This is a genomic window from Enterococcus italicus, assembly GCF_023743875.1.
Taxonomy (GTDB): Bacteria; Bacillota; Bacilli; order Lactobacillales; family Enterococcaceae; genus Enterococcus_G; species Enterococcus_G italicus.
The window spans coordinates 180,867-234,117 of the sequence record NZ_JAMRVB010000001.1 but is presented as its reverse complement, the minus strand read 5'-3'; the positions used below and the strand labels follow the sequence as shown (position 1 = coordinate 234,117).

Here is a 53,251-nt window from a genome sequence, read left to right as displayed (position 1 = left end):
TAGATAACAGAAATGCGTGCTCCTTTTAGGATATTGGAAAGCTCAAACTTGAAAAACATTGAGAGTTGTCTTGAAAGTGTTGCTGTTCTTGAAATCGAACGATATTGTTCAGGAATTCCCTTAATAAAAGTCGTTCCCAAATTATCAATATCTGCTCGCAATACGCCCAATCGAGGAATGCCCACTTCTCGATTCACATAACTAGCAATGCCTTGTTTTTTAGTTTCTGGATTCAGTGTAGAAAAATCATAATCGCACATCCATAAATTCGTGACCAGTTGTTTCCCCACAAAAGGCTGATTTTTACTGTAGATACGTGTTTCCTTATTCATTTTTATTTTTCTCTCTGCCCCATCTTGATTTTCGACGGACAGGTATCTATTTCTTGGTAAAGGAACCTTTCCCTCTGGAGAAACCACAAAGAAAGAATAATCGCGTAAATCATTGGAAATTGCAATAATCCCCTCACAGATTTTACAAAGCGAGTCCTCTGAAATATCAATATCGCTACGTAAACATTCTTTGCATTCTCGAGTACCAGCATGAATGGTTGAGTTAAATAGTTTTATTTCATTTAGCGAGTATTTGTGTGCTTTTTTATCTGACAATTTTCGACTGACAGTTTGCCACAAATCACTATACGTGTCATTCGAATTCATCAAGTCTTCACCGGTACATGCTTTATAAGCTATGGCCACACTCAAATCTGTTTTGAAAATCTTAATAAACCATTCTTTCATTTCCCCTTCGAAAGACGCTAATACGTTCCTTGCTCTTTCGGTATTCGGTAATAAAAGATAAGCATGTCCCCCACCTGTATATAAGAGATTCGCTCTCGAAAGTTCCAAATCTGAAAGAAGATCATCTACCAGAGATTCAAGCATGATTTCTAAATAAAAACTTCTTGAGCGTAAACTCTTTAATGCTTTTGAACCACTAATGTTATATATAAAATCTTGAATACCACTCATATCGAGACTGACAAGTAAAAAAACGTCCTCTTGATAAAATTGTTTTGTTTTTTCATACGGACTAAATAGTTCTTTTCGATAATTCACGCAATTCATTTCAGTCAGATAATCATAAATACATGAAGCAATCGCACAAGTAATTTTGGAATGGTCATATAAAGAGACGTCCATCACTTGATTCGTGTCTGTTGAACTTGGAATATAGCTCCATAAACTTTCCGTCCACTGGAGTAAGGAAGAAAAAGAATCTGGTCCAACTTTTAGCTTATTAGATAAATCATCTGTCATTTTATTTACTAAAGCAGCATATTGCGAGCTCGTGTATTCCTTCTTTGCATCTGTCGGATAACGAAAGACCTGCTCCTTCTCAAATGAATACGTATAATTGGCAAGGCCTTTGGTTTCACTGTTTACCACATTGAAAATACTTGCTAGTGGTGCTCGTTTATCAAAACGCTGTCTGTTCCCTTCCCCTTCATAATCTCCCTCGGAAGCTCTTCTGTCTGTTCCACTAGCTATATTATCGGCAATATAAGTAATATAGGCTACACTATCATCTAAAAGTGATGAACTTGCCAATTCTTTATAATGATGATAGCTTACGGAATCAACAATTCCTGACAATTGAAAAGGCTTAAATTTATTCAAAAACTGCGACCCAATCTTTGAATGCGTACCTTTAGCAAAATCAACCGAATTACTCCGATAAACGATTTTCCCAATGTCGTGTAACAAAGACCCATACATTAACTCTAACTTCTTATTCATTTCACCCTCCTAAATAATAGTAATGTAAAATGTACCGCTTTAACCATTCTTACTTTTTATAATACTAGAAACTTGGCTCTTCGAAAAGTTGTTCTTGCAACTTTTTCACCCAAAATCGTGATTTGTTGATCGTTCACTTCATCCGGCAACTCATACAATGTTATTTGCCCTTCTTCTGGTAAGCACTCCGATAAAGTTGCAATCACTTTTCGACGAGTATCCGTCTGTCGAATTTCTCTCTCATACAGACTAAATTGTTTCATAGTAAAGCCCAACTCAACTAAACGTTTTCTGTATTTTGTTGCATCTTTGCGGTTCTTGATAGTCGCCCTTGGTAAATCAAAGCATACCAATAACATCATCACCTACCCACCTCCACAAATTGAGGGACTGTTAATGCGGTCGCACTGTTCTGATCAATTGATTTTACGAAAGATTGCACTGCTTGATTAATGGCATCCGTCAGTTGAAACACTTTTCCTTGAATGATGCATGAATCAAAAAAAACTTGAAATAGTGCTTGTTTGTCAGTATGTTCGAAAGTCGTTTTTTCTGTCAAATAAAAATTTTCATACACACTTCGATCTACGAATGGTCGAAAAGGTTCAATAATGTCATCAGCTAAATTAAACGGATTTTCACTTGATTTATGATGGATGCCAAAGCTCTGTTCTACACCATACCTTGCCAGTTCTTTTTTGATCATTCCTCTAACAAGTGCATACCCATAATTTAAGCCACTATTTACAACATCATCATAGCGTCCGCGCCTAAAGTTTTCACCAAATAATGCAGTGAAGTAAATCTTAGCTGCCACCGCCTCTCTATTTGAACTGTCTCCTTCCTGCACAGAATTTGACAGAGACATAAGGTAATCTCTGCTCTTCTGGTTATCTGTTAATTGATCAATGCATTGGGCTTGATTATGAATTTTGGTCCTGATTATTTTCTTCCATAATCGTTTTTTTGTTCGATTCGATACAGATAATTGATGATTCACTCGCGTTAATCTTTGTCGATGTCCAAACTGATTCAGTAAAATAGCATCTGGTGAATGCTTGCCATCGCAAAAAAGCACACCTATCCCTCTAACCATACATTCAGTAATTAATTTGTTTGAAAAATAACTACTAGGATGATCAAAAATCAACCATTCCACATCATCAAGCGGGATGTATTTTTCCGTTTTGTCCATCACGTTTACGAATTTTATGGACTCCCCTTTTACGGTTAAAAAATACTTTCGTTCAACATAAATAATATCCTTCATTTTCTGTCATCTCCCTCTGGTTATTTTTTAAATCGCTTACATTTTCCCATTACAAACTCCTTCACATAAACAAAATCAATAAGTGTCCCCTCTTATACGGGGTGGGTTCCGATTGAATTAGCTGAAAAGCAAGAAAACTTATTATCAGCGTTCTCGTCCCCTCTTATACGGGGTGGGTTCCGATTCACATTTGCGTCAATATGTTTTATCTACGGGTAGTTCTCGTCCCCTCTTATACGGGGTGGGTTCCGATTAACAAAACATGGTGGAAGATATGTATATCAATACATTGTTCTCGTCCCCTCTTATACGGGGTGGGTTCCGATTAACAAATTACAAAAGCACAAGCATTGGAATTGGCACTGTTCTCGTCCCCTCTTATACGGGGTGGGTTCCGATTACACACGACAAGGACAAAGTTTTGATTTTGATGGGTTCTCGTCCCCTCTTATACGGGGTGGGTTCCGATTAAAAAAACAATAAAATTGAAAAGGATGATTAAAGTTCTCGTCCCCTCTTATACGGGGTGGGTTCCGATTAGTTTGATTCATCGGATGAATAGTAGTAGATGAAAAGTTCTCGTCCCCTCTTATACGGGGTGGGTTCCGATTCGGTATGGGCGCGTATGCCCCAGTCCCACAAATTAGTTCTCGTCCCCTCTTATACGGGGTGGGTTCCGATTGCTGATGAGTACATCATCACAGGTAATGCTTATCAAGTTCTCGTCCCCTCTTATACGGGGTGGGTTCCGATTCCATTCCTTTCGAAAAATTTAAAAAATGGCTTGAAAAGTTCTCGTCCCCTCTTATACGGGGTGGGTTCCGATTAAGCAGCAGCCACTATCATGCGCACCACCTTTTTGGGTTCTCGTCCCCTCTTATACGGGGTGGGTTCCGATTTTGACAATATATTGGATACATGGGTCTTCACTGTGTTCTCGTCCCCTCTTATACGGGGTGGGTTCCGATTATATCGTGATCTAAGTATTATTTTCTTTTTGATTTTATGTTCTCGTCCCCTCTTATACGGGGTGGGTTCCGATTATGCCCTTTTTCCAAATGTATCGATAGCGATAGTAGAGTTCTCGTCCCCTCTTATACGGGGTGGGTTCCGATTTACTCATACAAACAACTCCTTAATTAGTGCCAGCTAAGTTCTCGTCCCCTCTTATACGGGGTGGGTTCCGATTAATTTTTACATTTCCTTTTGTTTCACGGGCCGAACCAGTTCTCGTCCCCTCTTATACGGGGTGGGTTCCGATTGAAATTGACTTTCTTCTAATGATTGCACTGCTGCAAGTTCTCGTCCCCTCTTATACGGGGTGGGTTCCGATTAGCTATGATCCAGAGATTTCCGAATGGGGGAACCGTTCTCGTCCCCTCTTATACGGGGTGGGTTCCGATTAGATAGCCCTGAAAAGGCGATAATATCAGCGTCTACAGCTGGTTTTCCACGTCCACAAATAGGACAAACTGCTAGAATAGATTAGCTCATTTGTCCAATTTGCGGACAAACTGATAACTTTATTATACACAAAACAATAATTAAGGAAAACGATTATTTCACTATCCTCATACTGTCCAAGTACTCTTCTAAGTAGGCAATAAACTTCTTGCCTAAAAATGAGAATGTTGCTTGGTTTTTATAAATCAACACGAGCTGGTTATCTTCCTCATTTTCTAAAGGAATTAATTTAATGCCTTGCCTTTCGGGGTATTTCACGAGACCTGAACCGGAACCATAAGCATCTGTTTCATGTAAGATGCCGACCAAGGTGGCACGATCCGTGGTATGGATGACTTGTTCTGCATCAAAGAAGTCCAAGATATCCTCTGAAAATAAGGTGTAATGGTTGTCTTCTTGCGTAAATCGTACTTGCGGGAAGGGTTCTAAATCTTGGACGGTGACTGCTTTTTTACGGCTTAACGGATGGTGCTCACTTAAAAAGATATGGGTTTGAAAATCGCCCATGACTCGATAAGTCAAATTGCCGCCTTCTAGCAAACGTAACAACCCTCGCCGATTGCGATTGTTAAAATACATCACGCCAATCTCGCTGCGAAAATTTTCAACATCTTTGATCACATTCATAGTCGTATTTTCAAAAATTCGAAAATTGGTGTACTCAGGAAACTCTTTAATTAAGCGGCTCATCACTTCAGCAACAAAATCGTAATGTTGACTAGCAATGGAAAAATGATGTTCCCGCTGTTCTCTGGACAAAAAGCGATTTTCTAACAAACTAACCTGGGCCATAACTTGCTGCGAGTATTGCAAGAAATCTTTCCCGTCAGCCGTTAATTTGGCCCCGTGATTGGTTCGCTCAAATAACGATAGCCCAATTTCATTTTCCAATTCTTTAATCGCATGCGAGAGACTCGGTTGCGAGATGTATAATTTCTTGGCTGCTTCTCGAAAGCTACCATTGTTGGCAATTGCGATAACGTAACGCATTTGCTGGATGTTCATTGCTTCCCCTCCTAACCCTTTTCTACTATTATACTGTAACCCAACTAATTAATAACTTTTTTTGTGCAAGATTTTGCTAAGTATACCATCGTTAGAAAAGGCCTGTCTATCACCAACAGGCCCATTCCTTGCTTATTGAACTGCGGCAAAGGCTTCATCTAGCGCGGCAATCAAATCATCGACTCGCTCAATACCGATCGATAAGCGGATGGTATTTGGCTTAATCCCTTGCTCGGTCAGCTCTTCTTCTGTCAGCTGGGAGTGAGTCGTGCTAGCCGGATGAATCACGAGAGATTTCACATCGGCGACATTCGCTAATAAAGAAAAAATTGGCAAATAATCAATGAATGCTTGCGCTGTCTTGGCATCCCCTTTTAATTCAAATGTAAAAATTGATCCTGCTCCATTGGGGAAGTACTGCTGATACAAGTCATAACTGGTCTCTGTCGGTAACGATGGATGGTGTACGGCTTCGACCTGGGGATGGTTGGCTAAATACGACACGATTTTCAATGCATTGGCTACGTGGCGTTCCACCCGCAAGGACAATGTTTCTAGCCCTTGAAGAAATAAAAATGCATGGAATGGTGACAACGTCGCGCCCGTATCGCGTAGCAAAATCGCACGGATGTATGTCGCAAACGCGGCTGGTCCGGCTGCTTCAGCAAACGAAATGCCATGGTAGCTTGGATTGGGTTCAGATATCCATGGGTATTTGCCCGAAGCTTTCCAGTCAAATGTCCCACCGTCGATAATTACACCACCAATGGCTGTCCCGTGTCCGCCGATAAATTTGGTAGCGGAGTGAACCACGATATCAGCGCCGTACTCAATCGGACGAATCAAATACGGTGTAGCAAATGTCGAGTCAATGACTAGCGGAATCGCGTGCTGATGAGCAATTTTGGCGATGGCTGCGATATCCAAAATATTGGAATTTGGATTGCCTAAAGTTTCAATAAAGATTGCCTTGGTATTTTCTTGGATGGCTGCCTCAAATGCCCCCTCTTGGTAGGGATCGACAAAGGTCGTCGTGACCCCAGCCGCTAGTGGCAATGTATTGGCTAATAGGTTATACGTGCCGCCATAGATGGTTTCAGAAGCGACAATGTGCTCACCTGACTTAGCCAATGCCGCAATGGCGTAATGGACTGCCGCCGCACCAGACGCGACTGCTAGTGCTGCGACACCACCTTCTAATGCGGCAATCCGCTTTTCGAAAACTTCCTGTGTTGGATTCGTTAAGCGTCCGTAAATATTTCCCGCATCGCGTAGCCCAAAGCGATCGGCTGCGTGTTGGGAATCATGAAAGACATACGAGCTTGTCGCGTAGATGGGCACAGCTCGTGCATCCGTTGCCGGATCTGCTTGTTCTTGTCCAATATGCAATTGCTTTGTTTCAAAATGCCAGTTTTCTGATTGATGTTTGCTCATGTCTCATTCCTCCATTTATTCATCCTTATAAAAAAAGCCCTTCCAGATTCATTCTGAAAGGACGTCATCACGTGTTACCACCTTTTATTTATCAGCTACAAAGCTGACCTTACTAAGTATCAAAATACTCGGTGTCAATAACGGACACACCCGTTCATTTCTACTTCATTCGAAACGAAATGCTCCAAGACCATTTTCACTATGCGCCATCTACTCGCTCTCACCTACCCGAGTTCTCTTTAAGATCGTTGCTTAGGTACTTATCTCTTCATCGCAGCCTATGAAATTGTTGTCATCATAGCGAGAAATTCATCCAGAGTCAATCATTTGCCTGATTGCCTTTCACTATCACGACGGATAAAAAATGATAAAAAACTGCGATTATCTATTATTCACTCATTTTTAGGCTATTCTTTATTTCTATCACACCCAATCACTCACCCATCACGATTCTTCTCAATAGCATTTAGTTCCCTAAGAATACAAAATGGATTACACTGTAGCTAGATTTATCGAAGGAGGCATTATTATGGCAAAAGAGGTCATCTTACAAGCATTCGAATGGTATCTACCCAATGACGGATCCCATTGGCAACTACTCGCATCAAAAGCTGAAGAATTTTCTAAGCTTGGATTCACTGGTATTTGGTTACCACCTGCTTACAAAGGAGCAGCCGGTAAAGACGATGTCGGTTACGGTGTCTATGATTTATTTGATTTAGGTGAATTTGATCAAAAAGGGACCATTCCGACCAAGTATGGCTCAAAAGGCGAGTACCTTGCCGCAATCCACTCCTTGAAGGAAGCCGGTTTAGCTGTATATGCCGATATTGTCTTCAATCATATGCTTGGCGCTGACGAGGTGGAGAAGTTCCCCGCCGTGCAATACAATCAAGACAATCGAAAGGAAGAAGAAAGCCAAGAAGAAGAAATTGAAGCCTGGACAAAATTCACCTTCCCTGGTCGGAAGGGTACGTATGATGATTACGTATGGACATGGCAAAATTTTTCAGGCGTGGACTATGACGAGCGCACGAAAAGCCACGCTTTGTTTAATATTGGCGACAAAGGCTGGAACGAGGAAGTCGACGGCGAAAAAGGAAACTTTGATTACTTGATGGGCTGCGACTTAGATATGAATAATGCCGACACCATCAATCAATTAGAAAAATGGGGCTCTTGGTTTTATGAACAGACGGGTGTCGATGGCTTCCGACTTGATGCAGTCAAGCATATTGAGTTCTCTTATTATGTCGATTGGTTAATGAATCGTAATAAGCAAGCCGATCGTGAGCTCTTTGTCGTCGGTGAGTACTGGTCAGAAGAGACGGCAAAACTAGAAGAATACTTAAAATCTTCCGGCAATATGGTCAATCTCTTTGATGTCCCCTTGCATTTTCAATTTTACAATGCAGCGAACTCCAATGGCGAGTTTGACATGAGCACGCTTTTTGATAATACATTTGTCTTCAACCAACCCGATTTTGCGGTCACTTTTGTCGATAATCATGACACGCAAATTGGACAAAGTCTTGAATCTTGGGTCGATGGTTGGTTTAAACTACACGCTTATGCCTCTATTTTACTAAGACAAGAAGGAACACCGGTTGTTTTCTGGGGCGATTTATATGGGATTCCAAGCAAAGACGTCGCGCCTGTCGGTCAACCTTTGCATGATTTATTAGCCGTACGTCAACAACTTTTAGATGGCAAAGAAATTGACTCCATGGATGACCCGAATGTAATTGGTTGGGCTTGCATCAGTGAAGAAAGCCAAGAAGACGGCGGCTTTGTCGTCTTGATGACAAATGCCACCGGTGGCGAAAAAGAAATGACGCTCCACCCTCGTTATGGGAACAAAACCTTTGTTGATATTTTGCATAACAATGACGCAAAGATTACCTTAGATGAAACAGGCAAAGCAATTTTCCCTGTAAATGATGGGCAAGTCTCCGTCTATGTCCAAGAATCCTTTGCCGAAAAACTAGGTAATACGTCTGCTGAATAGAATTTCCTGATTTCTTTCAAAAAAAACTTGCATTTTGCCATCTATTTCGATAAAATTTTGATAATTTGGAAAACTTATCCAAAAGAAGGGATGGCATTATGACAAAGTATCAGAAAAAGGTCTTATTTTCTACATCTGCAGGAATTGCACTCGAGAACATGGATATTATGTTTTTAGCTTTTTCACTGTCTTCAATTATCACAACCTTTGGAATTAGTAGTACGTTGGCAGGCTTTATTTCGACGATTACGAATTTAGGGATGTTAGTTGGAGGCATTTTTTTCGGACTGATGGCTGATCGCTTTGGTCGCGTCAAAGTTTTTTCTTACACGGTATTACTTTTTTCGATTGCATCAGTATTGATGTACTTCGCATCAAATATTTACCTCGTTTATTTATTCCGCTTTATCGCAGGAATTGGTGCAGGCGGCGAATATGGCGCTTGTATGGCACTGCTTTCAGAAAGTATTTCTAAAAAGCATCTTGGCATCGCTACTTCGATTGCCGGAGTCGGCGCACAAGTCGGAGCTGCACTAGCAGCAATTTTGGCCTCATTCATTATTCCCACTCTGGGTTGGGAAATGCTTTATGTGATCGGCGTCTTACCGATCTTCATGGTGCTCTACATTCGTCGTGATCTAAAGGAACCAGAAGCCTTCCACGACAATCAAAAAGAACAAAAATCGAGTCGCTTGGCTGATTTATTTGCCACCAAGGAACTCGCCTTACAGACGTCTGGTCTTAGCATTATGGTGACGGTCCAAATCGCTGGCTACTTTGGTCTAATGAACTGGCTACCTTCCATTATGCAACAACGACTAAATCTTTCAGTATCAGGATCTTCTCTTTGGATGGTGTGTACAATTCTTGGCATGTCACTTGGTATGCTAACGTTTGGTACGATTATGGATAAGATTGGCCCACAAATCGCCTTTGCTATCTTTTTATTATTCTCTTCGGTGAGTGTCTATCTTTTGATTTTAGCAACCAACAAGTTCACCTTAGTTGCCGCAGCAATGATCGTTGGATACTTTATTAACGGCATGTACGGCGGCTATGGCGCAATCATAAGTAGTCTTTATCCGACAGCTATCCGAGCCACAGCAAATAACTTTATCATGAATTTAGGACGAGCAATCGGTGGGTTCTCTTCTATCTTGATTGGCTTTCTGATCGATCATTACTCACTGACAGCTGTGATGCTCTTTTTGACAATTATCTATTTGATTAGCTTATCAGTTGTCTTACTTTTACCTGGTATGAGACAGCTCCAAAAAGCAAAGACATCCACATTGGCTTAATTTCTCAATGAAAATCAATGCAAACCTTGTTACGGAATGTTTATTCTGTAACAAGGTTTTTCTTTCGTCCTTTTCACGCTACATAAACAAAAATAACTCGTTTTATGTAATTATTTTACTATATGTTGTAAATATTTTAGATTTTACCCCGATATCCATTGACAACAAAACACTTCATTCTTTAATATCATAGATAGTAAAAAAGAAACGAGGCGAATGATATGGTCACCATCAAAGAGATTGCAAACAAATCAGGTTTTTCACAAGCAACCGTCTCTCGTCTATTAAATGGCGATGAATCTCTTTCCATTGCCGAAGACACCCGCAAAGCAATCATCCGATCGGCTCTAAGCTTGGGCTATGATCGATCAAATATCAAGACTCCTATCGATAGAATTGGCCTGCTCTTTTGGATGAGCGAATCGGAAGAGTTACAAGATTTGTACTTCAAACAATTACGAGAATCACTTGAAAAATACGCCAAGCTGAGCAACATGGACTTGATTGCAATCAAAAAGACCACGAAACTAGCGGACTTACCTTCAGACATCAATGGCTTCATCGGCGTCGGCGGGTTCCGTTCTGATGAAATGCATGCGCTAAAAAAGAAATACAAACGAGGCGTCATTCTCGAAATCAATCCTGAGCCTGAGCTTTTCGATACTGTCCGACCTGATACTGATCGCAGTGTCGCGGTCGCAATCCAATCATTTTTAAACAAAGGCTACCAATCAATCGGATTCATCGGTGGCTCTCACTATCATCCTGACTTGCAAATTGAAGAAGAAGATAGTCGTGAACGCGTCTTTCGACAAGAACTCATAAGACGTGACCTGTATCAAGAGCACTACATGTTTACCGGTGGTCCCTTCTCTGTAGACAATGGCTATACGTTGGCTAAGCGGCTCATCGACAGCTGCAGAGAAGACTTACCAGAAGCAATTTTAGTGGCCTCTGATACACTCTCAGTCGGTGTCTTACAAGCATTTAATGAAGCTGCAATCAATATTCCTAATGATATTGAACTATTAAGTATCAATGACAACGACATTGCAAAATTTGTCTCACCACCATTGTCCACGTTCCGCATTGATGTCAATGAGATGGCCAAATCCGCTATCGATCTCCTCTTAGAGCAATTGGTTCATCCAAGAACCATTACCAAGACGGTCCTCATCGGAACAGAATTAGTGATTCGAAAAAGCTTTCAACCATAAAAAAATCGACATCCTAGGTTTGTGTTACCCGGGATGTCGATTCTTTTTATATTAATTTATTGTTCTTACATTTTTAACCATCTACCCTTGATTTTCTAGCTATTATCGTTTTCACCACTATAATGCCACAAATACTCAATAACAGAGAGCCAAGCAACACTAATTTCATACTTTCACGACTACCCGTTTTCGGCAAACTCTCTGCTTTTGGTTCATTTTTTTGATTACTAGTTCTTTCTACCACTTTCTCAGAGTCTTGTTTTTCATCTTCAATTGATTTTGTTGATTCCGTACCTGTATCTTCTTCACTTGGTGTCGTTTCTTCCGGTTCTGTTCCTTCTTCACTTGGTGTCTTTTCTTCCGGTTCTGTTCCTTTTTCACTTGGTGTCTTTTCTTCCGGTTCTGTTCCTTTTTCACTTGGTGTCGTTGGAACGGCCGATTGAATTAGGCGAATATCATCTATTGTACCCCAAGAACCCGCATCACCTTGAAGTTCAATTTCAATAGTCACATTTTTTGTCGTATCGCCAGTTAGTTCAAATTGGACGCTTGGTGTTTGCCAGTTTCTCCAACCATCTAGTGTAGCACCAGTTTCATATATATCGTCACCGACTCTTACACGCAACATTGCTTTCGGTTCGTTTCCTTTTAGTTCCCCTTGGATAGATCCTATTAATTGATATGTTCCTACTGCCAGATTCGAAATTACCTGACTTGCGACACTATGGATAGCTTGCTCACTATAAAAGTGTAAAGACCAAGTCCCCTCAGCCGGATCATCCCATGAGCGGATCATTCCAGTTGCAGTATCATTAGGATCTAAAAGGTTTTTTAGTTGCCAAGTAGCTAATTCTTGCTCAAAACCTCCATTTGTTACATAGTTTTTTGCGAGTATGGTGACAGTTGCTATGGCCTGTTGCTCATAACCTTGTATCGCTCCTTTCACTACGTAAGTACCCGGTTCATTCGCATTGATGTTTGCTAGATCATCTTTATTCCACACTACTGAAGCTTCCTGGCTACTGTTATCATTAAAGTTCACTTGTACCGTTTCGGGTAAAGATAAAGCGGAGCCTACCTCAATCGTTGGTTTAACTTCTGATACTGAAACGACTTTTCTCTCAGCCATAGAACCAGTCTTGATGTATTGGAAAATATTCGCACTTGCTAGTGGTTTTCCTGCAAAGTCAAAGAGTGCTTGATTATCAATCGCACTTCCTCCGTACCATTTACCTGCATCTGCACTATCATATTCTCCTGCAAATGGACTAGCCCATCCCGAACCATATGTTTCCCACTTTTCTTGATTTTCTGTTTTTTGATTCGGTGTTCCTACTGGTAGCCATGCTGGTTCCCAATAAAAGACACCTAATCCTTTCGTTCCGACATTTTGAACTGCCTGAAATACTTCTCTAACTGCAGTTGCTTGTCCTTGAATAGATACCGGATAATATAAAGTGGAGTCATCATTTTCTTGAATAGTATTTCCATGCCCATCCCCTTCCGCGAACGTATACGCGTAAGACGTCTCAGCTACCATCACTTCTTTGTCATACGTTGTTGCGTAATCAGTTAATACCGATTGTAAATTTTCGATTGTTCCATGCCAATAGGGATAATAAGAAGAAGCAAAAATATCATAATCTACATTATTCTCTTTCAATTTTTGACCAATACTGTGGTACCAATCTACTTTTTCTGGATTAGTGAAATGTAACGCAACTTTGATCAACGTATTTTGTTCTGCGCTTATTTTTCTAACTGCTTGGCTCCCTTTATTAAATAATTGACTCATTGCTTCCCAACTAGTTTCACCCGCTAAGCCATTATTCGTCTCGTTTCCTATTTGTACCATGCCAACATCAACACCCGCTGATAACAACCTTTGTATACTTTCATACGTATAATTGTAAAGCGCTTCCTTTTTTTGGTTCAACGAGAATGACTGCCAAGTTTTTGGCGCCTGTTGCTTTGCTGGATCTGCCCAAAAATCTGAATAATGGAAATCAATTAATACTTTCATGCCATTAGCTGTTGCTCTTTGTCCAAGCTCAATAGCAGTTGCAAGATCATTATTTCCACCACCATACCCCTGGCCAATTTGATTGTAGGGGTTATTCCAAAGACGAATACGCAGATAATTAACTCCTTTTTCGGCCAACGTTTGAATTGGATCTTGCGCTAGTCCTTCGTCATTATAAAATTTTACACCACTTTTTTCTAGGCTTACCAAACTAGACATATCAACGCCCTTAATCATATCTGCACGTAATGAGTCGATGGGTTTGATATAAAGTGAATCACTTGTATCATCTGCTCGAACCATTCCCATATGCCCCCCTAATGCTACCACTATACCAAAAAGCAAGACAAAAAAAGATCTTTTTTTCATTCCATTCCCTCCATTTTTATCAAAAAATACATAAAAAAAGACATCTAGATAGGCAGAATATCGTGAAACGAAACTGTCCACGATATTCTGTGTTAGTTAGATGTCTCCAGTTTTATTTCTCTATTTTCACTACTTTTACTTCATATGGTTTTAGTGTCATCTCCATGCTTGTTCCCTCTCCTGAGACCAAATCCATTCCGCTTTGTTTTACTTTAATTTGTTGCGGGTCTTCAGAAAAGTTCATCACAAATTGATAGCACACTTCTTCATCGGCACGTTCTTGGACCGATACGACCGGATTCCCTACTTCTACCCATTGATTTACTAGACCAACTTCATCCACCAATTGCTTATAAAAATGCTGCAAGAAAGCAAATTCAGTTCTTGGTGCCATAAAGATACCTTTCCCATCGCCATATTGATTTGTGGTAATTGCTGGTGTACCCGCATAGAAGTCTTCCTCATAAGTCCCAGTAACCTGTGCCCCTTTTGCTTCGATGATGGCACAGTAATCATTGATCGTAAATATCTGATTACCATAAGATAAGTGATTGTGGTCTTTAGGATAATACGTGTCCGTCTCTAACACATTGATTCCAAAGATTTCTTGTAGCTCCTCAGGCCATGCGCCTTGATAAACTAAATCATGTTCATCTACTACCCCTGTGATATAGCTACTAATCACCGTCCCGCCATTTTTTGTAAATTCCTGTAGGCGTCTCATAGTTTCTTTTGACATCATATACAACATTGGTACAATCAATAATTTGTATTTAGCTAAATCATTTTCTTTCGTAATCACATCTACCGGCACATCCAATTCCCACAAAGCGCGATAATGTTCTTGTAATGTTTGCGGGTATTGTTTGGTTTCTTTGCCATATCCTTGAGCATCTTCTAACGCCCAGTGATTTTCCCAATCAAATAAAATCGCGGCATCCGCTTGCTTATTTGTTCCTTTGACTGACGCAATTTGCTCCAACACTTGACCAACGCTCGTCACATCCTTGAAGACGCGATTAGCTGTCGAACAATCATGGTCAACGACTGCACCGTGGAATTTTTCGGATGATCCTCTTGATTTTCGCCATTGGAAGTACATCACGCTGTCTGAACCGTGCGCCACTAGCTGCAAGGAAGACAATAAGTGCATGCCAGGTCGTTTTGTTTTGTTGACATCGTGCCAGTTTACACCACTTGGCGTTGATTCCATAATTAAGAATGGCTGTTGCTTCATACCACGATACAAATCGTTGATAAAGCCCACTTTGCTCGCTAAGGTAGCCGTCGTATCCCAATCATTGTGCCAAGCTGGATAGCAGTCCCAACTCAAAACATCTACATGCTTGGCAAATTTGCTATAATCTAGCGCTTGGAACGGAATTAAATCATGGGTATCTGCCATAAAGTTTGTCGTAATGGGCACATCTGGTGACAAGCGGCGAAGGTCTGTTGTTTCATGCTCATAAAAATCAATTGTTTGATCTGTGACAAAACGGCGCCAATCAAGATTCAACCCATGGACACCGCCTTCCCCGATTGGAGAAGGTGATTCCACTTGTGACCAATTGGTATACGTATGGCTCCAAAACGGCGTCCACCATACTCTATTTAGTTCTTCTAATGTGCTATATTTCTTCTGTAACCACTCTCTAAATGCCTCTTGACATAAATCACAATGACATTCCCCTGAAAACTCATTTGAAATATGCCACATCAACAAGGCTGGATGATCGTGGTAACGCTCTGCTAATTTTCGGTTCATGATTTGGACTTTTTCACGATAAATAGGTGACGTGAAGCAATGGTTATGCCGTCCACCATGTAACATCTTGACACGATTGCTATCAGTCCGAAGCACCTCAGGATAGTTCTCTGATAGCCATGCTGGTCTTGCACCACTTGGCGTTGCCAAAATCACATTGCCACCAATGGCATAGATGTCATCCATAATTTTATCCAGCCATTCAAATTGAAATTTGCCTTCTTCTGGCTCAAGTGCACTCCAGGCAAAAATACCAACTGAAAATGTATTGGTATGCGACAGTCGCATAAATTCTAAGTCTTGTGCTAATATATCCGGGCGATCTAGCCATTGATCGGGATTATAGTCGCCACCATGTAACAATCTTTTTTCATTTCTATAACGGTTCATCGCTCTATCCTTTCGTACCTCCAGCAGTTAACCCAGAGACAAAGTGTTTTTGTAGTAATAAAAAGACAACGGCGATTGGAATACTGATGAGAATTGCTCCTGCTGCGAAGGTCGTGTAGCTAGCGCCCATCTTATCAGTCACAAGCTTGTATAATCCAATCGGTAAAGTGTAGTACTCAGCATTTCTCAATAATACCGATGACAATGCAAAATCACCTAAAGGTCCTGTGAAGCCATTCATCGCCACAACTGCTAACATTGGACGTGATAACGGCAAAATAATTTGTAAGAAAATCCGCGTGTTACTTGCGCCATCAATCTTGGCACTTTCATCAAGATCAATGGGAATGGAATCAAAATATCCTTTTAATAAATACGTATTCATCGGAATTTGACCACCAACATAAATCAAAATCAAGAGAAAATGACTATTAATCAAACCAAGCATTTGTGCCAAAACAAAAATGGCAATCAAAGCTGAAAACTGTGGAATCATTTGTAAAAGAAGAAATAGCATCAAGCCATTTTTTCTTCCTTTAAAGCGAAACCGCGAGAAAGAGTAAGCAGTCATTGAGACAAAAATCAGTGAAAACAACATCGTGAAAATACTAATCTTTAATGAATTAAGATACCAACGTACATATTGTAAATTATCCTTACCGGCAAATAGTTCCTGATAATGACTTAACGTCGCATTTTTGGGAATCAAGGATGTACTAATTAAGCTATTTCCAGGATTAAAACTAGCGCCAATCGTCCACATCAATGGATAAATAATGATAATCACAAAGAAAATCAATAATAAGTAGGATAAAATTAACGACATATTTTTTTGTTTTTTCAAGCTTTTTGGTTTAGTTTGCATTTTATCCTTCCTCCTTAAATGAATTGGTCCGTCTAAATTGCCATAGTGCCACGCCAATCACAAAGATAGATAACAAAATGGTCAGAGCCGCCGCTAATGCGTACTGGCTGTTTTGCATGGTTAGTTTGTAAATCCACGATACCAAAATATCCGTACCACCTGCAGTTGATCCTGGTACAGCTGGACCACCTGAGTTAAATAAGTAAATAATATTAAAGTTGTTAAAGTTAAACGTATATTGCGTGATAATAATTGGTGCCATTGAATAAAGAATGAGTGGCAAAGTAATTAAACGGAACTTTTGGACTGCTGAAGCACCATCGATTGTCGCTGCTTCATACAAGTCTTCTGGAATCGACTGCAATGTTCCGGTCGTTACGATGAAAATATATGGGAATCCCAGCCAACCTTGCATCATTAATAAAGCTAGTTTTGTCCAGTTGGCATCTGTTAACCAAGGAATCGGTGAAAGATTGAAAAAGGCCAAAATAGAATTATTAATCGCTCCAAAGCTGTCATTAAACAACCCACCAAATACCAGAATGGTTACAAATCCAGGAACTGCCCATGGTAAGACCAAAATTGTTCGCCATAATTTTTTAAAGCGCAGATTTTTTTGATGGACAACTACCGCTAAAAAGATCCCAATGGCCACTTGTAGGGTCGAAGCAACCAATGTCCAAATAACGGTCCATCCCAAAACGTCAAAGAACGTATCGCGCCAAATAGCTACGGTGAAGATTTTTTTGAATGTTTCTAACCCTACCCAGTCAGCTAAATTAGCAGGAGCCGAATGATACAAGTCGTAATTGGTAAATGCTAAGGCGATACTAAATAAAATCGGAAAAATAACAGAAAAAACGAGTAAAAAGAAGGCTGGACTACTCATTAAATAAGGATAGCCTTCTGCCAAAAGTGCATGATAACTTTCACGAATCGTACCAACACGCAAGCCTTCATCCAATTTTTGACCATTGCGATAGGCGTCACGTAAATTTAAATAATAAAACAGTAATCCAAATACAATAACGATAAGTGCTACTAAACCTTGTGCTAATAAAAAGATGGAATTATCACGAGGTACTTCTGTTCCTAGGGTAATAATGCCCCATATGCCCATATTAAATAGATCTTTAAATACAACTAAATACATGATAAAAAAGAAAAGAAATAATGCGCCTTTTATGTATTGCTTATTAATAAACTGTCCCACTCCTGGAATCAAGGAAAATAACAAGGCTTTTTTTGCATGTGCTGTTGACTTCGTTTCCAAACCATCTACCCCCTCTGTGAGTTAACATAAAACCAGTGCTTTTATTGCATTCTTGAAATGGAAGCAACAAAAGCACTGTATCGAATAAAAGACTGTTATTTTTGTGAAGCTGCAATTGCTTCTTTAATTTGAGCTACAGCTTGTGTTAATGCTTCTTTTGGTTCAGCTTTGTCCATTGCAATTGTTTGCAAGGCTGCATTTGCTGGGTCCCAGACAGAGTTCATCGCAGTAATACCTGGTGTTAACTCAGCATATTTTGATTGTTCTGCGATTGCAGTTGCGCTCTCATTTTCTTTGACTTCTGCATCGTCAGCTAAAGCCGCAACGGCTGGCACTTCCAATGTTTTTTCGTAACGTACTTTTGAATTTTCTTCATTTGTAATAAATGTGACAAATTTTTCAGCTAACTCAGCATTTTTTGAGTAGCTACTTACGTTGTAACTTTTCACACCGATAAATGAACTCATATGTTCTCCATTTGCAGTCAGTGGTAATTCAACGACACCATAATTAATACCTGCTTTTTTATATGGATCTAAATTCCATGGACCAGAAATAACAGCTGCTGCTTTCCCTTCAGAGAACAATGAATCCAATACGGTAATTCCTTGGTCGCCGATAATTCCTGATGGGAATAAGCCTTCTTTATAGAATTTTTGAATGTATTCAGCACCTTCAATTGAACCTTTACTTGCTAGACCTAAATCATCTGCGTCATAGTTTCCGTCTTTGTCTTCACCAAAGATATAGCCACCATATGCAGACATAATTCCTTGTGCGTAGTAGATTTGATCCCATAATGCCAACAATCCATATTTGCCATCAGCTACGAATTTTTTCGAAACATCAAACCATTCATCAGTCGTTTTTGGTAAATCACTTTCAGCAATTAAATCTTTGTTATAATATAAAATTTGTGTTTCAACAGCTTTGGGTAAACCATATACTTTGCCGTCCACAATTTGTGATTTCATCGCACTTTCTGTATAAAGCGCTTTAACTTCGTCGCTGACAGTCATTTCCTTTAGTAAACCTTCTGTTACCGCTGTTCCGATTTGGTCCGATGGAATAGTAATCACATCCGCGCCTGTCCCTGCAGGACCGTCAAGACGTAAATCCTCCAATTGGCCACCGTATTCTTTTTCGACGACTTTAATTTTCACGTCGTTTTCTTTTTCAAAGGCTTTCACCGCGTCTTCAATGCCTGCTTTTTTGTCTTTATCCTCCCAAACTAGCAAGTCGTAATCCTTGTTGCTTTTTTTGGATGAAGAGCTATCCGACGATGCGCTTCCTGAAGGTCCACATCCTACCAATAACCCCAATGCCATCACACTTAACAAACCGATACCAAAATGTTTCTTCATTTCCTTTACCCTCCAATTTTTGTAAGCGTTTCTACATCCTTATAATAAATTATTTTACTAAATATGTAAATATATTTTATTATAAAAGTTACTTATTTTATTAAAAATTGAAAGGCCGTGGTTGAATAGAAGAGTTCATCCTTTTTTAAGATCACATTACCAAAGTTATCATGATGGACAGCATCAGGTAGGACTTGGGTTTCAAATGCAATCACATCATGCTGACAGATGAGTTGGTTGTCCATGTTTCGGTGCTCATCTGCACCATTAAATGTATAAATCACCGTGCTTGGACGATCAGTAAACATCTTTAGTCGATAGTGCGGAGTATCCAGCCACACAGCTGGTTCATCCTCTTCCCGCTTGTCTAATACAAAGCCATGATCAATGCCAGCCACAAGTCGAATTTGCTCGTCTTCACTTGCCAAGCAAGCCAGCAAATCGACTCCTGAATCATCCCGCAAATCAAAAGCAGTATTTGCGACAGAAGCAATCGTTAGTGGGATACCATCAGATTGAATTGGTGTGTAGCGACTTGCCTTGACATGTAGCCGAACGGCATGATTGGTTTTCTCATGCAAGCCGGTATAAAAGTAGGCATGATTGGTCGGGTTAAAGAACGTATCTTGATCACTTTTTGCTTCATATTGGATTCGCCATTCATTTGTATTCGTTAAATAGTAATGAACGGCTACATTAAGCTTACCTGGATAGCCACTTTCTCCATCCACACTTGTATAAGAAAAGATAAAATGAATCTGATCACGCTCAATGGTATACGTCGCTTGCCACAACTGATTATGAAACCCTTGGAAGCCACCGTGATGACTGTGCGGTCCTTCTACTTTATCAAATTGGTACTCCTGACCATTGAGCTCTGCTTTGGCGTTAGCAATCCGGCCAGCCACACGACCAATTGTTGCACCAAAGTAGACATCTTGCTTGCGGTACTCTGCTGCCGAAGCAAAACCCGGAATAATCACTACCTCTTGCTCTGCTTTTTCCCATTTTAACGAAACAACACGGGCACCATAATTGGTAACCCGTAATGTCAAATCATGATCATTTGTCAGTTGATACACATATTCTCCCTGTGTACCAAATACTTTTTTTTCGACTTTCATCGCTATGCTCCTTTTCTATCGGCTTGCCATCTGGAAACAAACGCTCGAAAAGCGTTTTGTCCTGCTTCTGTCCGTTTAAAAACACCCGCATTTTCCAAAATTTGCTCAAAAATTTCGCCTAATGATTGCTCAATCAGTGCATCCGCTTGCTCTTCGGATAACGGTCCGTCCACTTGCGCTTTTAAGTCTTCCACCCAATCTTGATGTGCTGATACAACTTGGCTATTTTCTCCTATAAGGGTTTTTTTCACTTCTGCTAATTCATCTTTCAAGCGTGGTGGCAAAATCGCTAAGCCCATTACTTCTATTAAACCAATATTTTCTTTCTTAATATGATGGTATTGTGGATGTGGATGGAATAGACCGTCTGGATAAGTCGCTGTCGTATGATTGTCGCGAAGCACCAGATCAAGCTCATACACCCCATCGCGCTGTCTCGCAATCGGCGTAATCGTATGGTGTCTTGTACCATCTTCTGCATGCGCTACGATATCTTGTGATAGATCTGAATACTCATCCCAGTAAGCCAATACCGACGTCGCACAAGCCACCAACTCTTCTTTGCTTGAACTAGACAGGCGAATGACCGACATTGGCCAGTTAACAATTCCTAATTGTACAGAAGCAGATACCGTATCAGGTTGCAACCAATCAACCGTCGCTTGGCTCATCGGAAAGACATCTAGTCCGCCTTGGTAATGATCATGCGACAATATAGACCCTCCGACAATCGGTAAATCAGCATTCGATCCGACAAAATAATGCGGGAAGCGATCAATAATTCCTAATAGACGCTCAAACGTCTGATGAGTGATTTTCATCGGTACAACTTGCTGATTCAAAAAGATGCAGTGCTCTTGATAATACGCATAGGGTGAGTACTGAAAGCCCCATGTCTCTGCCCCCATCGGAAACCAAATAATACGATGATTGACCCGTGATGGATAATCCACCCGTCCTTGATAGCCTTCATTTTCTGGTGCTAACATCGTCCGCGGATACTTGCTTGTTTTCATCGTTCGTGCCAAAGCAATTTCTTTCGGATCTTTTTCAGGCTTGGATAGATTAATCGTAATCTCGTACGTCCCATATTTTTGTTTTGAAAAGAATCGGATATTTTTTGCAATGGCTTCTGTCTTAATGTAATCATTTTGGCAGCTTAATTGATAAAAATAATCCGTCGCTTTTTGAGCATCTGTTTCAGCATATTGATGAAACGTTTGATTTACTTTTGTTGGTGAAGGTGTAATCAAGTCCATCAGTGTCGCACCTAGTTGGTCACGTGCGCTAAATGAATCAGCGATTGCACCATTGCTCACAGCCATCTCAACCAAGTGATTTTTACATGTCACTAGTGCTGGCAGTGGTGTTGGTCTACTATAATCGTCAGCTGCAATCTCGTTCATTCCAATCAGTGCTATCACGCGATTCACCAAATAATTGCGGTCATACTCTGTCCACTCAGCTTCATGAATAACGCCATCGACAAAATAGTGAATCCATTTATCGTTGCTCATCTCTACTCCTCCTTTGCATACCCGTGTGGATGTGTCTGATGCCACGACCAAGCAGAAGAGAAAATCGTTTCAATCGTCGTATACTCTGGCGTCCATCCTAAAATTGTTTTTGCTTTTTGTGGTGATGCGACAAGAACAGCTGGGTCACCTGCACGTCGCGGTCCGACTTTGACCGGAATTTCTTTTCCAGTAATCTGACGTGCTGCAGTCAGCATTTCTTTGACACTAAATCCTTCATTGCTCCCTAGATTGAATGCATCACTTTTTCCACCGTTCACCAAATAATCATAGGCTTTTAAATGCGCCTGAATCAAATCTACTACATGAACATAGTCGCGCACACAGGTACCATCTTTTGTCGGATAATCTTCCCCAAAAATCGTAAAAGACTCTCTTTGGCCGAGTGCCGTCTGTAATAATAGCGGGACAAGATGTGTCTCTGGTGTATGATCTTCACCGATTGAATGGTCTAATTTCGCTCCTGCGACATTAAAATAACGCAACGCAACATAACGAATGCCATACGCCTCATCACACCACCGCATCATATTTTCCATCATTCGCTTACTTTCCCCGTATGGATTCTTCGGCGAAGCTGGCATATTTTCGGTAATAGGAGTTTCATTGGGTTCTCCATAAGTCGCAGCAGTAGATGAGAAGACGATTCGTTTGACACCATATTCATGCATCACTTCCAGTGTCACTAGCGTCCCGTACACATTATTGTCAAAATACAACAACGGTCGTTCCATGGACTCACCAACTAAAGAACTCGCCGCAAAATGAATCACCCCTTCGATTGATTCTTTTTTAAATACAGACTGCATAAATGCTTTATTGCGAATGTCGCCCTCATAGAAGCGAGCTGCTGGATGTACCGCCTTGCGATGACCCGTTAATAAATTATCAACGACTGCCACATCAAAGCCTTCTGTAATAAACTGATCTACTGCATGAGAGCCAATATAGCCTGCTCCACCAAGTACTAAGATTGTCATACATGTGCTCCTTTGTTAAGCAAGCTTGTTCCATCAGCAATATCTGCAACATAAAAGGCTGCTGGATAGCCAATTTCTTGTTCATAGGCTTGGCCGACACGATTGATGAACGTTGTGACAGTCTCTTTTTCAACCAATGCAATGGCGCAACCACCAAATCCTGCACCAGTCATCCGAGCACCAAGCGTTCCTTCCTGTGCTTGTGCATGTGCAACAATTGTATCTAATTCTTTCCCAGTCACTTCATAATCATCACGTAAGGATGCATGAGAAGCATTTAATAGTTTGCCAAATACTGTAAGTTGGTTTGCTTCCAATGCTTCTTTGGCATCTAGGGTTCGTTGATTTTCACTCACAGCATGGCGAGCCCGACGATACAAGGTTTCGTTTGATTCAAATAATCCTTGGACTTTTTCTAATTGTGCAATGGTCAATTGACCCAGTGATTCGACCTGTTCGACTGATTGAATGAGTTTAAGTGCTTCTTCACATTCAGCGCGTCGCTCGTTGTATTTTGAGTCTGCAAGTTCTCGTCGTTTATTTGTATTCATAATAACGATGACATGGTTGTCCATTTTTACTGGCACCAAATCATACGCTAAGGTCTCACAGTCAAGTAATATCGCATGGTTTTTTTGCCCCATACCGACTGCAAACTGATCCATAATCCCTGAGTTAACCCCTATGAATTCATTTTCGACTTTCTTACCTAACTTAATCAACGCTAAGCGTGAAGCATTTAGTCCATACTCTTCATTTACAATGACACCGATTAATAATTCTAATGAAGCAGATGAGGACAGACCAGCTCCATTAGGAATTGTTCCATAAATATAGCAATCAAAACCATGTGGCAAGGTGCCATAGTCTTCTGACAGATAACGAATCATCCCTTTCGCATAGTTTGCCCATTGATGGTCTTTTTCAAATTCAAGATGATCTAAGTCAAACTCAATCACGCCAAGTGAAGCGAAGTTGCCTGAAAATAGACAAACCTTACGATCATCTCTTGCACGATATACACCATATGTCCCTAAAGTTATCGCACAAGGGAATACATGTCCGCCATTGTAGTCGGTATGTTCACCAATTAAATTAATCCGTCCTGGAGAAAAATACGTTGCTTCTCCCGCCGTGCCAAACTCTTGCTCAAACGCTTTCAGTAAATCGCTTTCTTTTTTACTCATCTTAAAATCCCTCCTAAATATTCTGTTTCATTCTCGTTTATTATAGATTATCAGCCTTTAAAATTCAATATATTCATTAAAATTAGTAAATAGTTTTACTATATTGGTGTAATTATTTTATAAAAGAGCATGTCATCTTCTATCACTACCTTTTTATTTCACTTACAACTACTATGCTTTACATACTAGCTAACATCTGCTACACTGTGATTATCAACTAAGTTGTATTACATACTAGCTATTGGAGGGATTATGAAAAATACTCAGTTATTAAAAGGTGTCTTAGAGGGATGCGTTTTATTGTTTATTCAGCAAAAAGAAGTTTATGGCTATGAGCTAGTCCAGAATTTAAAACAATTAGGGTTTACTGAAATAGTCGGTGGCACCGTCTACCCTCTTTTGCAAAAATTAGAGAAAAAAGGGGCCCTGACTAGCTACATGAAGCCATCACCTGATGGACCCGATCGAAAGTATTATCAAGTCACCCCTTTAGGAGCCACATTGGCCAGTGATTTTTTAGAGGAGTGGCAGGATTTATTGCGGACAGTCGCACATTTTCAACAACTTAAAGGAGCGATGAACAATGACGAACAGTGAAACAGAACAACTTATCGAACAAAATAATCAACTACGGGAACAATTAACAAAAGAAAACGAACGCTATTATAGCGATTTGCTTGTGTATACGCGGATTAGAGGATTTTTCTTGAATGAGCAACAATTGGAAGAGCAACTTTTGCAAATACTACAAGATATGCTTGATGCTCAAAACGATGGCGTAAGTGCCGCCGATTATTACGGACATCAGCCCCAACAATTAGCCGAACAATTACTCGATACGTTCCCTAAAGCTAGTAACTATACGTTAGTCAAATGGGCTGGTTATATCTTTGGTCTAAGTAGTTTTTATACACTCCTCTCTCAATTTAGTGATGCGACAAATCAATTACGTGTCGGGAGTTTCGTACTGAATGGGCTTTTAACGATTCTTTTTATCGTTTGTGTCTTTTTGATTATTCAAAAGAGTATCTACCAAAGACTGATACAGAATAAAATCATTTTGTACACGGTTTGCTCGTTGTTAATTGGTGGGTTACTAGTTGGTGTGATTGGCTCACAAATCTTTCTACCATCTTTTATAACTATCTCCGTTTCAAATCGCTTTATGGTTACGTTGATTGGTTTATTTTTAGTTGTAATTACAGTCTATTATCGTAATCATTGGACCAAGCAAAGAGCTATCCTTGTAGCAATTGGACCGTTCCTCTATTTTTCAGCACTCTGTGGCTTACTGATTCGTACTGCTAGTTTGCAAGAACTGATGAATAGTTTACCAGGAAAAACATTACTTGTTGCCGGCAACATCATTTGCTTAATTTGGTTCTATATTCGCTTTTTCGCGGCAGCAAAAAAAGAATAAAAAGCAGCTAAGGCAGACTCAACTATAAACAAAAAGCCAGAAAATCCAAATTTTTTTCAAACATTTGGATTTTCTGGTCTTTTTATCATAGTGCCTAATCCTGCTGCGCTATTTCCTTAGGCGACAGATTGGGTGGTAGCTTCAACTTCTTTCACAGCTTTTTCATCGCGGCCTTTCCACCATGTAGCTAAAATAGAGCCTGATAAATTGTGCCAAATCGAAAAGATGGTTGCGGCCACTGCTGCTTGTGGTGTAAAGAATTTCAAAGCAAGTGTAGCAGCTAGAGCTGAATCTTGCATTCCTACTTCAAAGGTAATTGCCTTTTGTTGCGCATGATCGAGCTTGATTGCTTTGGCAAAAACAAAACCAAGTGCATAACCACATAAATTATGCAGCATCACGACAGGAATAACTAGTAACGTCGCTGCATTGGTAAATGTCGCATGGTTCGCTGAAAAGACTGCAACGATCAATGTTAAGATTGCCAGTTGAGAAATCATTGGTGTCACTTGATTCACCTTATCTAGCTTATGACCAAAGAAAGTGTGCAACACAACACCTAAAACGATTGGCAATAAAACAATTTTGATTGTGTTAAAAAACATTGCAGCTGCCGGGACATCAATGTAACTTCCTGCTAGGAAAGATACCAATAATGGTAACATGACAGGCGCTAACAAGGTAGATAGCACACCAATCGACACATCGAGTGCCACATCACCACCTGCGATAAAGGCCATAACATTGGAAGATGTTCCAGATGGTGCTGAGCCGACCAAGATGACACCGACAGCTAATGCACCTTCTAAATGGAATAATTTCACTAAAAGAAACGCCAAACTGGGCATAATCACATAGTGGGCAACCGTTCCTAAAATTACTGGTAAAGGATTTTTCGCAATCCGTTTAAAATCGGCCACATTTAAGCTTAGTCCCATTCCGAATAATACAACCATTAATAAATACGAAGCGTACGGTACAATTGCTAAACCGACTGCTGGCACCATAAATGCAAAGGCGGCGGCTACGACCACCAAGAGTGTAAAATATTTTGAAACCCACTTACTTGCTGCTGTTACTTGTTTCATTTTTATTCCTTCTTTCTCTCTCCAGTACTAATGAATACACAAAGGTAAAATCTGACAGTCAATCATCTCTAAATTTTTCTATAAAAAAAATCCTATTCGACAAAAGCGAATAGGACCTAGTCATTAGCAACATTGCTTGCCAATTCTCTACGTCCTACTCTTAATAATAATGACTAAAGCGATTGATTGATTCATGTCGTTTCATCCTTTCTTTTTAATGAGTTTTCCATTAGTTGTCTATTAAAATAATCCTAATTTATAAAAAAGTCAATGATTTTTCAGAAAATTCTTTCATTTTTTTATTATTTGTCTGATTTTGCCTAAAAAAAGCAACTTTTTCATGAGCGACGGTAGTCTTACGACTACACTCACAAAAAAGTTGCTTTCATTTTTGTTCAAAAAAACTCGTCGGAATAAATAAATTTCCCAATGTTGCTGCCATGATGGCCTTAATGGCATGCATCCGATTGCCCGCTTGCTCAAATACTTTGGACCGTTCACTTTTAAAAACATCATCGGTTATTTCCAAAGCAGGAACTTGAAATTGCTCCGCTAACTGCTTGCCCATCACTGTCTGCTGATCATGAAACGCTGGCAAGCAATGCAAGATGATGGTATCGGCCTTGCCAGTTTTTTTCATTAACGAGGCATTTATTTGATATGGAAGCAATACGTTAATTCGCTCAGTGACATCAATCTCTTCCCCCATTGAAACCCATACATCTGTATACAAAGCATCGGCGCCTTTGACGGCTTCTTCTACTTGATCGGTGATAAAGATTGTCGCACCTGACTCATTGGCATACTGCTCAGCTAGCTTACGCACCCATTTTTCTGGTTGCAGCGAAGCGGGTGCGGCGATATGAATCGAGACTCCGAGTATCGCGCCGGTGACGAGTAGACTATTGGCTACATTGTTGCGCCCGTCACCGACATAAGCAATGGTCTTATCAGCTAATGTGCCAAATTGCTCTTTCAGTGTCATAAAATCCGCAATCATTTGCGTCGGATGCCAGCTATCTGTCAAGCCATTCCAGACTGGTACATTGCTATCGGCGGCTAGTCGTTCGACTACTTGTTGATCAAATCCACGAAATTCAATGCCATCAAACATACTACCTAATACTTTAGCAGTGTCACTGACTGATTCTTTTTTGCCTAATTGGATATCCTCTTTCCCTAAAAATTCAGGATGCGCGCCTAAGTCACTCGCCGCTACGGTAAATGCTGACCGCGTACGAGTAGAAGTCTTTTCAAATAATAGCGCGATATTTTTACCGGCTAAATAGGGATGGGGAATGTGTTGTTGCTTGAGTGCCTTTAAGTGAATCGCAAAATCAATCAAGTATGTCAGCTCACTAGCGTTAAAGTCGATTTCTTTTAAAAAGGATTTTCCTTGAAAATGCATACACTACCCCCTATTGATGGACCATACTTGTTTGTAAGACTTGTTTTATTTTTTGACTAGCTTCGATTAATTCCGCACCTTTGATTACAAGGGGTGGTAATAGTCGTAAGGTGTTGCCGTGTGCCGATAGAGTCAGTATACCTTCTTGATGCAAGGCTTGAATGACGTCGGCTACTGGCAGTTCTTTTGCCAGATGAATGCCTATCATTAACCCTTTACCCGAAATCCCTTCAACGAACTCGATATCACTTAACTCTTTCTCTAAGTAATACCAAAATAAATCTGCCTTTTGTGTCACCGCTTCTAAAAATTCATCATCGATTATCGTCAATACCTGGTTTGCAGCAGCCATCGCTAGGGGATTGCCACCAAATGTCGTACCATGAGTGCCGGCAGAAAAGGCAGCCGCCAGTTCCTTTTTACCAATCATCGCCCCGACTGGAATGCCATTTGCAAGACCTTTAGCCGAGGTAACGATATCAGGATCAAGTGCGTAATGTTGATAGGCAAATAATTTTCCGGTTCGCCCGATACCAGTCTGTACTTCATCGATAATCAATAGCACACCTTTTTCTTTGCATTCGGCATCTAGCGCTTCTAACCAATCCGCCTCTCCTGCTGTCATGCCACCTTCTCCTTGAATCACTTCGACAATCACTGCCGCATACTCACTCGTAATGGCTTGTAAGGAGTGAAAGTCGTTATAGGCAACGAACGTCACATCGGACAATAAGTCGCCAAATCCTTCCTTTATTTTCTCATTGCCAGTCAGTGACAAAGACCCTACTGAACGGCCGTGGAAAGAATACGCAAATGACAGAATTTTTGTTTTGCCTGTCGCTTTACGGGCTAACTTTAGGGCAGCTTCATTGGCTTCTGTTCCTGAGTTACAGAAAAAGACGACCTTTTCTGTGCCTTGGGTCAATTTTTCAGCGACTTCCTCTTGCAAGTGGCTTTCATATAGATTAGATGTATGCCAGATTTGACCGAGTTGCGCTGTGACTGCTTCATTTAATTGTTTGACATTATACCCTAAGTTACAAACGCCAATCCCACTCGTCAAATCCAGATAGGAATTGCCTTCTTGGTCAAAAACGGTCACGCCTTCTCCAGAAATAAGTTCAAATGGAAACCGGTTATACGTTGGAAATAGTGTAGTCATAAGTCTGTGCCCCTTCCTTTAAAATCGTTGTGCCTGCTTGTGATAAGACGTTGGTAATCACGATTTTTTGTACGCCGCTTTTTAATGCATGAAACGCCGCTTTCAGCTTCGGTTGCATGCCGGCTGTAATGATATTTTGTTGTTGCAACGTGGTGGTTTGCTTTGCTGTGAGTTGTTTGATAACTTTGCCATCTTTTAAGACACCGGGGACATCTGTCACCAGATAAAGAGCCTCCGCTTTTAGAAGACTTGCTACACTCGCTGCGGCCGTATCTCCATTGACATTTAACCAGTTACCCGATTCATCGATGGCTAATGGTGCCAAAACACCAATGTCATTTTCTAAGATCGACGAAAGATACGGCTCATTTACTTGGGTGATTTCCCCGACAAAACCATAGCGGTCTCGATCAAGACATGTACCTAAAAGCAAGTGATTGCTTGCTGCATGTAAACCAATCGCTGCTAGATCATGCTGAGCTAATTGTTGCAATATTTGTGGTTGCGCATAGCCTAAGAGAACCATTCGGGTGATTTCTAATGTGGCAAAATCAGTCACCCGAATGCCATTTTCTTTACGAACGGGGAGGTGTACTTTTTGAGAAAACTCCGTAATTTTATTGCCTCCACCATGGACAATCGCGATCTTTTTGCCCATTCTACGCCATTCGGCCAGTTGGCTATAAAAAGCTTCGGTTAAGTCATTCATCGCATTGCCACCAATTTTTATGACAATTACATTTTCCATATGCTCCCTCTTTTCTCTACTTTTCTCTACTCTATGCGTAACCATTTAAGTCGAATACGTGGCATTGATTTTGACATAATCATAGGTCAAATCACAGCCCCATGCCTTACCGGAGTGTGCACCTGCGTTTATATCCACGTGTACAAAGACTATCTCTTGTTCTAGTGACTTACTTGCCGCTTGTTCCGAAAATGCGACTGGCTGGCCACCTGCCACCACGGTAATTTCATTCAATTGTACGGCGACCTTATTTGGATCAAATGTGGCACTCGTGGCACCAATCGTGCTAATGATTCTACCCCAGTTTGGATCATTGCCAAACATCGCTGCTTTGACTAAATTAGAACCGACAATTGCTTTTGCTATCGCCTGTGCTTCTTTTTTGGTCTTGGCACCATCGACAGTTACTTCAATTAATTTGGTTGCTCCTTCACCATCTCGAGCAATCATTTTTGCTAGCTCCGTTAGCAAAAGGTGATACAAGTTTTTGACGAGCGGATAGTCTTCGTGCTCAGTCGTCACTTCTTGATTACCCGCCACACCATTTGCTAATAAGAGCACCATATCATTGGTTGAAGTATCGCCATCGACAGTGATTTGATTAAACGTCTCATCGGTAAGAGTACTCAGCATCGTTTGGAGACAATCAGGCGCAATCTGACAGTCGGTGACGACAAATCCTAGCATGGTCGCCATATTCGGGTGAATCATCCCCGACCCTTTGGCAAAGCCGCTAAATGTACATTGTTTCCCCCCGATTGTAGCTGTTAGGCAAAGTGTTTTGGTCTTGGTATCAGTCGTCAAGATGGCTTCTGTCAAAAGTGTGTTCGATGTTTGTTTTAATGCTTGAATTCCTTTTTCCATCTTAGCCATCGGTAAATAGCTGCCGATGAGTCCCGTCGACGCTACTCCGACTAAATCAGGCGTAATCGCCAACTTTTCGGCGACCCATTGTTGTTCTTGGGATACATCTTTGACACCTTGTTCTCCCGTACAGGCATTGGCGAAGGCACTGTTCATCACAAGTGCTTGAAGCGTATGTTTTTTTTGGATTAATTGCTTGGTGATTGCTGTCGGTGCGGCACAAAATTGATTGGTCGTATAGACTCCCGCAGCCGCGGCCGGCACCTCAGATACTAACCACCCGACATCTAATTTGCTATATCGTAACTTAGCGTGCACTGCATCACTAGTGTATCCTTTCGGCCAAATAAACGATTGTTCTTCCCACTCTGTCATCATTTGTTCCTCCTTATTATGGAAATTGAGGAAGAAGGGGGAGCCCTGTTGATTCCTCAAATCCAAACAACTTATTAAAATTCTGCACTGCCTGTCCCGCCGCACCTTTTACTAAATTATCAATGACAGAAACAATCGTTACGACTTGGGTTGCTTCATTCATGACAAGCCCGATGTCGCAAAAATTTGAGCCAGTAACCTCTTTAATGGTCGGTAAATGCTGCTCTTTAAAACGAACAAATTGACTAGCTTGATAATAGGATTGATATAGCTGGTTCAGTTCTTCTTGGGTTACTTGTTTTTTCAGCCTGACGTATTGGTTGGCTATAAGGCCTCGTGTGATTGGTAATAAAGTCGTCGAAAACTGAATGGCTTCGATTTCTTGGTCCCATTGGTGTAGTTGCTGTACCATTTCGGGAATGTGTTGGTGTTGATTTAGTTTGTACACCCAAGCATTTTCATTAATAAAGGTAAACTGACTGGTTGGCGCTAATTTTTTTCCTGATCCAGAAACGCCGGATTTGGCATCAATAATAATCGATGTCGGATCTAGCCAACCTTCAATTGCTAGTGGTGCTAAGGCAAGTAAAGCCGCTGTCGCGTAGCATCCTGGATTGGCTACATAAGTCGCATAAGATTTCGTAAATTCACTTAAGCCATAGGTGACCTTAGCAGCATCTGGTAAGGTGCGATTGGGTTGACCATACCAAGTGTCGTATTCATCAGATGAGGATAGACGGTAATCCCCGGACAAATCAATCACGGGAAAGCCACACTGAATGAACTCGTCGGCTAATTGACTAGCTATACCAGAAGGCGTGGCAAAAAATAAACAATCGACTTGCTCCATCACTTTTTTTGAGTCAAATGGATAAATCATTTGCTCGCTCATCCCAAAGGCCGGCACCTCATCTGTCAGTCGACGAGGTTCTTCATTCTGTTGATTTCCATATAAATAAATATGATCGACTTCTGAATGATTGATGAGAAAAGAGTACAACACCATTCCGCTGTACCCCGTAACTCCTACGATACCGATATTCATTAAAACTCACTCTTTTCTGAATAAAAATCCAATAATTATCTAACAATATAATATATATTCTTTATTTTTACAATCATTTTATTAATAAATATTACTATTTTTTGCATTCATATGTATAAAAATCAAAATAAGCCCCAGAAAACTAAATATTTTTGGTTTTAAGTTGAGTAATATTAAATTTTTAAATTTGTATAAAAATAATGAAAAACAACCATTTTATACAATCAATTTCCATTTACATTCAAGGGTCAAACTTGCATTTTCATTAAAATTCGATTATAAAATAAGAAATGATTGCGTAATGATGTTGCTACTTCTCATTCACGCTAGAAAGTAAGGTGAAACCATGAAAAATTTTGTTTTGATTTCTCCTCATTTCCCGACGAATTTCCTGCCTTTTTCTGCTCGTTTAAAAGAAGCTGGTATGCATACATTAGGCATCGCTGACGTGGCCTATGAGAGCTTACCTGAGGAACTTCGTCAAAACTTAACAGAGTATTACCGTGTCGATAATATGGAAGACTATGAACAAGTCTATAAAGCTGTAGCCTTCTTTGCTTTTAAATACGGCAAAATCGATCGCATCGAATCCCATAATGAGCACTGGTTAGCCCTTGATGCCAAACTTCGCCAAGACTTTAATGTCCAAGGCTATCGCCCAGAAGACGTAGCTATTGTGACACATAAGTCAAAAATGAAGTCTGTCTTTCGCAACATCGGCCTTCCTGTCGCAAACGGCCGGGTGTTTAGCGACGCTGAAGATGCCCTCTCCTTAGCAAATGATCTTCACTATCCAGTCATAGTCAAACCCGATAACGGCGTGGGGGCTGGTGACACATTTAAGCTTGATGATGAAGCTGCTTTAACACACTTTTTAGCAAATCATGCACAAGAATCGACCTATATTATGGAAGAATTTATTCCAGGCGAGATGGTGACCTTTGATGGCTTAACCAACCAAGAAGGTGAGATTGTCTTTTATTCTTCCTTGACGTATAACGCGGCTGTTTTAGAAACTGTGGAACATGATGAAGAAATGTATTTCTTTTTACCTCGGGAAATTCCGGCTGATTTGATTGAGATGGGGACGAAGATTGTCGCTGGTTTTGGTATTTACGAGCGCTTCTTTCACTTTGAGTTTTTCCGCACGTATCCAGACGGTGCCCTCATCCCCTTAGAGGTGAATATGCGCCCACCTGGTGGACCCACAATCGATATGTTTAACTATGTCAATGACTTTGACATCTTTAAAGAATATGCAGCCATTGTGACCAAAGATCAATTCGAAGCACCGATTCGCCGTCTCTATAATTGTGGCTATGTCTCGCGCAAATACGACAAGCACCACTATGCCGTATCAGCTGACGAGTTGTGTCAAACACTAGGATCCGCCTTAATCTCAATCCAGACGATTCCAGGGATTTTCTCTGCTATTTTAGGGGATGAAGGCTACTTGATTCGCTACCCAGAGATTGACGACTTGTTCAATACCATTCAGCTCATCCGTAAAAAAGCCGAATAGCTCGTTTCATTTAAACTACTCAAACGAAGGAGATGCATTATGACCAATGACACATCTTTTTATAGTCAATCACTTAACAGAGAAATGAAGTTTCAAAAATATGGCTATGCGGGAAAACCCATCCTCGTCTTTCCTTCCTCTGGCGGTAGTTCGTATGAATTTGCTGATTTTGGCATGATTGATGCGTGTCAGTCTTTTATCGACCGTAGCTTGTTACAATTTTATACCGCAGATTCTTATGATAATGACTCTTGGCTGAACTTAGGGTTATCCGGCCATGAAAAAGTCGAAGCACATGCTCGTTACGAAGCGTATATTTTGCATGAACTCATCCCTTACATCGCGTACGACAGCCAATGGTACGGCAAAATTGCTGCGACTGGCTGTAGTATGGGGGCGTTTCATGCGATCAACTTTGCCTTACGCCATCCAGATGTCTTTGACTTGAGCATTGCGATGAGTGGTGTCTATGACGCGCGCTTTTTCACGGGTGAATTTGGTGATGATTTAGCCGTCTATTATCAATCACCACTAAACTATTTGCCGCACACGCATGATGCTTGGTATCTAGATCAATACCGGCAAAATCATTATGTCGTTGCAGTCGGACAAGGAGCTTGGGAAGGTCCTCATATCGTGGATACACGCAAGCTGGAACACGTATTTCAAGAGAAAGGCATTCCTGGTTGGTTTGACTATTGGGGTCCGGATGTGGCCTATGATTGGCCTTGGTGGCAAAAGCAGTTACCTTATTTCCTGACAGCATTAGCCAACCAAGGAATTATTTAAAAAAAGACTAGCGCGTTGTCATACAACTTGCTAGTCTTTTTTCATCATTTCTCAGCAAAAGAAAATGCTAAAAATTCGCCAAAATGATCGGCCCAATACTTTTCAAAATGTTGTTCATCCGCTAAAATTCTCAGCCAGAGATGATCTATCTCGTGCCCACCTCGTAACAGTGTCTAATAGTACCACAGTGAGCTGTCAATATACGCTTGATTGCTATTTTTGTTTAACAATGCTTGGTCGACCTCGTTGCCTTCATCGGTCCCTACTTGGATGTAAACTTTGGTGTCTTTCTGTAAGGGATGTTTGCTCACGAAGTCTAAAAAGGCTTCCTCTGAAACCCATGAGGCGAGCGAAAAAATCCCTAAAGAACCGAATACCTCAGGATAGGCCGAGCCCATATACGCCACAATTAACCCGCCCAGTGAGCTCCCCGCACAAAGCGTATACTCGCGGTCTGGCTTGGTCCGATAGTGCGTATCAATGTAAGGCTTGACGACTGTCACTACCCACTCGCTATAGACTTGTCCTGCACCTCCACTAAAACCGATTAACGCCTGGTTTTCCGCAGATAACGGCCACGGGGTATACTCATCAAAGCGCGCCTCGCCGGCATTATCAATTGCGACAATCAGCATATCAGGAAACTCGGCCGTCTGTTTCAATAAAGGAATCAATTTCCACGAATGACCCGAGTAGGCCTCTTTGCTATAAAAGACATTTTGGCCGTCATGCATATAGACGACAGGATAGTGTTTTTGCGCATGCTTTTCATAATCTTTCGGTAACAATATCCGCACGCGCCGTTGATTACCGTACGCATCAAGTAAATAATGCGTTTGAATTGGTAAATAATAATGATGATAGTTCTTCACATCCTGACCCCTCTCGTTCACCCTTTTCTTTTATTGTAACAGTTTTTTCTGCTGTCATGGAAAGTGCAAAAAGAGGTTGTGTCAAAAACGAATTTCTCGGCAATTACTCAAAAATTTTGAACGGATCGACCGAAGACGCTTTTGTCACAGCCTCTTTTTTTAAACCAATAAGGTATATAAGGATTGATTTTCGCTTAGATCAATAAAATTTGGATCAAAGCGAGCAATATTTTGTCTGAGTGGATGAATCGCTTCCCGCTGTTTTAATTGAATGCCAATGACAACCGGTCCTGTCCCTCGATTGACTTTTTTGGTGTATTCAAAACGAGTAATATCATCTTCTGGTCCCAAAATATCTGTTACAAACTCACGTAATGCGCCTGGTCGTTGAGGGAAATTTACTAAGAAGTAATGTTTTAACCCTTGATAAATTAATGACCGCTCATCGATTTCTTCCATCCGACTAATATCATTATTCCCACCACTGATGACACAAACAATGGTTTTCCCTTTGATTTTTTCTTTTAGTTGATCTAAGACTGCTACTGTCAATGCGCCTGCCGGTTCGGCGACGATCGCTTGCTTACTATATAACTCTAGAATTGTCGTACAGACTTGCCCTTCATCTACCGCATACATGTGATCGACGTAAGCTTGGGTGTGGCTAAAGGTGAGTGTCCCAACTTCTTGTACTGCTGCACCATCGACAAACTTATCAATGGTCGGTAAGTGGACGGGATGGCCTTCGTCTAACGCACGCCGCATTGATTGAGCGCCAGTTGGTTCGACACCTAAGATTTTCGTCGTTGGTGAGGTTGCTTTGACATAAGTAGCGATTCCACTAATTAACCCCCCACCACCGACTGCAGCGAGTACATAGTCGATTTCCAGCTGTTGCTTGGCCGCATCTTGCATCATTTCGATAGCAAGAGTCCCTTGACCGGCTATAATATCTGGATGATTGAACGGATCAATAAATGGCAATTGTTGGGCCGCAGCATATTCCTTGGCAGCGGCAGCCGCCTCATCAAATGTATCACCAATTAAGCGAACCTCAATGTGATCTCCACCGAAAAATTGAACCTGAGAAATTTTTTGATTAGGCGTTGGCGTGGGCATAAAAATCACACCTGGAATTTTCATCTCTTGACATGTATACGCCACACCTTGTGCATGGTTGCCTGCACTTGCACAGACAACGCCCCGTGCCACTTCACGAAATGGCCGATTTTTAATTGCGTAATAGGCACCTCTTAATTTGAACGAGCGTACTTTTTGCAAATCTTCTCGTTTTAAATAAACTTGGCAATCATATTTTTCAGATAGGTAGCGATCAAACTGTAGTGGTGTATGGGTCACTGAATCTCGAATCGTTTCATAGGCCTCTTCAATCGCTGTTCGCGTCACTAACGCACCTTCCCCTTTAGCCTGAGCTGTACTCACTTGTTCCACTCCCTCGTGATTAGTTTTTTTGTTTAACGAATGGCATCATTTTACGCAAATCATTACCGACTGCTTCGATTGGATGACCCGCATTTTTCTCACGCATTGCGTAGAAGTTTTTGAAGCCATTTTTATTGTCTTCCACAAATCCTTTGGCAAAGTTTCCATTTTGGATATCAGTTAAGACAGCTTTCATATTGGCTTTTGTTTGTTCAGTGATGACACGTGGTCCAGATACATAATCACCATATTCTGCAGTGTTTGAGATTGAGTGACGCATTTGGCCAAAGCCACCTTCATAAATCAAGTCAACGATTAGTTTCATTTCATGACAAACTTCAAAATATGCTAATTCAGGTTGGTAGCCAGCTTCTACTAATGTTTCAAATCCTGCTTCAATCATACTTGTTAAGCCACCACATAGGACTGCTTGTTCACCGAATAAATCAGTTTCTGTTTCCTCTTTAAAGGTTGTTTCCAATACACCAACTCGTGTTGCGCCAATTCCTTTTGCATAGGCAAGAGCTAGTTCAGTTGCATCGCCAGTAGCATCTTGGTAAACACCAAATAATGCTGGCACAGCAAAGCCTTGAACGAATGTCCGACGTACCAAGTGTCCTGGTCCTTTAGGTGCCACTAAAAAGACATCTACATCAGCAGGAGGTGTGATAACACCAAAATGGATATTAAAACCATGTGCAAAAGCTAGAGCGTTGCCCGCTTCTAAGTTTGGTACGATTTCGTTTTCGTAAAGATCACCTTGAATTTCATCTGGTGCTAAAATCATCACGACATCTGCTCGTTTGGTTGCTTCGGCTACTTCATAGACGTCAAATCCGTCTTCCTTAGCAGAATCCGCAGATTTCCCTGGACGAATCCCAATAACCACGTGGTGTTCATTGTCTCGTAAGTTTTGTGCATGCGCATGTCCTTGTGAGCCATAACCGACAATTGCGATTGTTTTCCCTTCTAGTTTGTCGCTTGCTACTGAGTCATCATAATAAACTTTTGCCATTTTGTGTTCCTCCTTATTTTTTCCCTCTTATTTATTCAAAAAGCAGCTATGCTTAGTGACCTCTTGTAAACCCAGTGGCGCCTGTGCGTGCGAGTTGTTTGATGCCATATGGCGCGACAACTTCGACAAACGCTTGAATTTTTTCGCTGGTGCCAACGACTTGTATCACGATTGTCTTTGAGCTTACGTCGATGACATTGGCCCGAAACGGCTCAATCATCGAGAATATCTCCGCTCTGACTGCTGCGGGAGCATTCACTTTGACCAGTGCGAGCTCTCTTTCAACATGACTCTCATCTGTAATATCCGAAACTTTGATAACATCAATCAGCTTGTTCAGCTGCTTGGTGACTTGCTCTGCTTCCGCTAAATGATCCACTTGTATCACGATGGTAATCCGAGAAGTATGATTCTGTTCGGTATGACCGACTGAGATGCTTTCAATGTTGACTTGTCGGCGACTAAGGACACCACTAAAGCGATTCAAAACACCACTTGTATTGTTGACTGTTGCTGTTACGATTCGTCTCATTTAGTCCACCCCCAGCATTTGATGATTGGCTTTTCCGGCAGGTACCATCGGCAAGACGTGCTCTGTCGGTGATACGAGAACCTCGATGACCATCGGACCTTGATAATGAAAGGCTTCGGTCAACTCTTCTTCAAAAGTCGCAGGGTCAGTTAGTCGTACTCCTTTGATGCGGTAGGCTTGTGCCAATTGCACAAAATCCGGTTGTTCATCAAAGGTTGACTCCGATCTTCTTCCCTCAAAAAAGCTCTCTTGCCACTGGCGAACCATTCCTAGCGATTGATTGTTTAGCAATACGACTTTAATTGGTAGGTTGTATTGATTTAAAATAGCTAGCTCTTGATTGGTCATTTGGAAGCCACCATCACCAACGAACAGTACGACTTCTTTGTCTGGCTGACCAATTTTAGCACCGACCGCAGCCGGAATCCCATACCCCATCGTGCCTAGACCACCGCTCGTAACGAGTTGATGATCATAGTGGAAAGGATAAAACTGCGCTGCCCACATTTGGTGTTGGCCTACATCGGTCACGACGATTGCTTCGCCGTTTGTTAATTCACCGATTTTTTCAATCACCCGTTGTGGCTTGATTTCTTCTGTTTGTGTCCGATCAAAGTTAAATGGATGACGCTGTTTGCGCAATGCATTTAATTTCAGCCAATCCTGACGAGGTTCGATTTCATCGTCCATCGCTAATAGCGCCTGTAAGGTCTGCTTAATATCGGCAACAATTGGAATAGTTGTCTCAATGACTTTTCCAATTTCGGCTGGATCAATATCCACATGTACAACCTTGGCATTTGGCACAAATTCTTTTGGTGAACTGGCGAGACGATCATCAAAGCGTGAACCAAAGTTTATTAGTAAATCACAATCGGTTAACGCCATATTGGCAGCAAAGGAGCCATGCATGCCTCCCATCCCTAAGAAAAGTGGGTGTTCTGTCGGCATGACACCTAAACCGAGCAAGGTCGCTAACGTCGGTAGCTGATACCGTTCAACAAAGGTTTGTAACTCTTTTGCAGCTTGGGCATGAATCACTCCAGCCCCGACAAGTACCAATGGTTTTTCTGCTACTTTTAGTGCTTCCATCACTTTTTTCAGTTGCAATTGATTTGGCTGTGTCGTAGGTTGATAATTTGGCAAGTGGACTTTTTTTGCAGCTTCAGGTACCGTCCGAGCAATACTCATATCTTTTGGCAAATCAATCACGACTGGTCCTTTACGTCCGGTTGTTGCTAAATGAAAGGCTTCTTTAACGATTCGCGGCAAGTCTTCTACCGCGCGTACTTGATAATTGTACTTTGTAATAGGCATGGTAATACCAGTAATATCCGCTTCTTGAAAGGCATCTTTGCCGATTCCTGGTGTTGCTACTTGACCGGTAATGACGACCATGGGCACTGAATCACTCATCGCATCAGCAATGCCGGTAATTGCATTCGTCGCACCCGGTCCACTGGTGACTAAGACGACACCGGGCTTGCCAGTTACTTTGGCATATCCTTCCGCCGCATGAGTCGCCCCTTGCTCGTGACGAGTCAAAATGTGTTTGACTCCTTCGTAAGAATAGAGTGCATCATACAGTGGCAAGACTGCACCACCAGGATAGCCAAAAATGTATTCTGTTCCTTCCGCTTTTAAGCTATCTAAAAGTATCTGAGCACCAGATTTCATCTGATTTTGCTGATCCATAATTGGCCTCCTTAATCAATTAAGTCCTCAGGTAGCTGCATCACACCACCTGTATGAGCAGATGTCACCAGCGCAGTATAGCGTGCGAGCCAACCTGATTTTACTTTTGCTTTGAATTTTGGTACTTGATCCATGCGTTCAGTGATTTCTTCATCAGATAACGCGACATTTAATGTACGGTTCACTAAGTCAATCGTTATTTCATCACCATCTTTGATTGCAGCAATTGGTCCACCTGCAGCTGCTTCTGGCGAAATGTGACCGATAGCAATTCCTCGTGTGGCACCTGAGAAACGACCATCTGTAATTAATGCGACATCTTTCCCTAAGCCGCGACCGACAATACTTGAAGTCGGTGCGAGCATTTCCGGCATACCTGGACCACCTTTTGGTCCTTCATAGCGAATGACCACCACATGTCCTTTTTGGACGGTATTATTATCAATTGCCGCAACGGCTTCATCATGTGAGCCAAAGCAGATGGCTTTTCCTTTGAAGACCTTGATTGAAGGATCGACACCACCGACTTTGATGACACTTCCTTTTGGTGCGATGTTGCCGTATAAGATTGATAACCCACCGACTGGACTATATGGATTTTCTTTTGGATGAATAACTTCAGGATTTTTAATGGTTGCTTCAGCGACATTTTCTCGAATCGTTTTACCTGATACAGTCATGCGATCTGGGTGGATGCAGCCGTCAATAGAGACTAGCTCATTGATAATCGCCGATACCCCACCTGCTTCATGCACATCATGCATCGAATATTGTGATGATGGTGCAATTTTTGATAAGTAAGGTACACGCTTAGCAATCTCGTTGATGTCTTCTAAGCGGTAATCAATTTGAGCTTCATTGGCAATGGCTAACGTATGTAAGACCGTATTTGTCGAACCACCCATCGCCATATCTAACGCAAACGCATCATCAATGGCTTCTTTGGTTACAATGTCCCGTGGCTTAATTTGTTTTTTCACTAGGTCCATTAAATGGAACGCTGATTGACGAACAAGATCACGACGTTCATCCGAGACAGCAAGCACCGTCCCATTACCCGGTAAGGCCATACCTAATATTTCCATTAGGCAATTCATGGAGTTCGCCGTAAACATACCAGCGCATGAGCCACATGTCGGACAAGCATTTTGTTCTAAAGCTTTAAATTCTTCTTCCGTCATTTGACCATCTTTAAAGGCACCGACTGCTTCAAACATCGTCGATAGTGTCGCTGTATGTCCCCGCGGATCAACCCCAGCTTTCATCGGACCGCCTGAACAAAAGATAGCTGGTACATTGGTCCGCATCGCTGCTAATAACATTCCTGGGGTAATTTTGTCACAGTTTGGAATATAAAAGACACCGTCAAACCAGTGAGCATTGATGACTGTCTCCGCTGAATCGGCAATCAATTCACGACTTGGTAATGAATAGCGCATGCCGATATGTCCCATCGCAATCCCATCGTCTACGCCAATGGTATTAAATTCAAAAGGAATCCCTCCTGCTTCACGAATCGCTTCTTTTGCGACATCGGCTAATTCTCGCAAATGCACATGTCCTGGCACAATATCAATATAAGAGTTACAGATGGCTATAAATGGTTTTTGCATATCTCGTGCGCTTTTTACGTGTCCGGTTGCGTATAGTAAACTTCTTGCAGGTGCTGCTTCAATTCCTTTTTTTATTTGATCACTTCGCATGTCTCTCTCTTCCTTTCCTCACTTAACAAAAAAAGCATCCCACAAAATCATGTGGGATGCTGTCAGTCAGAATCCCATCAAAAGCGAATAGGACTCGAACTGTCTCAGTAAAAAACCTGAAAAACATTCTAAGCCCTGGTGCTAATTAATAAGATAATGACTGATTCAATTTTTGGATACTTATTCATAGCCCCTGCTCCTAACTGGATTCTTTTTTAACGTTTGAATTATCTGTCAATTTGTAAGTTGTTGTCAGTTTATAGTTTCTTTCTACCAAAGTCAACTCTTTTTTTCATTTTATTTTTAAATGATTTTAATCTTTCTCTCAAAATATTTGTTTTCTTCGGCAATATATTAGAATGGCTATAAATAATTTATCCGAGTTATAGAAAGAAAAATAGTTATCCTCGTTTAATTGGGAATAACTATTTTTAATTGAAAATTTTATTTTGCTGTTGATCGCAGCGTGATTCCACAATTTTTTTCAATTTCATTTGTGAAGGCCGTTAGGATTTTTTCAGAAACTGGACCAATTTTTCCATTTCCGATTGTCACGTCATCGACTTGACCCACGGCGGTGACTTCGGCCGAGATACTCGAAATAAATACTTCATCCGCTGCTTTTAACTCTGCCAAGGTAAAGGGCCGTTCTTCAAAAGGGATGCTCAGTTGCTTAGCCAATGACAATATGACTTGGCGTGTAATGCCATTTAAAATATATTCATTAGCAGGATGGGTAATCAAGACGCCTTCTTTGATGATGGACACATTTGAATGAGAGCACTCAGTCACGGTATCAGGCGAGCGGTAGAAGATAGCTTCTTTCGCTCCTGCTTTTGCAGCTTGATTGGTCGCCATTAGATTGCCGAGTAAGTTCAGACTTTTGATGTCGCAATGGAGCCAGCGTGTATCAGGAACTGTAATCGTCTTAATCCCTTTGCAGTGTTCAGATAAATCACGTGGTGCAGCCATCGTAGTTGCCATAATGGCTGGCGTCAAAGATTCTTGATAGATATGATTGCGTGGTGCTTGCACCCCACGAGACACTTGAAAGTAAATCATTCCGGTGTCCAAATGATTGGCAGCAATCAGCTCAGTGAACCACCCATGAAACATTTCCTGAGGATAAGGAATCAATAAATCAATTTTTTTGGCACTTCGGTAGAGCCGATCCATATGTTCTTGGAACGTAAAAAGTTTTCCTTGGTACACTCGCAGTGCTTCATAAATGCCATCGCCAAATTGATAGCCCCGATCTTCAATATCCACTTTTGCATCAGATCGATCAATAATTTGTCCGTTCAGTAAAACCTTCATCACAGTCACCCTTTCTCTATCTGTTTCATTATGCGCTCGATTTTAATATTCTTCAATGGTCTTACGGTCATGAATGCGACTTTTCTTCCCAATCCGGGCAGCCATTTCTTGATTGATTTCGTCCAAGGTCACCCCTTTTTCAACCAATAGCACGAACAAATGATAGTGCAAATCACTGGTCTCACTAATTAATTCGGTTTGATCATTTTTAGCAGCGATGACGACTTCTGTAGCCTCTTCACCTACTTTTTTTAGAATCTTATCGACACCTTTTTCAAATAAATAAGAAGTGTATGAGCCTTCTTTCGGTGCTTGTTTGCGAGCCAAAATTTCTTGGTATACATCTTCAATTACAGTCATCTGTCTCTCCCCTTTTCGCTGTCACTGTTCGATAAAAACAACTGTGTGCCCCCGTATGACAAGCGGCACCAATTTGTTTGACACTCGCTAATAAGGTGTCTGCATCACAGTCTACTTTCATTTCTTGCAAATATTGGAAATGTCCACTCGTTGCACCTTTATGCCATAGTTCTTGGCGACTACGCGACCAATACCACCTTTGACCCGAAGCCAGTGTTCGCTCTAGGCTTTCTTCATTCATATAGGCCAACATTAATACTTCTTTCGTCTCAACATCGGTGACAATCACTGGTAGTAAGCCATGTTGCTTTGAAAATGCTAATTCACTGCTCTTCATCCATTCACTCCTTTATAAGCGCACGGGAATACCCGCTTTGGCTAATGTTTGTTTGGTCTGGGTAATACTTAATTCTCCATAATGAAAAATACTCGCGGCGAGAGCTGCCGTGACAGGTGTTGTTTGGAATACTTCGACAATATCTGCTTCGTTCCCCGCACCACCAGAAGCGATGACTGGCACAGATACAGCCGCACAAATCGCCTGATACAATGCACAATCATAGCCCGACTTGGTACCATCTTTGTCCATCGATGTCACCAATAGCTCACCTGCTCCTAATGATACGACTTTTTTCGCCCATTCGATGGCATCGATGCCTGTATCCTCTCGTCCCCCTGTCACAAAAACATGCCAAGAGTCTCCCACCTTTTTGACATCAATGGCAACGACAATGCACTGATTGCCAAATTTCTGGGCGCCTTGCTGGATGAGCTCAGGGTGATGGACGGCAGCAGAATTAATGGCGACTTTATCCGCACCTGCTCGTAGCAAACGGTGCCACTGCCATTGAAATCGGTGTGCCTTTTTCTGATCCTGTTGCAGATGGCCCAGTGATTCAGTTAGCCGGCATAGCAGCTAGAGAACAAGGAACCACCTTGAAAAAAATTGTGCACGCCCTACAAGAAATTCATTCACCTGTGCCGTTGATTCTCATGGGCTACACCAATTCCTTCTTTCGTTACGAATTGGAACAATTGGTAGCCGATCTTGCAACGACCGATGTCCAAGGATTCATCATCCCTGACTTACCCTACGAACATCGCCAAATAATCTTGCCTCTCTTAGAAACGAGTAAGATAGCGTTGATTCCACTTATTTCGTTAACCAGTCCGCTCTCACGCATCCATCAGTTAACCAAAGATGCAGAAGGATTCGTCTATGCCGTGACCGTAAACGGGACGACAGGAACTGGACAATCTTATAAAAACTCCCTAGACGAACATTTACGGCAAGTCACTAAAGAAAGCCCTATACCCGTACTTGCCGGCTTTGGTATCTCCACTCCCGAACACGTCCGTCGCTTCCTCACCTGCTGTGACGGTGCAGTCGTCGGATCGACTATCGTCGCATCGCTGAAAGAAAACGGCATCGAAGCAACGGGTGAACTAGTCCATTAATTAACCGAGCCTATAAGATAAAAAAGGCCAAAAAATCCAGAAGCAGTTCTCAAACTTTTGGATTTTTTGGCTGTTTGTCGTAGTAACTAGTCTCGCTATTTATTCAGTCTCGTAGCAAAAAATTAAATATGTCCTACTCGAGGCATCTTTATTTCGTGCGCAAAATTTTTTCCATCTTTTTTCCCTTAGCTAATTCATCAACCAACTTATCCATGTAACGAATTTTTTTCATCAATGGATCTTGAATTTCTTCAATTTGCACACCACAAATTTTCCCTTTGATTAATCCAGCTAAAGGATGAATCTCGGCCACTTCAAAAAATTCTTTTAACGTGCGTTTTTCCGTCATCAATGTCTGAAACTGTTCATCTGAAAAACCAGTAAGCCAACTCAATACCGCATCCAATTCCTCTTTGGTACGTTCTTTCCGTTCAATTTTCTTTAGGTAAAGATCATAAATAGATGCAAATGACATATTGTATAAACGCGTATAATCCATATTATTCTCCTTTTTGAGGGTGATTATTCTCAGAGATTCTATCCTCTGTATTGATTATACAAGATATTTTACATAGCCTATGTATTCAAGTCTATAGAAAACACTATTCGAATCAACATAGCTCTAAAACGACCAACGTGTGCAACTGGAAGAAGCGTTTGTTTTGGAAGCATTCGATTCAACATAGCTCTAAAACTAACACCGTAACCGAAACGCTGTACTCTTAGTTTTGGAAGCATTCGATTCAACATAGCTCTAAAACATTGATCGATAACTTGGTAGACAATCGATTGTTTTGGAAGCATTCGATTCAACATAGCTCTAAAACAAATTGAAATGCTTATAGAAGATTGGCAAGGTTTTGGAAGCATTCGATTCAACATAGCTCTAAAACTTCCAACAGATGGTTGATTATTTTGTTCGCGTTTTGGAAGCATTCGATTCAACATAGCTCTAAAACGACGAGCCAACTCTATTGAATTAGGCGTTTGTTTTGGAAGCATTCGATTCAACATAGCTCTAAAACCCTTTGTTGCCAAATCTTTAGCAAACTGTGGTTTTGGAAGCATTCGATTCAACATAGCTCTAAAACATTGATCGATAACTTGGTAGACAATCGATTGTTTTGGAAGCATTCGATTCAACATAGCTCTAAAACAAATTGAAATGCTTATAGAAGATTGGCAAGGTTTTGGAAGCATTCGATTCAACATAGCTCTAAAACTCAGTATTTGATTCTTTATATCCGGTTGGGGTTTTGGAAGCATTCGATTCAACATAGCTCTAAAACAAAAGACAACAGGTCGAATCAACGAAGTGTGTTTTGGAAGCATTCGATTCAACATAGCTCTAAAACAGCTGAAAATCACAATAGATGGGCTCTTTTGTTTTGGAAGCATTCGATTCAACATAGCTCTAAAACATCCAGCATACACACTAAACATCCATGCAAGTTTTGGAAGCATTCGATTCAACATAGCTCTAAAACCGAAAGAGATGGGGTTTTGTTGTTATGCTTGTTTTGGAAGCATTCGATTCAACATAGCTCTAAAACCACAGTCTACTGGGATAGATACTTTTTCGTGTTTTGGAAGCATTCGATTCAACATAGCTCTAAAACATCCTAAGTCGCAATCAACAAACAAGACGTGTTTTGGAAGCATTCGATTCAACATAGCTCTAAAACAGCATATATGTTGATAGACCGCTTATGAGCGTTTTGGAAGCATTCGATTCAACATAGCTCTAAAACTACTTTGCCTGCATTCGTGCGAAAAGCTTTAGTTTTGGAAGCATTCGATTCAACATAGCTCTAAAACATAATTCCACTCCAAACTCAAACAACATCAGTTTTGGAAGCATTCGATTCAACATAGCTCTAAAACTGGCTCTTTACATTGTTGTATTGTTGATTAGTTTTGGAAGCATTCGATTCAACATAGCTCTAAAACTTCCAACAGATGGTTGATTATTTTGTTCGCGTTTTGGAAGCATTCGATTCAACATAGCTCTAAAACCTCGCAGATATTTTTTATCTCCAAAGTTCCGTAATCGCGCTATTCACTCTAGCAAAGTTTCAGAATCGAATGCAGTAAATTTTATCAAATATTCAATTGTCAAGGAACAATTATTTATCTATAAATCTAAATCCAAATAGTAGTCGGAATCTAAAACATACTGTGGCATCCCCTCTACTCTGTGTCCCTCTATCATCAATAATTTAACATGATTCAATTTTACATATTCGTCTAGATATTTCATTTCTTTTTTCGTTAAATAAGTACCCACATTAATAAAAATTAGCAGTTTCTTTTTAGTCAAAAATTTAAAAACTTGGATAATCTCAATTACCTTATCAAAAATTGTATCACTCTTCACCTCAATTTTAATCCCCAATGATTTAAAAAGTTCCTGTATAGTAATTTCGTCATACTCTAAATCCATTTCATTTTCAATCAATTCATAACTGATGATTTCGGTTATTGTGGAAGTCAATTTGTCAATCATCGATTTAACTTCCGGTTGTTGATTCAGCTGATCTTCCAAATCTGCATAGATTAACTTCAAAATCCCCGCAGAATTTATATCATATCCAAAAATATCTGTAATAGTTACTAATTCACTTGATTTTAGTGATTCGTACCTATCATTATATATTTTAAAATCGCCATCTAATTCATATTGATATACTTGCCTAATTATCTGAGAAAATATGATGACATCTTCAATCACTAAAATTGTTAAATCCTCAATTTGAATTGGTTGATCTAAAAGAGTAAAGTTAATCTTCAGCATTTTCACTCTCTCCTAAAATAATTAGTCTAGTATCTGTATTTGAAATAGCTGTATCTCTTTCGCCACTTAAATAAATCATTCTTGCAAATTGTTTTTCAGTCACCGTTAAAATTGTTATAGAGCCCGTATTCGGATTGTGCTCTCTTAGTCTTGCTATCATTGATTTGTTTGCAGTGTCATTTAGCAACAGCTTACTATAAACAGAGTATTGATGCATAATAAAACCTTCACTGAGTAAAAAATTACGGAATTTACGATAAGCTTTTCTTTCACTTGCTGAATCAGTAGGCATATCAAACATTAATAATAATCTCATATATCGATAACTCATATCCTAAATACAGGAACTCCTTTCTGCTCGTTATTCAATACTTTTATAGCTTTTTTCGTATAATCGCTAATGATATTATTCAAAAACATTTCTTTATCATTATATATTATATATATGTGTTTGAAAAAATAGCAAACAATTGGGTTTTGATATATTTAAAATCCTGATCTTTATTATCAAACACAATTTCGTCAATAATTATACGGAAAGGCTCCATGATATCGCTAGGTAAATTAAAATCATTGAACTGATTTGCATGCTTTAATCCAAACTGAGTCATACAGCCCATGCAAACAATTTCTCGTGCAAACATACTCATTAGTAACGTATATCCATAATTTAATGCTGCATTGATATCATTTTCTTGGTTGCGAGTAAACTTATTTCCAAATAATGCATTAAAATATATTCTCGCTGCGTGTCCTTCTCGATTAGTTGGATCATAAGTTTGCAAATTGTTATATAGCGACAAAATAGCCTGCTCTTTTTCTAGAAGTCCTCTTTTTTTGAGATGATTGCTTTGATTCAAAATTTTCTGACCAATGATTTCTGTCCAAACCCAACTTTTCATATCTTCAACCCATGTAAGTTGCTTGGTCAACTGGAGACTACTATCGTGTCGTCCATAAAAAGGCATAATCTTTGCAATAGGTAACCGTTTATCATCACAAAAAATTAATAAGATTTTTTCATCAACAATTCGTTTCATCAGCATCGTTGTAATGGTTATATCTGTTGTCTCGAGTAGAATAGTATCAATTTCTGACAAGTGAATCATTTCTGTCTGCTTAGAACTACGAAAAATAAGATGATTATTCTTGTATGATAGTTTTGAGTGGGTATTGACCACAATCGTTCTCCACCCCATTGCTAGACCTCCGTTAGACGTACCCTTGTCTCATATAGCCCAGTAATCGATTGGTGGATAAAAACCGCATCAATTATTTCACTTATGGAAACATATCGTTTTCTGGGTATCTTCTCACCAAAAAATTCAAAATCTGCAGGAGCTCCCATAGCAGTAAATGTTAATAAGTTAATAAACGATTTTGCTATTTCTTGTTCACTTGCCTTGTGAAAATTATTTTCAAATATTTTTTCTATTTTCTTTAGATTTGTATCTGCTGAAATATATTTGCTTGAGAAATCTACAATATATTCAAAAATTTCTCTAAATTTCTCTTTGTTATTTTGAATGTAACTCACGCTATCGCTATTTTTACCATTAATAATTTTTTTCGAATGGTACAATAACTCCATTAAATGTCCTGGAATGATCAACTGGTTTCCTTTTTGAGTTTCAGAAGCACTTGCCACCATTCTTCTACGGCCATTTTCAAATTCGAATAAAGAATATTTAGGTAAAACAGCCTCAACTTTTGGATTATGGTAATCTTTTTTTGATAAATAGAGAGTTGGATATCGCTCAAAACTTTCTCTATCTTGAATTGTTATGCCAACTATTTTAAATGATCTAGCTTTCCTTTTCCCTTTATCAAAACTAAGTAAAATAGCATAGGCAACTACTGGGCTATCAAATCCACCATATTTTTTTGTATTCCATTGCTGCTTTCTTCTAATCAGTTTTTGAGATTCACCTTTTGGTTGTATCGATTCTTTAGAGAACCCACCTTTTTGAATTTCAACTTTCTTCACGACGTTTACTTGATGCATACCTAGTGTCTTAATTACTTGTGCTATTGTTTCTTGCTTATTCCATAAAATTTCTCCATCATCATTGATAATATAGTCTTTGCTAGCAAAATATCTTGTGATATTGCTATAAAATTGTTTTTTTATAGTCGCCTTATTTTGATCATGTATGGAATTTTTACCATACTCTCCATAAACAAATTCTGGCTTCAACTGTGGGTATACTCTCAACAAAGATAGAGCTACTACTGCATTCAAATACGCATCATGAGCGTGATGTAGATCGTTTATTTCGCGCACTTTATAAAGATTGAAAGTCTTTCTAAATTCTGAAACAAGAGCCGATTTCAATGTAATTATCTGAACATCTCGATTATTACTATCTTCGTTAAATTTCGAATCTAAAATTGTCGCTACGTGTTTCGTAATTTGTCTAGTTTCAACTAACTGTCTTTTCAAAAATCCTGCTTTGTCACTTTCCGTTAGTTCTTTTTTAGTTAGATTTGCATACTTACGCTCACTTATAAGTTTGGCATTTAGCAACTTTCTCCAAAAGCGATCCATTTTTCTGACCACTTCTTCACTTGGCACATTGTCAGATTTCCCTCTGTTTGACTTAGAAGTAGTCAATACTCGATTATCAATAGAATTATCTGTTAAGAAACTTTGTGGGATAATATGGTCGATATCGTAGGTCGATAGGTGATCGATATCTAATTCATGTCCAGTGTACATATCTTTTCCATTTTGAAGATAGTACAAGTAAAGTCTGTCATTTTGAAGCTGCTTGTTATCAATCGAACTCCCCTTTAAAACACTGTCAGAGAATTCTTTCAATCCATTTTCAATACCTTTCAATCTTGGCTTGGAATTTTGTTTTCCACGGCCTGTTGTTTGGTTTTCTCTGGCCATCTCTACCACGATGTTTTTAGGCTTGTAACCCATGATAGCAACAAGCTCATCTACTATTTTTAAGCTCTGTAAGATTCCTTTTTTTATTGCTGGACTTCCACTCAATTCGGAAACAATCTCTTCAGCAGATTGCTGTTCTTTATACGCTTGGCTGTCTTCAATTATTTTCTTAAAAGATAGGTGATCATCGTTAATTAATTGCATGAAATTACGATTTACTATATACGAATCAGATTCATCTTCAATTAAATAATCCAAAATCGTCTTGCCAGAATTTTTGTCGTGAATTCCATCAATTAGTCTAGCTGACAATCTGCCCCACCCGGTATATTTTCTGCGGCTCAATGCTTTTATCGTTTTTGTCGATAAATTCAGTGGTAATTGTTCAAGTTGATTTTGAATCATCGAGCGATCTTCAAAGACAGTTAATACTTTTATTACTTCTTCCAAAGTATCTTGATATTTTTCGTCATCTAAATAGGGATGCAGTTCATCAAATTTTTTCAAATCTAAATATGTCCCAAAATTGGCATTAAATTGCTCTTCAATTCCTTTTACTGATGGGCTTGATATTGATAGTTCGCTACGTAAATAGTTTTCTAATTTTTTCTTTGTTACTTTCCTTTCACTTTTAAATAGTTTTTCAAAGATATCTTCTTTTTCTTCGGCTGAAAATCGTTGGAAAACACCTCTATCATCCGCATACAATACTTTTGTCAGTTCATTAAAGACTGTAAACTTTTCATAGATTAAGCTATGTCTAGGCAAAACATTTTCGTTAAGATAAATATCTTTTATCGTCATTCTTTCAATAAAGGCTACTGCTGAAGCATTCTCATCGACAACATCATTCATATTCCAAGGTCGAATTGGTTCATCCGATTTTCTTATATTCCAAGCAAATCTACTTTGCTCATTGTGTTTCGCCAATGGACCAACATAGTAAGGAATTCTTACTTTAAATATTTGTTCTATTTTTTCATGATTTTCTTTCAAAAATGAATAGTATTTTTCTTGTTTTCTCAGTATTGCACGTAATTCTTCTGCATGGACTTGATGCGGGATAACACCATTATCATATGTTCTTTGCTTCCGTAAAAAGTTTTCTTGTTCTATTTTCTCAATAAAATACTGGTACCCGCTCTTCTGAACAAAAGTGGTTTTCAAGTATTTATAAAATTCTTCCTCTTTCGTCTTTCCATCAATGTATCCGGCGTATCCATTTTTTGTCGCATCATTAAAAATCTCAGCATACTTATCTGGAATATGCTCTTTTACAAACCTTTTTAATAACTTTAAATCTTTGGCATGCTCTTCATATCTTTGGATCATCGAAGCTGACAACTTTGCCCTTGTTTTCTCCGTTGAAGTTAAAATTCCAGCTAATAAGATTGCTTGATACAAATTTTGTGCTGCTACAAATATATCGCCGTATTCATCCCCAATTATTGCTAATAAATTCTCATTGTTTTCTTCATAATCATCCGTTGATAGCTGCAACTTTTGATCTTCTTCAAGTTGGAAAACTTTCTTGAAGTTACCTTGATTTCCTACAATCAACTTGATAAATTGCGCGAAGATTCCTGTTCCTTTTTCATCTGGAAAAAGTTTAAGAACATTATCAGCTCGTTCAGACTTACTTAACTGCTGGGTTAATACTTCAGAAAAATCGATGGACTCATCAATGAATTGAAACCCTTCTAACTCGCTTAATGTCTGATTGTATAGCTGAACAAAAACTTTGGAAAGCTCGATAACTGAGTTGTTCTCAGTATTCAATTCACCTTCAATTAAAAAGTTCCCTCTAAACTTAACAATATGCGCAATAGCCAAGTAAACGAGTCTTAGATCAGCTTTTTCATCACCGTCAGCTAAATATTTTCTCAAATGATAAATAGTAGGGAACTGCTCATGAAAGTGGATTTCCTCATCCAAAGTACCAAAAATCGGGTGTTTATCATATTTAGCATCGTCTGCAACAAGAAAACTTTCATTTAGCCGATAAAAGAAGTTACTGTCCAAATGATTCATCTCTGGTTGAAATATTTCTTGAAGATAGCAAATTCTATTTTTTCTTCTCGCAATTCTTCGACGCGAGGTTCGTTTCATTCTGGCTTCTTGTGCTGTTTGGCCGCTTTCAAATAATCGCACACCCCAAAAATTTTTTTTGATTGATTTCTTTTCCGTATTCCCAAATACGTTCATTTTTTTTGAAATCACTTTGTAATCATCTGTCACAACAGAATAGCCAACAGAGTTCGTACCGATATCCAATCCAATCGTGTAATCATTTTTCATTCTTTTCCCTCCTACTATTTAATTTTTAAAATTAATCGCTTGCAAAAATAAAAATATTTGTTAAACTATATTTGTTGGTAGCATTCGACTCAACATAGCAAGTTAAAATAAGGTTTAACCGTACTCAACTTTTA

General features: G+C 40.1%; 40 protein-coding genes, 3 pseudogenes, 2 CRISPR repeat arrays and 1 other annotated feature. Of the genes and pseudogenes, 8 read left to right on the top strand and 35 right to left on the bottom strand.

Features of this window, described 5'->3' with window-relative positions:
- The 5 genes from cas10 to NE257_RS01100 all read right to left on the bottom strand — a co-directional run.
- Positions 1-1,739 (bottom strand): type III-A CRISPR-associated protein Cas10/Csm1 (gene cas10 / locus NE257_RS01120; RefSeq protein ID WP_251885597.1); only part of this gene is annotated, 1,739 nt, incomplete at its 3' end.
- A 56-nt stretch (positions 1,740-1,795) separates the two neighbouring features.
- Positions 1,796-2,101: a CRISPR-associated endonuclease Cas2 gene (gene cas2, locus NE257_RS01115; RefSeq protein ID WP_007208959.1), complete on the bottom strand. Its 306-nt coding sequence runs from the start codon at positions 2,099-2,101 to the stop codon at positions 1,796-1,798.
- Positions 2,101-3,009: a type II CRISPR-associated endonuclease Cas1 gene (gene cas1, locus NE257_RS01110; RefSeq protein WP_007208960.1), complete on the bottom strand. Its 909-nt coding sequence runs from the start codon at positions 3,007-3,009 to the stop codon at positions 2,101-2,103. The genes cas2 (NE257_RS01115) and cas1 (NE257_RS01110) overlap by 1 nt, the downstream gene beginning before the upstream one ends.
- A 77-nt stretch (positions 3,010-3,086) precedes the next feature.
- Positions 3,087-4,413: direct repeats of the CRISPR family, unit length 37 nt; unit sequence AGTTCTCGTCCCCTCTTATACGGGGTGGGTTCCGATT.
- Positions 4,414-4,566: 153 nt separating this feature from the next.
- The gene (locus NE257_RS01105; protein ID WP_251885596.1) at positions 4,567-5,478 is read right to left on the bottom strand and encodes a LysR family transcriptional regulator; all 912 of its coding nucleotides are present in this window, start codon (positions 5,476-5,478) and stop codon (positions 4,567-4,569) included.
- 132 nt (positions 5,479-5,610) lie between these two features.
- Positions 5,611-6,912, bottom strand: coding sequence for an O-acetylhomoserine aminocarboxypropyltransferase/cysteine synthase family protein (locus tag NE257_RS01100; protein WP_251885595.1), 1,302 nt, complete (start codon positions 6,910-6,912; stop codon positions 5,611-5,613).
- 54 nt (positions 6,913-6,966) lie between these two features.
- Positions 6,967-7,193: a binding site (T-box leader), on the bottom strand.
- 248 nt (positions 7,194-7,441) lie between these two features.
- Between NE257_RS01100 and NE257_RS01095 the strand changes: the two genes are divergently transcribed.
- The 3 genes from NE257_RS01095 (at position 7,442) to NE257_RS01085 (ending at position 11,438) form a co-directional block, all read left to right on the top strand.
- Positions 7,442-8,920 (top strand): alpha-amylase, encoded by a 1,479-nt coding sequence (locus NE257_RS01095; protein WP_251885594.1) that lies wholly within the window; start codon positions 7,442-7,444, stop codon positions 8,918-8,920.
- A gap of 98 nt (positions 8,921-9,018) precedes the next feature.
- Positions 9,019-10,221, top strand: a complete 1,203-nt coding sequence (locus tag NE257_RS01090; RefSeq protein WP_251885593.1) for an MFS transporter — start codon at positions 9,019-9,021, stop codon at positions 10,219-10,221.
- Between the two features lie 221 nt (positions 10,222-10,442).
- Positions 10,443-11,438 (top strand): LacI family DNA-binding transcriptional regulator, encoded by a 996-nt coding sequence (locus NE257_RS01085; protein WP_251851126.1) that lies wholly within the window; start codon positions 10,443-10,445, stop codon positions 11,436-11,438.
- Positions 11,439-11,511: 73 nt separating this feature from the next.
- Here NE257_RS01085 and NE257_RS11590 read toward each other — a convergent pair whose 3' ends face one another.
- From NE257_RS11590 to NE257_RS01035, 9 genes are all read right to left on the bottom strand, one after another.
- Complete coding sequence (locus NE257_RS11590; protein ID WP_276532293.1) at positions 11,512-13,830, bottom strand: glycosyl hydrolase 53 family protein; 2,319 nt, start codon at positions 13,828-13,830, stop codon at positions 11,512-11,514.
- 112 nt (positions 13,831-13,942) lie between these two features.
- Positions 13,943-15,985 carry a beta-galactosidase gene (locus NE257_RS01070; RefSeq protein ID WP_276532292.1) on the bottom strand — a complete coding sequence of 681 codons (2,043 nt, stop codon included), beginning with the start codon at positions 15,983-15,985 and terminating at the stop codon, positions 13,943-13,945.
- A 4-nt stretch (positions 15,986-15,989) separates the two neighbouring features.
- Positions 15,990-16,850: a galactooligosaccharide ABC transporter permease GanQ gene (locus tag NE257_RS01065; protein WP_251851125.1), complete on the bottom strand. Its 861-nt coding sequence runs from the start codon at positions 16,848-16,850 to the stop codon at positions 15,990-15,992.
- A 1-nt stretch (position 16,851) separates the two neighbouring features.
- Positions 16,852-18,123 carry a galactooligosaccharide ABC transporter permease GanP gene (locus NE257_RS01060; protein ID WP_251851124.1) on the bottom strand — a complete coding sequence of 424 codons (1,272 nt, stop codon included), beginning with the start codon at positions 18,121-18,123 and terminating at the stop codon, positions 16,852-16,854.
- Between the two features lie 95 nt (positions 18,124-18,218).
- A complete protein-coding gene (locus tag NE257_RS01055; protein ID WP_276532291.1) occupies positions 18,219-19,487 on the bottom strand; it encodes a galactooligosaccharide ABC transporter substrate-binding protein GanS in 1,269 nt (422 codons plus the stop codon).
- A 92-nt stretch (positions 19,488-19,579) separates the two neighbouring features.
- Positions 19,580-20,611, bottom strand: a complete 1,032-nt coding sequence (locus NE257_RS01050; RefSeq protein ID WP_007208969.1) for an aldose epimerase family protein — start codon at positions 20,609-20,611, stop codon at positions 19,580-19,582.
- Positions 20,612-20,613: 2 nt separating this feature from the next.
- Positions 20,614-22,128 (bottom strand): UDP-glucose--hexose-1-phosphate uridylyltransferase, encoded by a 1,515-nt coding sequence (locus tag NE257_RS01045; protein ID WP_251885592.1) that lies wholly within the window; start codon positions 22,126-22,128, stop codon positions 20,614-20,616.
- Positions 22,129-22,130: 2 nt separating this feature from the next.
- Positions 22,131-23,126, bottom strand: coding sequence for a UDP-glucose 4-epimerase GalE (galE, locus tag NE257_RS01040; protein WP_251885591.1), 996 nt, complete (start codon positions 23,124-23,126; stop codon positions 22,131-22,133).
- Positions 23,123-24,313: a galactokinase gene (locus tag NE257_RS01035; protein ID WP_251885590.1), complete on the bottom strand. Its 1,191-nt coding sequence runs from the start codon at positions 24,311-24,313 to the stop codon at positions 23,123-23,125. Before NE257_RS01035 ends, galE begins: the two co-directional genes overlap by 4 nt.
- A 252-nt stretch (positions 24,314-24,565) precedes the next feature.
- On the opposite strand from NE257_RS01035, the gene NE257_RS01030 reads away from it, so the two are divergent.
- Positions 24,566-24,910 carry a PadR family transcriptional regulator gene (locus NE257_RS01030; protein ID WP_251885589.1) on the top strand — a complete coding sequence of 115 codons (345 nt, stop codon included), beginning with the start codon at positions 24,566-24,568 and terminating at the stop codon, positions 24,908-24,910.
- The gene (locus NE257_RS01025; RefSeq protein WP_251885588.1) at positions 24,897-25,733 is read left to right on the top strand and encodes a DUF1129 family protein; all 837 of its coding nucleotides are present in this window, start codon (positions 24,897-24,899) and stop codon (positions 25,731-25,733) included. Before NE257_RS01030 ends, NE257_RS01025 begins: the two co-directional genes overlap by 14 nt.
- 116 nt (positions 25,734-25,849) lie before the next feature.
- Here the strand turns inward: NE257_RS01025 and NE257_RS01020 are convergent, their stop codons facing one another.
- The 6 genes from NE257_RS01020 to argC all read right to left on the bottom strand — a co-directional run bounded on the left by NE257_RS01020 (position 25,850) and on the right by argC (position 32,423).
- Entirely contained in the window at positions 25,850-26,821 is a 972-nt protein-coding gene (locus NE257_RS01020; RefSeq protein ID WP_251851119.1) for a bile acid:sodium symporter family protein, read from the bottom strand.
- A gap of 385 nt (positions 26,822-27,206) precedes the next feature.
- Positions 27,207-28,229 carry an ornithine carbamoyltransferase gene (gene argF / locus NE257_RS01015; protein ID WP_251885587.1) on the bottom strand — a complete coding sequence of 341 codons (1,023 nt, stop codon included), beginning with the start codon at positions 28,227-28,229 and terminating at the stop codon, positions 27,207-27,209.
- A 10-nt stretch (positions 28,230-28,239) separates the two neighbouring features.
- Positions 28,240-29,391, bottom strand: a complete 1,152-nt coding sequence (locus NE257_RS01010; RefSeq protein ID WP_251854941.1) for an acetylornithine transaminase — start codon at positions 29,389-29,391, stop codon at positions 28,240-28,242.
- Positions 29,366-30,139 (bottom strand): acetylglutamate kinase, encoded by a 774-nt coding sequence (gene argB / locus NE257_RS01005; RefSeq protein WP_251854942.1) that lies wholly within the window; start codon positions 30,137-30,139, stop codon positions 29,366-29,368. Before argB ends, NE257_RS01010 begins: the two co-directional genes overlap by 26 nt.
- Before the next feature lie 45 nt (positions 30,140-30,184).
- Positions 30,185-31,381: a bifunctional glutamate N-acetyltransferase/amino-acid acetyltransferase ArgJ gene (argJ, locus tag NE257_RS01000; RefSeq protein ID WP_251885586.1), complete on the bottom strand. Its 1,197-nt coding sequence runs from the start codon at positions 31,379-31,381 to the stop codon at positions 30,185-30,187.
- A gap of 13 nt (positions 31,382-31,394) precedes the next feature.
- On the bottom strand, positions 31,395-32,423 hold the full coding sequence (argC, locus tag NE257_RS00995; RefSeq protein WP_007208980.1) for an N-acetyl-gamma-glutamyl-phosphate reductase: 1,029 nt from the start codon (positions 32,421-32,423) through the stop codon (positions 31,395-31,397).
- A 346-nt stretch (positions 32,424-32,769) separates the two neighbouring features.
- On the opposite strand from argC, the gene NE257_RS00990 reads away from it, so the two are divergent.
- Together NE257_RS00990 and NE257_RS00985 are read left to right on the top strand one after the other, a co-directional pair.
- Complete coding sequence (locus tag NE257_RS00990; protein ID WP_007208981.1) at positions 32,770-33,945, top strand: ATP-grasp domain-containing protein; 1,176 nt, start codon at positions 32,770-32,772, stop codon at positions 33,943-33,945.
- A gap of 39 nt (positions 33,946-33,984) precedes the next feature.
- Positions 33,985-34,734 (top strand): esterase family protein, encoded by a 750-nt coding sequence (locus NE257_RS00985; protein WP_251885585.1) that lies wholly within the window; start codon positions 33,985-33,987, stop codon positions 34,732-34,734.
- A 44-nt stretch (positions 34,735-34,778) separates the two neighbouring features.
- On the opposite strand, the pseudogene NE257_RS00980 reads toward NE257_RS00985, so the two are convergent.
- From NE257_RS00980 to hisF, 10 genes and pseudogenes are all read right to left on the bottom strand, one after another.
- Positions 34,779-35,606, bottom strand: a pseudogene (locus NE257_RS00980) (alpha/beta hydrolase).
- A 159-nt stretch (positions 35,607-35,765) separates the two neighbouring features.
- On the bottom strand, positions 35,766-37,058 hold the full coding sequence (ilvA, locus tag NE257_RS00975) for a threonine ammonia-lyase IlvA (protein ID WP_251851111.1): 1,293 nt from the start codon (positions 37,056-37,058) through the stop codon (positions 35,766-35,768).
- A 10-nt stretch (positions 37,059-37,068) separates the two neighbouring features.
- Positions 37,069-38,064, bottom strand: coding sequence for a ketol-acid reductoisomerase (ilvC, locus tag NE257_RS00970; RefSeq protein ID WP_251885584.1), 996 nt, complete (start codon positions 38,062-38,064; stop codon positions 37,069-37,071).
- Positions 38,065-38,116: 52 nt separating this feature from the next.
- The gene (gene ilvN, locus NE257_RS00965; protein WP_007208986.1) at positions 38,117-38,596 is read right to left on the bottom strand and encodes an acetolactate synthase small subunit; all 480 of its coding nucleotides are present in this window, start codon (positions 38,594-38,596) and stop codon (positions 38,117-38,119) included.
- Positions 38,597-40,291, bottom strand: a complete 1,695-nt coding sequence (gene ilvB, locus NE257_RS00960; protein ID WP_007208987.1) for a biosynthetic-type acetolactate synthase large subunit — start codon at positions 40,289-40,291, stop codon at positions 38,597-38,599. It abuts the gene before it with no gap.
- Between the two features lie 11 nt (positions 40,292-40,302).
- Positions 40,303-41,994 (bottom strand): dihydroxy-acid dehydratase, encoded by a 1,692-nt coding sequence (ilvD, locus tag NE257_RS00955; RefSeq protein ID WP_007208988.1) that lies wholly within the window; start codon positions 41,992-41,994, stop codon positions 40,303-40,305.
- Between the two features lie 444 nt (positions 41,995-42,438).
- Entirely contained in the window at positions 42,439-43,311 is an 873-nt protein-coding gene (gene dat / locus NE257_RS00950) for a D-amino-acid transaminase (protein ID WP_251851109.1), read from the bottom strand.
- A 42-nt stretch (positions 43,312-43,353) separates the two neighbouring features.
- Positions 43,354-43,671, bottom strand: coding sequence for a phosphoribosyl-ATP diphosphatase (hisE, locus tag NE257_RS00945; protein ID WP_251885583.1), 318 nt, complete (start codon positions 43,669-43,671; stop codon positions 43,354-43,356).
- Positions 43,658-44,008 (bottom strand): phosphoribosyl-AMP cyclohydrolase, encoded by a 351-nt coding sequence (gene hisI / locus NE257_RS00940; protein WP_251885582.1) that lies wholly within the window; start codon positions 44,006-44,008, stop codon positions 43,658-43,660. Before hisI ends, hisE begins: the two co-directional genes overlap by 14 nt.
- Before the next feature lie 12 nt (positions 44,009-44,020).
- A pseudogene (gene hisF / locus NE257_RS00935) lies at positions 44,021-44,509 on the bottom strand (imidazole glycerol phosphate synthase subunit HisF); the annotation flags it as partial.
- 20 nt (positions 44,510-44,529) lie between these two features.
- On the opposite strand from hisF, the gene trpA reads away from it, so the two are divergent.
- The gene (trpA, locus tag NE257_RS00930; protein ID WP_420871101.1) at positions 44,530-45,129 is read left to right on the top strand and encodes a tryptophan synthase subunit alpha; all 600 of its coding nucleotides are present in this window, start codon (positions 44,530-44,532) and stop codon (positions 45,127-45,129) included.
- Positions 45,130-45,277: 148 nt separating this feature from the next.
- Here the strand turns inward: trpA and NE257_RS00925 are convergent, their stop codons facing one another.
- From NE257_RS00925 to cas9, 5 genes and pseudogenes are all read right to left on the bottom strand, one after another.
- A complete protein-coding gene (locus NE257_RS00925; RefSeq protein WP_251885581.1) occupies positions 45,278-45,628 on the bottom strand; it encodes a DUF2200 domain-containing protein in 351 nt (116 codons plus the stop codon).
- 160 nt (positions 45,629-45,788) lie between these two features.
- Positions 45,789-47,145: a CRISPR direct-repeat array (repeat unit 36 nt; unit sequence GTTTTGGAAGCATTCGATTCAACATAGCTCTAAAAC).
- A 118-nt stretch (positions 47,146-47,263) separates the two neighbouring features.
- Positions 47,264-47,923 (bottom strand): type II-A CRISPR-associated protein Csn2, encoded by a 660-nt coding sequence (gene csn2 / locus NE257_RS00920; protein WP_251885580.1) that lies wholly within the window; start codon positions 47,921-47,923, stop codon positions 47,264-47,266.
- The gene (gene cas2, locus NE257_RS00915) at positions 47,910-48,254 is read right to left on the bottom strand and encodes a CRISPR-associated endonuclease Cas2 (RefSeq protein ID WP_251885579.1); all 345 of its coding nucleotides are present in this window, start codon (positions 48,252-48,254) and stop codon (positions 47,910-47,912) included. Before cas2 (NE257_RS00915) ends, csn2 begins: the two co-directional genes overlap by 14 nt.
- Positions 48,251-49,122, bottom strand: a pseudogene (gene cas1 / locus NE257_RS00910) (type II CRISPR-associated endonuclease Cas1). The gene cas2 (NE257_RS00915) and the pseudogene cas1 (NE257_RS00910) overlap by 4 nt, the downstream one beginning before the upstream one ends.
- A 2-nt stretch (positions 49,123-49,124) precedes the next feature.
- Positions 49,125-53,117 carry a type II CRISPR RNA-guided endonuclease Cas9 gene (gene cas9, locus NE257_RS00905; RefSeq protein WP_251885578.1) on the bottom strand — a complete coding sequence of 1,331 codons (3,993 nt, stop codon included), beginning with the start codon at positions 53,115-53,117 and terminating at the stop codon, positions 49,125-49,127.
- Between the last annotated feature and the right edge of the window lie 134 nt (positions 53,118-53,251).

What these genes read in the sequence shown, in the direction of transcription:
- NE257_RS01010 (WP_251854941.1), bottom strand. Translation starts at nt 29,391, where the DNA reads ATGACTACACTATTTCCAACGTATAACCGGTTTCCATTTGAACTTATT.
- NE257_RS11590 (WP_276532293.1), bottom strand. Translation starts at nt 13,830, where the DNA reads ATGAAAAAAAGATCTTTTTTTGTCTTGCTTTTTGGTATAGTGGTAGCA.
- NE257_RS01045 (WP_251885592.1), bottom strand. Translation starts at nt 22,128, where the DNA reads ATGAGCAACGATAAATGGATTCACTATTTTGTCGATGGCGTTATTCAT.
- argF (WP_251885587.1), bottom strand. Translation starts at nt 28,229, where the DNA reads ATGCATTTTCAAGGAAAATCCTTTTTAAAAGAAATCGACTTTAACGCT.
- NE257_RS00990 (WP_007208981.1), top strand. Translation starts at nt 32,770, where the DNA reads ATGAAAAATTTTGTTTTGATTTCTCCTCATTTCCCGACGAATTTCCTG.
- NE257_RS00925 (WP_251885581.1), bottom strand. Translation starts at nt 45,628, where the DNA reads ATGGATTATACGCGTTTATACAATATGTCATTTGCATCTATTTATGAT.
- argJ (WP_251885586.1), bottom strand. Translation starts at nt 31,381, where the DNA reads ATGATGACAGAGTGGGAAGAACAATCGTTTATTTGGCCGAAAGGATAC.
- argB (WP_251854942.1), bottom strand. Translation starts at nt 30,139, where the DNA reads ATGGAAAATGTAATTGTCATAAAAATTGGTGGCAATGCGATGAATGAC.
- NE257_RS01035 (WP_251885590.1), bottom strand. Translation starts at nt 24,313, where the DNA reads ATGAGTAAAAAAGAAAGCGATTTACTGAAAGCGTTTGAGCAAGAGTTT.
- NE257_RS00985 (WP_251885585.1), top strand. Translation starts at nt 33,985, where the DNA reads ATGACCAATGACACATCTTTTTATAGTCAATCACTTAACAGAGAAATG.
- NE257_RS01085 (WP_251851126.1), top strand. Translation starts at nt 10,443, where the DNA reads ATGGTCACCATCAAAGAGATTGCAAACAAATCAGGTTTTTCACAAGCA.
- cas2 (WP_007208959.1), bottom strand. Translation starts at nt 2,101, where the DNA reads ATGATGTTATTGGTATGCTTTGATTTACCAAGGGCGACTATCAAGAAC.
- csn2 (WP_251885580.1), bottom strand. Translation starts at nt 47,923, where the DNA reads ATGCTGAAGATTAACTTTACTCTTTTAGATCAACCAATTCAAATTGAG.
- NE257_RS01065 (WP_251851125.1), bottom strand. Translation starts at nt 16,850, where the DNA reads ATGCAAACTAAACCAAAAAGCTTGAAAAAACAAAAAAATATGTCGTTA.
- NE257_RS01025 (WP_251885588.1), top strand. Translation starts at nt 24,897, where the DNA reads ATGACGAACAGTGAAACAGAACAACTTATCGAACAAAATAATCAACTA.
- argC (WP_007208980.1), bottom strand. Translation starts at nt 32,423, where the DNA reads ATGAATATCGGTATCGTAGGAGTTACGGGGTACAGCGGAATGGTGTTG.
- hisE (WP_251885583.1), bottom strand. Translation starts at nt 43,671, where the DNA reads ATGACTGTAATTGAAGATGTATACCAAGAAATTTTGGCTCGCAAACAA.
- NE257_RS01020 (WP_251851119.1), bottom strand. Translation starts at nt 26,821, where the DNA reads ATGAAACAAGTAACAGCAGCAAGTAAGTGGGTTTCAAAATATTTTACA.
- NE257_RS01055 (WP_276532291.1), bottom strand. Translation starts at nt 19,487, where the DNA reads ATGAAGAAACATTTTGGTATCGGTTTGTTAAGTGTGATGGCATTGGGG.
- cas1 (WP_007208960.1), bottom strand. Translation starts at nt 3,009, where the DNA reads ATGAAGGATATTATTTATGTTGAACGAAAGTATTTTTTAACCGTAAAA.
- ilvC (WP_251885584.1), bottom strand. Translation starts at nt 38,064, where the DNA reads ATGGCAAAAGTTTATTATGATGACTCAGTAGCAAGCGACAAACTAGAA.
- NE257_RS01100 (WP_251885595.1), bottom strand. Translation starts at nt 6,912, where the DNA reads ATGAGCAAACATCAATCAGAAAACTGGCATTTTGAAACAAAGCAATTG.
- cas9 (WP_251885578.1), bottom strand. Translation starts at nt 53,117, where the DNA reads ATGAAAAATGATTACACGATTGGATTGGATATCGGTACGAACTCTGTT.
- ilvB (WP_007208987.1), bottom strand. Translation starts at nt 40,291, where the DNA reads ATGGATCAGCAAAATCAGATGAAATCTGGTGCTCAGATACTTTTAGAT.
- NE257_RS01095 (WP_251885594.1), top strand. Translation starts at nt 7,442, where the DNA reads ATGGCAAAAGAGGTCATCTTACAAGCATTCGAATGGTATCTACCCAAT.
- cas2 (WP_251885579.1), bottom strand. Translation starts at nt 48,254, where the DNA reads ATGAGTTATCGATATATGAGATTATTATTAATGTTTGATATGCCTACT.
- ilvN (WP_007208986.1), bottom strand. Translation starts at nt 38,596, where the DNA reads ATGAGACGAATCGTAACAGCAACAGTCAACAATACAAGTGGTGTTTTG.
- galE (WP_251885591.1), bottom strand. Translation starts at nt 23,126, where the DNA reads ATGACAATCTTAGTACTTGGTGGAGCAGGCTATATTGGCTCTCATGCA.
- NE257_RS01105 (WP_251885596.1), bottom strand. Translation starts at nt 5,478, where the DNA reads ATGAACATCCAGCAAATGCGTTACGTTATCGCAATTGCCAACAATGGT.
- NE257_RS01070 (WP_276532292.1), bottom strand. Translation starts at nt 15,985, where the DNA reads ATGAACCGTTATAGAAATGAAAAAAGATTGTTACATGGTGGCGACTAT.
- NE257_RS01090 (WP_251885593.1), top strand. Translation starts at nt 9,019, where the DNA reads ATGACAAAGTATCAGAAAAAGGTCTTATTTTCTACATCTGCAGGAATT.
- hisI (WP_251885582.1), bottom strand. Translation starts at nt 44,008, where the DNA reads ATGAAGAGCAGTGAATTAGCATTTTCAAAGCAACATGGCTTACTACCA.
- ilvD (WP_007208988.1), bottom strand. Translation starts at nt 41,994, where the DNA reads ATGCGAAGTGATCAAATAAAAAAAGGAATTGAAGCAGCACCTGCAAGA.
- NE257_RS01050 (WP_007208969.1), bottom strand. Translation starts at nt 20,611, where the DNA reads ATGAAAGTCGAAAAAAAAGTATTTGGTACACAGGGAGAATATGTGTAT.
- dat (WP_251851109.1), bottom strand. Translation starts at nt 43,311, where the DNA reads ATGAAGGTTTTACTGAACGGACAAATTATTGATCGATCTGATGCAAAA.
- NE257_RS01030 (WP_251885589.1), top strand. Translation starts at nt 24,566, where the DNA reads ATGAAAAATACTCAGTTATTAAAAGGTGTCTTAGAGGGATGCGTTTTA.